65 protein-coding genes (2 of these 65 only partly in view) are annotated in these 54,110 nt (G+C 59.0%); 40 read left to right on the plus strand and 25 right to left on the minus strand.

The genetic code is table 11. The annotated features are described in order from the left end of the window. The 4 genes from flgK to ACR3E7_RS14750 form a co-directional block, all read right to left on the minus strand. A protein-coding gene (gene flgK, locus ACR3E7_RS14735) for a flagellar hook-associated protein FlgK (RefSeq protein ID WP_480504196.1) crosses the window boundary here: on the minus strand, positions 1-35 show its 5' end (the start). Its footprint begins 1,417 nt before the window's first position; the window shows 35 of its 1,452 coding nt (coding positions 1-35); the start codon lies at positions 33-35; the stop codon falls past the left edge of the window. Positions 36-53: 18 nt separating this feature from the next. Further along, complete coding sequence (locus ACR3E7_RS14740) at positions 54-1,343, minus strand: flagellar hook protein FlgE (protein ID WP_480504195.1); 1,290 nt, start codon at positions 1,341-1,343, stop codon at positions 54-56. A 97-nt stretch (positions 1,344-1,440) separates the two neighbouring features. Next, positions 1,441-2,277 carry a flagellar motor protein MotB gene (locus tag ACR3E7_RS14745; RefSeq protein ID WP_480504194.1) on the minus strand — a complete coding sequence of 279 codons (837 nt, stop codon included), beginning with the start codon at positions 2,275-2,277 and terminating at the stop codon, positions 1,441-1,443. Between the two features lie 86 nt (positions 2,278-2,363). Next, a complete protein-coding gene (locus tag ACR3E7_RS14750) occupies positions 2,364-3,701 on the minus strand; it encodes a FliI/YscN family ATPase (RefSeq protein WP_480504193.1) in 1,338 nt (445 codons plus the stop codon). 87 nt (positions 3,702-3,788) lie between these two features. Between ACR3E7_RS14750 and ACR3E7_RS14755 the strand changes: the two genes are divergently transcribed. Genes ACR3E7_RS14755 through ACR3E7_RS14795 form a run of 9 tightly spaced genes read left to right on the plus strand, consistent with a single transcriptional unit; the run spans position 3,789 to position 8,355 of the window. Then, positions 3,789-4,175 (plus strand): FlgB family protein, encoded by a 387-nt coding sequence (locus ACR3E7_RS14755; protein ID WP_170771566.1) that lies wholly within the window; start codon positions 3,789-3,791, stop codon positions 4,173-4,175. A gap of 12 nt (positions 4,176-4,187) precedes the next feature. Then, on the plus strand, positions 4,188-4,574 hold the full coding sequence (flgC, locus tag ACR3E7_RS14760) for a flagellar basal body rod protein FlgC (RefSeq protein WP_170790101.1): 387 nt from the start codon (positions 4,188-4,190) through the stop codon (positions 4,572-4,574). Positions 4,575-4,585: 11 nt separating this feature from the next. Then, a complete protein-coding gene (gene fliE / locus ACR3E7_RS14765) occupies positions 4,586-4,876 on the plus strand; it encodes a flagellar hook-basal body complex protein FliE (protein WP_480504192.1) in 291 nt (96 codons plus the stop codon). 4 nt (positions 4,877-4,880) lie between these two features. Then, positions 4,881-5,153, plus strand: a complete 273-nt coding sequence (locus ACR3E7_RS14770; protein ID WP_170353788.1) for a flagellar biosynthetic protein FliQ — start codon at positions 4,881-4,883, stop codon at positions 5,151-5,153. Further along, complete coding sequence (locus ACR3E7_RS14775) at positions 5,153-5,863, plus strand: flagellar hook-basal body complex protein (protein ID WP_480504191.1); 711 nt, start codon at positions 5,153-5,155, stop codon at positions 5,861-5,863. The genes ACR3E7_RS14770 and ACR3E7_RS14775 overlap by 1 nt, the downstream gene beginning before the upstream one ends. Before the next feature lie 21 nt (positions 5,864-5,884). Then, the gene (gene flgG, locus ACR3E7_RS14780; RefSeq protein ID WP_170790099.1) at positions 5,885-6,670 is read left to right on the plus strand and encodes a flagellar basal-body rod protein FlgG; all 786 of its coding nucleotides are present in this window, start codon (positions 5,885-5,887) and stop codon (positions 6,668-6,670) included. Next, on the plus strand, positions 6,670-7,086 hold the full coding sequence (gene flgA / locus ACR3E7_RS14785) for a flagellar basal body P-ring formation chaperone FlgA (RefSeq protein WP_480504190.1): 417 nt from the start codon (positions 6,670-6,672) through the stop codon (positions 7,084-7,086). Before flgG ends, flgA begins: the two co-directional genes overlap by 1 nt. Then, positions 7,086-7,817 (plus strand): flagellar basal body L-ring protein FlgH, encoded by a 732-nt coding sequence (gene flgH, locus ACR3E7_RS14790; protein ID WP_170771010.1) that lies wholly within the window; start codon positions 7,086-7,088, stop codon positions 7,815-7,817. Before flgA ends, flgH begins: the two co-directional genes overlap by 1 nt. A gap of 10 nt (positions 7,818-7,827) precedes the next feature. Further along, on the plus strand, positions 7,828-8,355 hold the full coding sequence (locus tag ACR3E7_RS14795) for a flagellar basal body-associated FliL family protein (protein ID WP_480504189.1): 528 nt from the start codon (positions 7,828-7,830) through the stop codon (positions 8,353-8,355). Between the two features lie 5 nt (positions 8,356-8,360). Here ACR3E7_RS14795 and ACR3E7_RS14800 read toward each other — a convergent pair whose 3' ends face one another. The 7 genes from ACR3E7_RS14800 to ACR3E7_RS14830 all read right to left on the minus strand — a co-directional run bounded on the left by ACR3E7_RS14800 (position 8,361) and on the right by ACR3E7_RS14830 (position 15,132). Then, positions 8,361-8,744 (minus strand): hypothetical protein, encoded by a 384-nt coding sequence (locus tag ACR3E7_RS14800; RefSeq protein WP_170790095.1) that lies wholly within the window; start codon positions 8,742-8,744, stop codon positions 8,361-8,363. After that, positions 8,744-9,826 (minus strand): flagellar type III secretion system protein FlhB, encoded by a 1,083-nt coding sequence (gene flhB / locus ACR3E7_RS14805; RefSeq protein WP_480504188.1) that lies wholly within the window; start codon positions 9,824-9,826, stop codon positions 8,744-8,746. The genes ACR3E7_RS14800 and flhB overlap by 1 nt, the downstream gene beginning before the upstream one ends. Next, positions 9,823-10,596, minus strand: coding sequence for a flagellar biosynthetic protein FliR (locus ACR3E7_RS14810; protein ID WP_480504187.1), 774 nt, complete (start codon positions 10,594-10,596; stop codon positions 9,823-9,825). The genes flhB and ACR3E7_RS14810 overlap by 4 nt, the downstream gene beginning before the upstream one ends. Further along, positions 10,593-12,680, minus strand: a complete 2,088-nt coding sequence (gene flhA, locus ACR3E7_RS14815; RefSeq protein ID WP_480504186.1) for a flagellar biosynthesis protein FlhA — start codon at positions 12,678-12,680, stop codon at positions 10,593-10,595. Before flhA ends, ACR3E7_RS14810 begins: the two co-directional genes overlap by 4 nt. Positions 12,681-12,689: 9 nt before the next feature. After that, positions 12,690-13,376, minus strand: a complete 687-nt coding sequence (locus tag ACR3E7_RS14820; protein WP_480504185.1) for a lytic transglycosylase domain-containing protein — start codon at positions 13,374-13,376, stop codon at positions 12,690-12,692. Between the two features lie 73 nt (positions 13,377-13,449). Further along, positions 13,450-13,878 carry an Lrp/AsnC family transcriptional regulator gene (locus tag ACR3E7_RS14825; RefSeq protein WP_170770997.1) on the minus strand — a complete coding sequence of 143 codons (429 nt, stop codon included), beginning with the start codon at positions 13,876-13,878 and terminating at the stop codon, positions 13,450-13,452. A gap of 33 nt (positions 13,879-13,911) precedes the next feature. Then, on the minus strand, positions 13,912-15,132 hold the full coding sequence (locus ACR3E7_RS14830) for an MFS transporter (protein WP_480504184.1): 1,221 nt from the start codon (positions 15,130-15,132) through the stop codon (positions 13,912-13,914). A gap of 163 nt (positions 15,133-15,295) precedes the next feature. Here ACR3E7_RS14830 and ACR3E7_RS14835 point away from each other — a divergent pair, with 163 nt between their 5' ends. The 7 genes from ACR3E7_RS14835 (at position 15,296) to ACR3E7_RS14865 (ending at position 20,081) form a co-directional block, all read left to right on the plus strand. Then, complete coding sequence (locus tag ACR3E7_RS14835) at positions 15,296-15,910, plus strand: ribonuclease D (RefSeq protein WP_170790089.1); 615 nt, start codon at positions 15,296-15,298, stop codon at positions 15,908-15,910. Next, entirely contained in the window at positions 15,907-16,875 is a 969-nt protein-coding gene (locus ACR3E7_RS14840; protein ID WP_170770991.1) for a KpsF/GutQ family sugar-phosphate isomerase, read from the plus strand. The genes ACR3E7_RS14835 and ACR3E7_RS14840 overlap by 4 nt, the downstream gene beginning before the upstream one ends. A 12-nt stretch (positions 16,876-16,887) precedes the next feature. Next, a complete protein-coding gene (gene lptC / locus ACR3E7_RS14845; RefSeq protein WP_170790088.1) occupies positions 16,888-17,487 on the plus strand; it encodes an LPS export ABC transporter periplasmic protein LptC in 600 nt (199 codons plus the stop codon). 3 nt (positions 17,488-17,490) lie between these two features. Continuing rightward, positions 17,491-17,982 (plus strand): LptA/OstA family protein, encoded by a 492-nt coding sequence (locus ACR3E7_RS14850; protein ID WP_170770987.1) that lies wholly within the window; start codon positions 17,491-17,493, stop codon positions 17,980-17,982. Then, complete coding sequence (lptB, locus tag ACR3E7_RS14855) at positions 17,982-18,740, plus strand: LPS export ABC transporter ATP-binding protein (RefSeq protein WP_170770985.1); 759 nt, start codon at positions 17,982-17,984, stop codon at positions 18,738-18,740. The genes ACR3E7_RS14850 and lptB overlap by 1 nt, the downstream gene beginning before the upstream one ends. A 252-nt stretch (positions 18,741-18,992) precedes the next feature. Beyond that, complete coding sequence (gene hpf, locus ACR3E7_RS14860; RefSeq protein ID WP_170770983.1) at positions 18,993-19,556, plus strand: ribosome hibernation-promoting factor, HPF/YfiA family; 564 nt, start codon at positions 18,993-18,995, stop codon at positions 19,554-19,556. A gap of 60 nt (positions 19,557-19,616) precedes the next feature. Continuing rightward, entirely contained in the window at positions 19,617-20,081 is a 465-nt protein-coding gene (locus ACR3E7_RS14865; RefSeq protein WP_170770981.1) for a PTS sugar transporter subunit IIA, read from the plus strand. 61 nt (positions 20,082-20,142) lie between these two features. Here ACR3E7_RS14865 and dalA read toward each other — a convergent pair whose 3' ends face one another. Next, the gene (gene dalA, locus ACR3E7_RS14870; protein WP_170770978.1) at positions 20,143-20,658 is read right to left on the minus strand and encodes a divisome-associated lipoprotein DalA; all 516 of its coding nucleotides are present in this window, start codon (positions 20,656-20,658) and stop codon (positions 20,143-20,145) included. A 169-nt stretch (positions 20,659-20,827) separates the two neighbouring features. Here dalA and ACR3E7_RS14875 point away from each other — a divergent pair, with 169 nt between their 5' ends. Beyond that, the gene (locus tag ACR3E7_RS14875) at positions 20,828-21,427 is read left to right on the plus strand and encodes a L,D-transpeptidase (protein ID WP_170770976.1); all 600 of its coding nucleotides are present in this window, start codon (positions 20,828-20,830) and stop codon (positions 21,425-21,427) included. Between the two features lie 139 nt (positions 21,428-21,566). Further along, complete coding sequence (locus tag ACR3E7_RS14880) at positions 21,567-21,749, plus strand: hypothetical protein (RefSeq protein ID WP_170770974.1); 183 nt, start codon at positions 21,567-21,569, stop codon at positions 21,747-21,749. A gap of 88 nt (positions 21,750-21,837) precedes the next feature. Here the strand turns inward: ACR3E7_RS14880 and hemH are convergent, their stop codons facing one another. After that, positions 21,838-22,887 carry a ferrochelatase gene (gene hemH, locus ACR3E7_RS14885; RefSeq protein WP_170770973.1) on the minus strand — a complete coding sequence of 350 codons (1,050 nt, stop codon included), beginning with the start codon at positions 22,885-22,887 and terminating at the stop codon, positions 21,838-21,840. Positions 22,888-22,945: 58 nt separating this feature from the next. Next, the gene (locus ACR3E7_RS14890) at positions 22,946-23,776 is read right to left on the minus strand and encodes a methyltransferase domain-containing protein (RefSeq protein ID WP_480504182.1); all 831 of its coding nucleotides are present in this window, start codon (positions 23,774-23,776) and stop codon (positions 22,946-22,948) included. Between the two features lie 46 nt (positions 23,777-23,822). On the opposite strand from ACR3E7_RS14890, the gene ACR3E7_RS14895 reads away from it, so the two are divergent. Genes ACR3E7_RS14895 through ACR3E7_RS14910 form a run of 4 tightly spaced genes read left to right on the plus strand, consistent with a single transcriptional unit; the run spans position 23,823 to position 26,098 of the window. Next, a complete protein-coding gene (locus ACR3E7_RS14895; RefSeq protein ID WP_170770971.1) occupies positions 23,823-24,521 on the plus strand; it encodes a ComF family protein in 699 nt (232 codons plus the stop codon). 37 nt (positions 24,522-24,558) lie between these two features. Next, positions 24,559-24,816, plus strand: a complete 258-nt coding sequence (gene grxC, locus ACR3E7_RS14900; RefSeq protein WP_170790085.1) for a glutaredoxin 3 — start codon at positions 24,559-24,561, stop codon at positions 24,814-24,816. After that, the gene (locus ACR3E7_RS14905) at positions 24,813-25,643 is read left to right on the plus strand and encodes a carbon-nitrogen hydrolase family protein (RefSeq protein ID WP_480504179.1); all 831 of its coding nucleotides are present in this window, start codon (positions 24,813-24,815) and stop codon (positions 25,641-25,643) included. Before grxC ends, ACR3E7_RS14905 begins: the two co-directional genes overlap by 4 nt. Positions 25,644-25,657: 14 nt before the next feature. Beyond that, positions 25,658-26,098 (plus strand): MarR family winged helix-turn-helix transcriptional regulator, encoded by a 441-nt coding sequence (locus ACR3E7_RS14910; protein WP_480504177.1) that lies wholly within the window; start codon positions 25,658-25,660, stop codon positions 26,096-26,098. A 2-nt stretch (positions 26,099-26,100) separates the two neighbouring features. Here the strand turns inward: ACR3E7_RS14910 and ubiG are convergent, their stop codons facing one another. Further along, positions 26,101-26,847 carry a bifunctional 2-polyprenyl-6-hydroxyphenol methylase/3-demethylubiquinol 3-O-methyltransferase UbiG gene (ubiG, locus tag ACR3E7_RS14915; protein ID WP_480504175.1) on the minus strand — a complete coding sequence of 249 codons (747 nt, stop codon included), beginning with the start codon at positions 26,845-26,847 and terminating at the stop codon, positions 26,101-26,103. Between the two features lie 48 nt (positions 26,848-26,895). On the opposite strand from ubiG, the gene pip reads away from it, so the two are divergent. The 6 genes from pip to infB all read left to right on the plus strand — a co-directional run bounded on the left by pip (position 26,896) and on the right by infB (position 34,178). After that, positions 26,896-27,873 carry a prolyl aminopeptidase gene (gene pip / locus ACR3E7_RS14920; RefSeq protein WP_480504173.1) on the plus strand — a complete coding sequence of 326 codons (978 nt, stop codon included), beginning with the start codon at positions 26,896-26,898 and terminating at the stop codon, positions 27,871-27,873. Then, on the plus strand, positions 27,870-28,688 hold the full coding sequence (locus ACR3E7_RS14925; RefSeq protein WP_170790080.1) for an ABC transporter substrate-binding protein: 819 nt from the start codon (positions 27,870-27,872) through the stop codon (positions 28,686-28,688). The genes pip and ACR3E7_RS14925 overlap by 4 nt, the downstream gene beginning before the upstream one ends. A 158-nt stretch (positions 28,689-28,846) precedes the next feature. After that, positions 28,847-29,437, plus strand: a complete 591-nt coding sequence (gene rimP, locus ACR3E7_RS14930; protein WP_170770957.1) for a ribosome maturation factor RimP — start codon at positions 28,847-28,849, stop codon at positions 29,435-29,437. Further along, a complete protein-coding gene (gene nusA, locus ACR3E7_RS14935; RefSeq protein WP_480504171.1) occupies positions 29,437-31,047 on the plus strand; it encodes a transcription termination factor NusA in 1,611 nt (536 codons plus the stop codon). The genes rimP and nusA overlap by 1 nt, the downstream gene beginning before the upstream one ends. Positions 31,048-31,071: 24 nt before the next feature. After that, a complete protein-coding gene (locus ACR3E7_RS14940; protein ID WP_170790079.1) occupies positions 31,072-31,695 on the plus strand; it encodes an RNA-binding protein in 624 nt (207 codons plus the stop codon). Between the two features lie 8 nt (positions 31,696-31,703). Further along, positions 31,704-34,178, plus strand: coding sequence for a translation initiation factor IF-2 (gene infB / locus ACR3E7_RS14945; protein ID WP_480504169.1), 2,475 nt, complete (start codon positions 31,704-31,706; stop codon positions 34,176-34,178). Between the two features lie 426 nt (positions 34,179-34,604). On the opposite strand, the gene ACR3E7_RS14950 is transcribed toward infB, so the two are convergent. Beyond that, entirely contained in the window at positions 34,605-34,889 is a 285-nt protein-coding gene (locus tag ACR3E7_RS14950) for a winged helix-turn-helix transcriptional regulator (RefSeq protein WP_237215888.1), read from the minus strand. Between the two features lie 213 nt (positions 34,890-35,102). Here ACR3E7_RS14950 and ACR3E7_RS14955 point away from each other — a divergent pair, with 213 nt between their 5' ends. The 5 genes from ACR3E7_RS14955 (at position 35,103) to ACR3E7_RS14975 (ending at position 39,169) form a co-directional block, all read left to right on the plus strand. Then, positions 35,103-35,711 carry an NAD(P)H-dependent oxidoreductase gene (locus ACR3E7_RS14955; protein WP_480504167.1) on the plus strand — a complete coding sequence of 203 codons (609 nt, stop codon included), beginning with the start codon at positions 35,103-35,105 and terminating at the stop codon, positions 35,709-35,711. Beyond that, the gene (locus tag ACR3E7_RS14960) at positions 35,698-36,417 is read left to right on the plus strand and encodes a glutathione S-transferase family protein (RefSeq protein ID WP_480504165.1); all 720 of its coding nucleotides are present in this window, start codon (positions 35,698-35,700) and stop codon (positions 36,415-36,417) included. Before ACR3E7_RS14955 ends, ACR3E7_RS14960 begins: the two co-directional genes overlap by 14 nt. 63 nt (positions 36,418-36,480) lie before the next feature. After that, complete coding sequence (locus ACR3E7_RS14965) at positions 36,481-37,074, plus strand: DsbA family oxidoreductase (RefSeq protein ID WP_480504163.1); 594 nt, start codon at positions 36,481-36,483, stop codon at positions 37,072-37,074. A 199-nt stretch (positions 37,075-37,273) separates the two neighbouring features. Beyond that, positions 37,274-38,464: a low temperature requirement protein A gene (locus ACR3E7_RS14970; RefSeq protein WP_480504161.1), complete on the plus strand. Its 1,191-nt coding sequence runs from the start codon at positions 37,274-37,276 to the stop codon at positions 38,462-38,464. A 198-nt stretch (positions 38,465-38,662) separates the two neighbouring features. Then, positions 38,663-39,169, plus strand: coding sequence for a potassium channel family protein (locus tag ACR3E7_RS14975; protein WP_480719458.1), 507 nt, complete (start codon positions 38,663-38,665; stop codon positions 39,167-39,169). Here ACR3E7_RS14975 and ACR3E7_RS14980 read toward each other — a convergent pair. Then, complete coding sequence (locus tag ACR3E7_RS14980; protein ID WP_170790073.1) at positions 39,161-39,751, minus strand: TetR/AcrR family transcriptional regulator; 591 nt, start codon at positions 39,749-39,751, stop codon at positions 39,161-39,163. The two genes, ACR3E7_RS14975 and ACR3E7_RS14980, sit on opposite strands and share 9 nt — an antisense overlap. Before the next feature lie 92 nt (positions 39,752-39,843). Here ACR3E7_RS14980 and ACR3E7_RS14985 point away from each other — a divergent pair, with 92 nt between their 5' ends. After that, positions 39,844-40,992, plus strand: a complete 1,149-nt coding sequence (locus ACR3E7_RS14985; RefSeq protein ID WP_480504159.1) for an aromatic ring-hydroxylating oxygenase subunit alpha — start codon at positions 39,844-39,846, stop codon at positions 40,990-40,992. A 150-nt stretch (positions 40,993-41,142) separates the two neighbouring features. Here the strand turns inward: ACR3E7_RS14985 and ACR3E7_RS14990 are convergent, their stop codons facing one another. From ACR3E7_RS14990 to ACR3E7_RS15010, 5 genes are all read right to left on the minus strand, one after another. After that, positions 41,143-41,970 carry an alpha/beta hydrolase gene (locus tag ACR3E7_RS14990; RefSeq protein WP_480504157.1) on the minus strand — a complete coding sequence of 276 codons (828 nt, stop codon included), beginning with the start codon at positions 41,968-41,970 and terminating at the stop codon, positions 41,143-41,145. A 3-nt stretch (positions 41,971-41,973) separates the two neighbouring features. Beyond that, complete coding sequence (locus ACR3E7_RS14995; RefSeq protein ID WP_480504155.1) at positions 41,974-42,855, minus strand: tryptophan 2,3-dioxygenase; 882 nt, start codon at positions 42,853-42,855, stop codon at positions 41,974-41,976. Between the two features lie 63 nt (positions 42,856-42,918). Next, entirely contained in the window at positions 42,919-43,947 is a 1,029-nt protein-coding gene (gene tdh, locus ACR3E7_RS15000) for an L-threonine 3-dehydrogenase (RefSeq protein WP_480504269.1), read from the minus strand. Between the two features lie 19 nt (positions 43,948-43,966). Then, a complete protein-coding gene (locus ACR3E7_RS15005) occupies positions 43,967-44,917 on the minus strand; it encodes a PLP-dependent cysteine synthase family protein (RefSeq protein ID WP_480504153.1) in 951 nt (316 codons plus the stop codon). Further along, entirely contained in the window at positions 44,914-46,101 is a 1,188-nt protein-coding gene (locus tag ACR3E7_RS15010) for a glycine C-acetyltransferase (protein ID WP_480504151.1), read from the minus strand. Before ACR3E7_RS15010 ends, ACR3E7_RS15005 begins: the two co-directional genes overlap by 4 nt. 194 nt (positions 46,102-46,295) lie before the next feature. On the opposite strand from ACR3E7_RS15010, the gene ACR3E7_RS15015 reads away from it, so the two are divergent. Then, a complete protein-coding gene (locus ACR3E7_RS15015; RefSeq protein ID WP_480504149.1) occupies positions 46,296-46,613 on the plus strand; it encodes a hypothetical protein in 318 nt (105 codons plus the stop codon). Positions 46,614-46,660: 47 nt separating this feature from the next. Here the strand turns inward: ACR3E7_RS15015 and ACR3E7_RS15020 are convergent, their stop codons facing one another. Beyond that, a complete protein-coding gene (locus tag ACR3E7_RS15020) occupies positions 46,661-47,230 on the minus strand; it encodes a helix-turn-helix domain-containing protein (RefSeq protein WP_480504147.1) in 570 nt (189 codons plus the stop codon). A gap of 118 nt (positions 47,231-47,348) precedes the next feature. Here ACR3E7_RS15020 and ACR3E7_RS15025 point away from each other — a divergent pair, with 118 nt between their 5' ends. Further along, on the plus strand, positions 47,349-48,524 hold the full coding sequence (locus ACR3E7_RS15025; RefSeq protein WP_480504145.1) for an acetyl-CoA C-acyltransferase family protein: 1,176 nt from the start codon (positions 47,349-47,351) through the stop codon (positions 48,522-48,524). Positions 48,525-48,622: 98 nt separating this feature from the next. Here ACR3E7_RS15025 and ubiB read toward each other — a convergent pair whose 3' ends face one another. Both ubiB and ubiE read right to left on the minus strand, forming a co-directional pair. Further along, a complete protein-coding gene (gene ubiB / locus ACR3E7_RS15030) occupies positions 48,623-50,152 on the minus strand; it encodes a 2-polyprenylphenol 6-hydroxylase (protein ID WP_480504144.1) in 1,530 nt (509 codons plus the stop codon). Next, positions 50,153-50,905, minus strand: a complete 753-nt coding sequence (gene ubiE / locus ACR3E7_RS15035; protein ID WP_480504142.1) for a bifunctional demethylmenaquinone methyltransferase/2-methoxy-6-polyprenyl-1,4-benzoquinol methylase UbiE — start codon at positions 50,903-50,905, stop codon at positions 50,153-50,155. It lies immediately after the preceding gene. 86 nt (positions 50,906-50,991) lie between these two features. On the opposite strand from ubiE, the gene mutM reads away from it, so the two are divergent. From mutM to dnaA, 4 genes are all read left to right on the plus strand, one after another. Next, positions 50,992-51,843, plus strand: coding sequence for a bifunctional DNA-formamidopyrimidine glycosylase/DNA-(apurinic or apyrimidinic site) lyase (gene mutM, locus ACR3E7_RS15040; protein ID WP_170786465.1), 852 nt, complete (start codon positions 50,992-50,994; stop codon positions 51,841-51,843). Between the two features lie 66 nt (positions 51,844-51,909). Further along, positions 51,910-52,686 carry an enoyl-CoA hydratase gene (locus tag ACR3E7_RS15045; RefSeq protein ID WP_170790064.1) on the plus strand — a complete coding sequence of 259 codons (777 nt, stop codon included), beginning with the start codon at positions 51,910-51,912 and terminating at the stop codon, positions 52,684-52,686. Between the two features lie 225 nt (positions 52,687-52,911). Beyond that, on the plus strand, positions 52,912-53,175 hold the full coding sequence (gene rpsT / locus ACR3E7_RS15050) for a 30S ribosomal protein S20 (RefSeq protein ID WP_170351928.1): 264 nt from the start codon (positions 52,912-52,914) through the stop codon (positions 53,173-53,175). 560 nt (positions 53,176-53,735) lie between these two features. Next, positions 53,736-54,110: the 5' portion of a chromosomal replication initiator protein DnaA gene (gene dnaA / locus ACR3E7_RS15055; protein ID WP_480504139.1), read on the plus strand. The gene runs 1,011 nt beyond the window's last position; 375 of the gene's 1,386 nt are visible here — the first part of the coding sequence; it begins with the start codon at positions 53,736-53,738; the stop codon falls past the right edge of the window.

Consider the following 54,110-nt stretch of genomic DNA (forward strand, 5'->3'; position numbering starts at 1 on the left):
CCGATGGCGTTGTTCAAGGCTGTCGACATGTTCATGAGACAGATCCCCCTGGGTTATCGTTTGATATTGGTGGTTTCCTGAAGCATCTCATCCACCGTCTGGATCACCTTGGCACTTGAGGAATAAGCCCTTTGCGTCTGGATCATCGAGGTTAGTTCGGTCGCCACATCGGTCGTGGATTCCTCGCGCGCGAATGAGACCAGATCGCCGGTGGGACCCTCGCCCGCGTTCCACAGGAAAAAGGTCCCGCTTTCGCGTGAGGGCGCGTAGGTCTGGCTGTCTAGTGCCGTCAGCCCGTTCGGGTTGGGCACATCCGCCAGCGGGATCTGGAACATGCGGCGACTGACGCCCGTGTCATAAAACGCGTAGACATATCCGTTCTCGTCAACCTGAACGCTGGTCATCGTTCCAACCGCCGAGCCATCGCGGGTGATCGAGACCGGAGCAAACGTATCCGACAACTGCGTGATGCCATCGGCGTCGCCAATCTGACCGATATTTACCTCCATAGGCCCCCCTGCCACGTTCACCATCAGGCTGCCTGTCGCCGGGTCATACGCCCCACCGGACACCGCCGTGACGCTGGCCAGAGTCCCGCCCGCCGTACGGCTGTCGGTGAAGGTCAGGGTGTATTCCCCGACAATTGCACCGCCCGATGCCGAATCGCGCAGGATCATGGTCCATTCATTACTGCTGCCCGCAGCGGGAACGGTTGGGACCAGCTCAATATCCACGCTTTCCGATTTTCCCAGATTGTCGAAATATTCGACCGACAGGGGCTGAGTGTCCCCCGGCGCCCCGGCATCCGTGGCGGGCAGGTTCATACGCAGGTTCATCTGTGTGGTCGGCGCACCGGACAGTTGGTTGACGCTCAGCTGGATCGGTTCCAGCGCGGCGGGCGTGTCGCGCGGTACAGCCGGGATAGTGCCATCTGGATTGGCGCGCCAGCCCAGCAGCACCAGTCCGGATTCCGTGACCAGATACCCTTCTTCGTTGGTGCGAAACGAGCCCGTAGTGGTCAGCAACATCTCATTCGAGCCACTCGCGATTTGCGAGCTGGGCCGCACCGGCAGCATCCCACGCCCGCGTACGGCCAGATCGGTCGAATTGTTGGTGGTCAAAAGCGAGCCGCGCTGGTCGATCAGACGCTGGCTGGTGGTGCGGACACCCCCCGCGGAATAGCTGCCGCCTTGACCGGACGTGACCATGGAATGAAAATCCGTCTCGACCCGTTTGTATCCGAAAGTCGATGAGTTCGCGATGTTGTCGGAAATGGTCGCCAGCCGGTTGGCATTGGCCTTCAATGCGGCCACACCGGCATTCAGCGAAGAAGAAATAGTCATTGGCACGCCCTTCTGTTGCGTCAATTCTTGATGCAACAGCTAACGCGCTGGGCCTTAACAGCGCGCTAACAGGTAAAATGCGTCCTACCTTTTGCGGTCAAGGATTGCGTAGAAAGATGACCTCAACCCTGTTATTGCGCACGGCCATCGGGTTTTTGGCCGTCAATTCTCGGTCAGCATGTCCCGTGACGCGATCCAGTCGAGACGGCGTAACCCCTTTATCCTGCAGCATTTGCCGCACTTTCTGAGCGCGCGCGGTTGATACGTCCCAGGCCGGGTTCTGTGCCAGAACCACGGGCGAGGCGCGCACATGCCCTTCGACGGCCACCGCATTTGTCACCAGGTCCGAGGACCGCGCCACCAAAAGTGCCAGCGCCCGCATCATCGCCGTTGGTGTGTCACTATCCGATTCGAACAGGAGCTGGTCTTCGGTATCGAACAGCTCGACCACAAGACCTTCGTCGGTGACGCGCGTGACGATGTGCTGCAAGACCTTGTTCGAGACCATGCTTTCGCCTGTCCGCCCCATCAGTTCGGCCTCAAGCGTGGTGAAATCCTGAACCTCGCGCTCGCCGCCATCTGCACTGACCCCGATGGATCCCTGCGCCTGCCTTGCTTCGGTCGGTCTGCGTTGACTGGCGCCAGAACCGCTCATGGCCAGGGTCTTCTCCGAGAACATATTGTCGCCACCAAAGGCCCCGCTACCCCCACCCGAAACCGGGTTCACCGGGATCGTCGGCGAAAAATAGTCCGCCAGCCCTTTGCGTTGTTTTTCCGTCGTTGCATTCAGCAGCCACATCAACATGAAGAACGCCATCATGGCCGTGACAAAGTCGGCATATGCGACTTTCCACGCGCCGCCGTGGTGGCCATCACCACCTGACACACGTTTCTTCTTGATGATGATTGGCGCCGCATTGGATTGCGCACCCATCTCCACCACCTTTTTTATCACCCGACTACAGGGGTAGCCGGGCAGGTCTTAAGGTGGACTTAACACTTAAAACTGTCTTGATTTCCCTATCGCGGAAGGTTGGATCCGGCTCGCCGCAAGATCAGGTTCAACCGGTTGAAGCTGCTTTCGATCCCATCCGGTTCAGCCTTGGCAAAGAATGCGTCCAGTTCCTCATGCACGCGCACGGCCTGATCCAGTAGAGGGTCCGCGCCCTCGGAATACAGCCCCGCCTTGATCATCACCTCGGATTGCTCATAGCTGCCGACCAGCTTGCGGGCCTCGGCGATCATTCGGTTTTCATCCTCGGACGCGGCGCCCGGTAAACTGCGCGAGACCGAGCGGCTGAGGTCAATGGCCGGGAATCGCCCACGCTCGGCAATCTCGCGGCTCAGGACAATATGGCCGTCCAGCACGCCGCGCAGGATGTCGGCCACGGGTTCATCCATATCCGATCCTGCTACGAGAACGCTGAACACGGTAGTGATATCGCCCTGATCCGCCGTCCCAGGCCCGGCCCGTTCACACAGACCGGCGATCAGCGGCGTGACTGACGGAGGGAAACCGCGCAGCGACGGGGCCTCGCCCATGACGACAGCGATTTCGCGGTGCGCCTCGGCAAAACGCGTCACCGAGTCGGCAAGGAACAGGACGTTCAGCCCCTGATCACGCAAATATTCGGCCACCGACATGGCCGACCAGGCACAACGCCTGCGCGCCAGAGCCGACTGATCTGAGGTCGCGGCCACCACAACCGACCGCTTCATCCCCTCGGCCCCCAGCGCATGTTCGACGAATTCGTTCACCTCGCGCCCGCGTTCACCAACCAGTGCAACCACCACCGCATCCGCCTGCATCGACTTGGCCAGCGTGGCCAATAGCGTCGACTTGCCCACGCCCGAACCCGCGAACAACCCCACGCGCTGACCCTGTACCACAGGCAGCATGGTGTTGAGCATGGCCAGCCCGGTCTCCATCCGTGTGCCCAAAGGTTTTCGGGCCACGGCGGGGGGCGGGGCCTGCATGATGTCGCGCTCCTGCGTACCAGAGAGCAGAGGTTTGCCATCCAGTGGTTTTCCGAACGGATCAACCACCCGTCCAAGCCAATGCATCCCCGGCGCAAACTCAGGCGTCTGCTCTAGAATCACCCGGTCGCCCAGACAAACACCATCGGGCGCGGACGCGGGCATCATATGAATCAAATCCGATTCGACATGCAGCACCTCCCCGCCCAGATCCGGACTGCTGCGTCGCCGAAGGGTCAGGTGGTCGCCGATCCGTGCCTGCCCTTCAAGTCCTTGAATTTCAACAACTCCACGCGCCACGCTGGACACACGCCCCATATGGCGCACAGCGGAAAGACGGTCGAATTCGCATTTTAGAAAGCTTGGGTCGAGATCGGACATCGTGGGTTCTCCAACGGGTTTCTGAAAACGGTTTCTAAAGGAATCGGGGTTAAGCCTTGATTGAAATTGATCGAGGGAGAAGCCCCGATGTTCTATGACCTGAACGTCTTTAAGACAGCGCACGCAATGGCAACCCATGCCGGGCAACGGCAGGCCGTAATTGCGCGTAACATGGCCAATGCGGATACGCCGGGCTACCAGCCCCGCGATCTTGAGGCCTTTCGAACAGCATTCGAAGAAACCGGGCTCGAGGGGGCGATGATCGCCACGCGGGCCGGGCATCTGAACGGCAACAACGCGTCGCAGCCTTGGGCCGAATATGACGTCGCGCCTTCGGGCGATCCCAATGGCAACGGTGTTTCTATCGAGGAAGAGATGTTCAAGGCGGTCGAGGTCAAGCGCCAGCATGACCGCGCACTGACCATTTACAAATCTTCGATGAACATCCTGCGCACCAGTCTTGGCCGGTCATAAAGGGGTAGTGAGATGAGTGATTTTTCCCATTCCCTTGCCGCCTCGACCAGCGCCCTGCGCGCGCAATCGGCGCGTCTGCGACACGTGTCCGAGAATATCTCGAACGCCGATACGCCGGGGTATCGCCGCAAGACTGTACCGTTCGAAACCGTGCGAAAAGACGGGCGTGAGGTGGTACAGGCCGGGCGGGTCAAGCTGGACCGCCGCGACGCGTCGCGCGTTTACGACCCCGGTCATCCGATGGCGGATGAGACCGGCCATTATCGCGGCTCGAATGTCGATCTGATGATCGAGATCGCCGACGCCCGCGAGGCACAGCGCAGTTACGAAGCCAATCTCAAGATGTTCGACCAGACACGTCAGATGTCGTCGAGCCTGATGGAACTCCTCAGAAAATAAAGGACACCAGAATGGATATCCGAGTCCTCAATGCTGCCCAGAACTATGCTGGCGCGCGCTCTGCAACGCAGGCCGATCCCGATCACGCCGGAATGGCGCAGGGATTGCGCAGCACGTTTCAGGATTTTGCCGCGACGCTGAAACAGTCCGAGGCCATCTCGCAGACCGCGATGACCGGCCAGGCTGATCCGCACGCGCTGGTGCAGGCGCTGGCGCAGACCGAACTGGCGGTCGAGACGGCCGTGGTCGTGCGCAACAAAGTGGTCGAGGCCTATCAGGAAATCCTGCGGATGCCGGTCTGACGCGATGCTCAGCGAAGGTCTGTTCTATGACATCGTGCGTCAGGCGCTGTGGGTCGCGGTGATCACCTCGGTCCCGATCCTGGCTGTGGCGCTGGTTTCGGGCCTGATCGTGGGCCTGTTCCAGGCGCTGACCTCGGTGCAGGAGATGACGCTGACCTTCGTGCCCAAGCTGATCGCCATCGTCATTGTGTTCTGGATTTCCATGGGGTTCATGACCCAGACGCTGGTGACGTTTTTCACCACAACCCTTGTCCCGCTGATCGCCGGAGGTCGCTGATGGATACCGCCTATACCACCTTGTCCCGCCAGTCGGGGCTGATGAACGAAATGCGGCTGGTGGCGAACAATATCGCCAATGCCAACACCACCGGATACCGCGCGCAAGGCTTGGTGTTTTCCGAATTCGTGCGCGACATGCCCGGCAATCCGTCCTTGTCAATGGCGCGGGCCGAGGTGCGCAACACGTCATTGCAGCAAGGGGTTCTGACTGAGACTGGAGGCGATTTTGATTTCGCCATCGAAGGCGATGGATTCTTCATGGTCGAAACTCCGGCCGGCAATCGATTGACACGGGCAGGGGCGTTCTCGCCAAGCGCCGAGGGAGATTTGGTCACGATGGATGGCCACCGTGTGCTGGATAGCAACGGCGCGCCGGTTTTTGTACCCCCCGACGCGGCCTCGATCGACGTCGGCAGCGACGGCACACTCAGTATTGAGGGGCAATTGCTGGGGCAGCTTGGTGTCTACCGGGTCGAAGATCCCAAGTCCCTGGTGCGCGAAGGCAGCACGCAGTTCCGTAGCGAAGGCGACGTAGTGCCGATCGAAGAGCCGGTTATCGTTCATCGCTTTCTCGAAGGGTCCAACGTCAACGCGATCGAACAGGTTACACGGCTGGTCGAAATCCAGCGCGTCTATGAGCTGGGCCAGAGCTTTCTTGAAACCGAAGACGAACGGGTGCGTGGCGCGCTCAAGGCGCTGATGCGCTGACTTTAGAACGGAGGATTTGACATGCGGGCATTGAAAATCGCAGCGACGGGTATGACCGCGCAGCAGATGCGGGTTGAGACGATCTCGAACAACCTCGCGAATATGAACACCACCGGCTACAACGCGCGGCGGGCTGAATTTGCCGATCTGCACTATCAGCAGATGGCGCGGGCCGGGTCGGTGAATGCCAATGACGGCACGCTTTTGCCGACGGGTATTCAGTTGGGGCTTGGCGTCCGACCCGCTGCCGTAACGGTGCAACTTGCGCAAGGTGCGTTGTCGGCGACGGGCAGCGATCTGGATGTGGCGATCGAAGGGCGTGGCTATCTGGAGGTGACGTTGCCCAACGGTCAGTCCGCCTTTACCCGCGACGGAAGCCTGAAGCGATCTGCCGAGGGTCTGATTGTCACCTCGGACGGGTTCGCCGTTGCGCCCGAGATTACAATCCCCGACGACGCGCGCTCAATCTCAATCAACGCAGCGGGCGAGGTCTATGCCTATTTCGACGATGCCGCCGAAGGGCAGTTGCTGGGTGAATTCGCCCTGGCAAGTTTTTCAAATGCCAAAGGCTTAGAGGCCATCGGCAGCAACCTGTTCAAAGAAACCGAAGCTTCGGGCGCACCAGTTGTCGGATCTCCGGGCGAGGATGGCCTGGGCACGCTGCGACAGGGCTATCTTGAGGACAGTTCCGTCGACGCCGTGCGCGAGGTCACCGAACTGATCGAAGCCCAGCGGGGATACGAGATGAACGCCAAGGTGATCTCGGCCGTCGATCAGATGATGGGCGCAACCACACAGGTGCGTTGATGCGGGTGCTGTTTTTAACACTTGTGATGGCAGGACCCTGCGCGGCGATGGCCGATATTGTGGTCCCGACCCGTACGATCCGCGCGAAAGAGATCATCGCGCCCACTGATCTGGCCACCAAGGAACAGGACATACCCGGCGCGATTTCCAACCCGGACGTGCTGGTTGGGCAGGAGGCACGCGTGGCGCTCTATCCCGGCCGCCCTATTCGCGTGGGCGACTTCGGACCGCCCGCAATCGTCGACCGCAATGATCTGGTGGTTCTGATTTTTGATCGCCAGCCGCTGTCGATCACTGCCGAAGGGCGCGCGTTGGGTCGCGGGGCAGTCGGCGATCGCATTCGGGTGATGAACCTGTCGTCGCGAACCACCGTGACCGGCTTTATCCGAACCGACGGACAAATCGAGGTAAAATGATGTCAGTATATACCAAATCACTCCTACTGGGCGCGTTGGTTCTGACCGCCTGTGGCCGCGTCGATCACCTGGGTAAACCCCCCAGCTTCACACCCAATGAGGATTCGCCCGAACATGTCGCCATGCTATGGCCCGGTCTGCCGCTGCATACGCAGCCCCAACGCGCGGTCGATCAATCGTCGCTGTGGACGGGTGGGCAGCAATCGCTGCTGGGCGATCAGCGGGCGATCAAGAAAGGCGATATCCTGACGGTCGTGATCGAGCTGGATGAAAAAGCCGAGATTTCCAACGACACCAACCGGTCCCGCGCGGGATCCGAAAGCCTTTCGGTGCCCGGTCTGTTCGGGCTGCCGCAAAGAGCGGCAGAGCAACTGCCCGAAGGCGCCTCTTTGGATGAGGCGGTGTCGATTGATTCAGCCTCCAACAGTCGCGGCAAAGGGTCGGTAAAGCGCAAAGAGAAACTGACGCTGCGCGTTGCAGCAACCGTGATTGATGTGCTGCCCAATGGCGTATTGGCGATCTCGGGTTCGCAGGAATTACGGGTGAATTTCGAACTGCGCGAGCTGCTAGTAACCGGCTATGTGCGCCCGCAGGATATCTCGCGCCAGAACGAAATCACGTATGACAAGATTGCCTCTGCGCGGGTGTCCTATGGGGGGCGCGGTCAGATTACCGATGTGCAGCAGCCGCGCTATGGGCAGCAGGTTCTAGACACTCTTCTACCGTTTTGAGGGTTGATTGATGAAAAAACTGATCTCCGTTTTGTTTCTGTTGGCAGGCCTTGGCGTAGGTGTCGGGGCCGGGCTTTTCCTGGCCCCATCCGACGCGCCCGCACAAGAGGGCAAGGAATATGCGTCCGCGGAAAAGGAGCCCAAGGACAAAAAGGCCAAAGATGAGAAACCCAAACCGAAGTTCAAAACGTCGGAGAAAGACGACAAGAGCAGCGATGTGGAATATCTGAAACTGACCAAACAGTTTGTGATACCAGTTGTTGAAGCCGAGCGCATTTCGGCCATGGTAACGATGTCCGTTAGCCTTGAGGCTAAACCGGGCATGACCGACACTTTCTATGCCATAGAGCCGAAATTGCGCGACCGCTTCCTGCAAGTTCTGTTCGATCACGCGAACACAGGTGGGTTTGACGGCAATTTCACCACTTCGGAAAATCTGGACACGCTGCGTAAGTCCCTGTTGGAAGTGGCGCAGAAAGACCTGGGCAAGGAAATCTCGAACGTGATGATCCTGAGCGTGAACCGGCAGGATGCCTAAGCGCATTAAGGTATCTGTTTCTTCTGCAAAGCGCGGCGTCGGTTTTCCGTTTCGATATCAGACAGCCGGGTAACCGCCTGCTGGCGCCCAAACGCGGATCGCAACGCGTCCAGAGCTGCAAGCTTTTGCGATCTCACCCGCGCCAGTTCCATGTTCAACTGACGACGGGTATTGGATTCCCACCCATGCCACAGGATATCTGTTCCGGTGACACGATATCCTTCGGTGTCGTTGGTATCCCGGCGCGTTTGCCGAACTTGACCGTCCAATCGTGCCAGCTGGTTTTGGATACGGATCTCGGCCTGCAAGATGGGTGCCAGGGCTTGATGCTCTTTCTGGAAAAGTGCGTCTGTGGCTATTTGCAAGTTTGAAAGCTTTTGGCGTTTCATCAAATCTGCCCTTTTGCTTTTTTGCGCATTGCCTCGGCAAACCGAATAGCCGCAGCGACGGGTTTATAATGTTCCTCTGCAATCTCCTGCCCGATCTCGACGGTCGCGTGCAGCGCGCGCGCGGTTGGCGGGTCCGAGTGTATTGGAACGCCCGCTGTTCCAGCCGCCGATCGAATGGCGGCTGCCACCTCGTCCACGCCCTTGGCAACACAGACCGGGGCTGAGCCGGCGGCCCGCGACCACTTTAGCGCGACTGCAAAATGGGTTGGGTTGACAACAACCACATCTGCCTTGGGCACGTCCGCCATCATCTGATTTGTCGCGATCTCTTGCGCGCGCTGGCGGCGCTGCTGTTTGACATGCGGATCGCCCTCGGCGTCCTTGGTTTCGTCCTGAATTTCTTTGCGCGACATCCGGTTTTTGCGGATATGCTCGGCATATTGCCAAAGGTAATCCACCGCTCCGATCGCGAGAGCCACGGCGACGACGATAAACAGGAACCGAAACAACAAATTCATCATCAAAAGCAAAGATGCCTTGGCCGGTGCCGCGCTGGCTGACAGGATCTGGTCCAGATTGGCGCGCAGAAACAGGGCCAGGCACGTTCCATAGATCACCAGTTTCACAAAGCTCTTGGCAAATTCGAACAGACCGCCACGCCCGAACTTGTTCTTGGCGTTGGATGGGATCGAAATACGCGAGAGTTTGGGCTTCAGCTTGCTGGGCGCAAAAATCAGGGCCCGCTGGGCAATCAGGCTGAGCAATACGGCCGCGGCGGGCAAGGCGAACAGGATGGACATCGCCACCAGAGCGGTTTGTAGTAGCCCAGCGACCGGATTGACGGCTGGACCCTCGATCAACAATTCTGACAAGTCGCTGGCTTGATCGACCAGAACGACAAACAGTGTCCCCATTTGCTGGACGCCATAACTGCCTGCGGCCAGCAGAGCCACCAGCAACCCCGAATAGGCCGCGACAACCGACAGGTCGTTAGACTTGGCAACTTCGCCCTTCTCGCGTGCTTTCTGAAGCTTCTGTGGCGTTGGCTCGAATGACTTGTCACTGTCGTCATCACCGCTCATCTGCTGGCTCCGACCGGGTTGACGATGAAGGAAAACAGCACGTCGGCCCAGACCGACAAGATCAAAGGCGTGCCGGCAAACAACAGGAACAGACCGGCAAAGGTAATCGCGGGGGCGCCGACAAAAGCCACCATAAGCTGTGGCATGGCTCGGTTGATCACGCCAAGCGCGAGGTTATAGATCAATGATGCGATGACGAAGGGCATGGCGAGGCTGAACGCAAGGCTGAAACTGCGCGCGATCCGCTGCACGCCCCATTCCGACAGGTCCGAGGCTGCCGGGGCCACGCCCATCGGAAACAGCGTGTAGCTTAGGATCAGGAATTGCGCGACGTGAACATGCAGCCCCAGCAATACAGCCAGGGTCAGGCCGGCCAGGGTGAGCATGTAGCCCATAGCCGGAACCGGGTCAGCGGCCGCGCCACCCAGGATCTGGGACAGAGAGGTCGCTTGCGCGGCGATAGAGCCGGCGGTTTGCAGGGCCAGCACGAAAAGTCGCAACCCCAGCCCCAGTGCCACGCCGACCAATATCTCGGTCACGATAAGCCGTACCATCGGCAGTAGGCCGGGGGACGGGATTGGTGCCGGGGTGGCAGGCAGGATGATCAGTGTGAACGCCACCGAGATGCCCAGTTTCACGCGGGTCGGAATGCTGCGCTCGCCAAATGCGGGCAGCAGAGAAACCAGTGCAGAGACACGCAGAAAGACGGCAAAGAGGTGCCACAGCCCATCCCCCAATTGGGGTAGAAGCTCGGGCGGCAGGGCGATCACGCGGGCACCGTTCCGACCAGGGCAGGGCGTGCTTCCAGTCCGATTTCCTCGAACGAGAGGACCGGGTTCGCGACGCCGCGCGCGTGCATGATCGTGCGCAACAATCGCCGTCGCCGGGTCGAAGTCACAACCGCCGGAAACAGCCCATGATCGGCCGATTGTGACACCGTGTTAACGACTCCATCGGCTAGTTTGTTGAACAGGTTCGGCGGCAGCGCGACGTCCAGCCCCGCATTTGGCGCGTCGATCTGGTAGGTCGAAAACGTATCCTCCCATTCCGGGGCCAGTTGGATAAGTGGGATCGAGCCATCCTCGCGCTTCATCTCGGCCACCAGTTGGAAGCCCAAGCGCTGACGGACCAGTTCGCAGATACCTTCAGGCTGTGTCGTGGTCAGGCGCGCCTCGGCCACGCTTTCCAAGATCAGGGCCATGTTGCGGATCGAAACACGCTCATCCAGCAGCAGCCGCAACACCGCATGTAGCGTGTCGATCGGCACTTTGTCGGGGATCAGTTCATCCAGCAGCTTGCGGTTGGCCTCGGCCCGGATGGGATCGCTGAGCTTGGTCATCTCGGCCAGCAGCCGGCGCAGAGATTTCAATGTCAGCAGGCGCGAGAAGTTCTGTTTGATGATCTCAAGCAGGTGCGTGGCGAGGATCTCGGGGGGCGAGACGATGGTGGCCCCGCTCATCGCCGCGGCCTCTTGATCTTTGGGCAGAATCCAGCGGGCAGGGGCGCCATAGACGGGTTCGGTCACGTCGGTGCCGTCGGGTAGCAAATCTCGGTCGTCCTGTACCAGCGCCAGCACCAGATCGGGGTTCAATTCGCCACGCGCCTGTTCAACCCCGTGGACCTTGACCACATAGGTGCCCATGGGCAGATCGGCGCGGTCGGTCAGGCGGATGTCAGGTAGGATCAGACCGAAGGTCGAGGCCACATATGTCCGCATATTGGCGATCCGGGCATCCAACCCGGTGCCGGGGTTCAGCACCATGCTGACCAGATCCGGCGCAAATTCCAGATGCACGTCGTCCAGATCCAGAATGTCTCCAATCGCCTGAGAAACCGGCGTGTCGTCGGTGGTCGCTGGGCTGATGGCGGCGTCGGCCTCGGCCTTTTGTTTGCGGTGCACGCTGTAGGCCGCATAGCCTAGTACACCTGCCCCAAGGATGAAGGGCAGGAAGGGCAGACCCGGCACCAAAGCAAACAGCACCATCAGCATTGCCACCGTCCCCAACGCCGCCGGGTGCTTGCCCAGTTGTGAGAAAATAGCGTTGTCCGTGGCCCCCTGCGTACCGCCACGCGCCAGCAGCAGCGCCGAGGCGATCGAGATGATCACGGCTGGGATTTGCGACACCAACCCGTCGCCCACGGTCAGGATGGCATAGGTTTCAAACGCCGAGGATATCGGCATCCCATGCACGATCACCCCCATGATCAGGCCCATCACAAGGTTCAGCAGGGTGATCAGCAGACCAGCAACCGCATCGCCTTTGACGAATTTCGAAGCACCGTCGAGCGAGCCGAAGAATGTCGTCTCTTGCTGTTCGCGCTCGCGCCGTTCCTTGGCTTGCTGGTGGTCGATGGCTCCGGCGGACATGTCGCTGTCAATGGCCAGCTGTTTGCCCGGCATTCCGTCCAGGGCAAAGCGCGCACCGACCTCGGCCATGCGGGCAGCGCCCTTGGTGATGACCATGAAGTTCACGATCAGCAGTACGCCGAACACCACCAGCCCCAGAAAGATGCTGCCGCCCATGACGAAATTGGCGAATCCCTCGATCACGTCCCCGGCGGCGCTGGGGCCGGTGTGCCCCTGACCGATGATCAGCTTGGTTGACGACACGTTCAGCGACAGCCGCAACATCAATGAGGCCAGCAGGATCGTGGGGAAGGATGAGAAATCCAAGGGCCGTTTGATGAACAGGGTCAGAGTGAAGATCAGGATCGCCAGCGCGAAAGACGCCGCCAGACCTACATCCAGCACCCAGGCGGGCATCGGCAGGATCATCATCACGATGACCGTCATCAGCGCCAGCGCCAGCAGGACGGTGGGCGAGAACAGGGAACGAAGGTCGATCTTGGGCACGCGACCCTCCTAGTTGAATGGGATGAAGGCGGTGGCGGTTCCGGTCGCAGGAACCAGCGAGCCAAGTGCAGTGCCGCGCGTTTGGTCGGTGTCCTGCGGGATCAACGGCGCAGCCGCCCCGGTGAACGGGTCTCGCGCCGCCAGAGGCGTGTCGATAACCTGCTCTAACCCGGCCAGAACGCGCCGGAATCGGCCAGAATAGGCCTGTGCCAGATCCGGCGTGCGCGAGTGATAGGCCCCGGCGGCAGCGGTCCATGACCCAAGCTCGGCATGCAGTTTTTTCAGGAACCGGGCGGCGTATTGTGCGTTTTCGAGTGGGTCGAACATCGCGTCGATCGACCGAAAAGCCTTACCGTGCCACCGGTAGTTGATCTGAAAGCAGCCGACATCAAAGCTGCGTTTGCCTGCTTTGAAGATGTTGAAAAGATAGGTTTTCGCCTCGTATTCCGAAGTAAACCAGAACCCCTTGCCCTCAACATTGATGGTCCAAGGCCATGGGGCAAGCTGGCCGTCCACCGCACGGCCTGTTTCGACCCGCGATATGGCGCGCAGCACGTCCAGCGGCACGTCATGCGCCTGTGCCGCGCGTCGGGCGGCATGGTCGCAGATCCCGGCAGTGCGGGCATCTGGCGCGGCGGCTAGCGATTGCGCGACGAAAAGCGCGACAACCAGTCCTGAGATGAAACGATGGGGCATTCTGCCGGTCCGGGATTCTGATCAGTCCCGGCCAAGCTAGTCCCGCTTAGGTTTACAGAGGGTTATCGGCCAATCAGATTCGATCAATCCGCCGCCCGAACACGACGCTGGTATTGGTGCGCAGAACGCCGGGGATTTTGGCCAGCTCATCCACCAGAATGTCCAAATCTTCCAATCTTGGGGCTTCGGCGGATAGCAACAGGTCGAACTCTCCGTTAATGGACAGGCACAGTTTGACCTCGGGGTAGGCCTCGAGCCGCTTGATGATGCGCGTGGTTTCCTTTTGCTGCACCTCCAGCAGGACAACGACCTGTACGCGGGGGCTGTCTTCGGGTGTAGTCAGTACGACGGAGTAACCCGCGATCACGCCGCGCTCTTCCATGCGGTTGATCCGCTCGTGCACGGTGGTGCGGGCTACGCCCAGCTTGGCCGCGATCTTGGTGGTCGACTCGCGGGCATTGTGTTGCAGGGCGGCGATGATGCGGCGGTCCAGTTGATCCATGACGCCAGATGTAGTGCAAGGGCGGGCAGAGGCTCAAGGCTTGTTATGGGGCGCACGGGTCAGGGACCGGGGCCACAGAAAGCCCATAAACCCGATCCCCCAGGCCGCCGCAAAGGTCATCCAGGCAAAGGTTTGGGTTGTGCCCTTGTCTGTCATCAGCCAGCCCGCAAGGGGATAGAGCACCAACCAGCATAGATGCGACAGTGTGAATTGCGCGGCGAAAAGCGCAGGGCGATCCTCAGGCGGGGCCGAGCGGGTCAGTAAGCGGCCTGCCGGGGTCAGCGTTGCCGAATAGCCAAACCCGACGCAGGCCCAGATCAGCGCGAGGCCGGGCAGCGAGATCAGTGACAGCGCCGACATCGCGGCGGCCACGGCCATCGACAACGTGCCAAAGCTCGCGCCGGTCAGCATGACGTCGCGGTCCCGCAGTTTCTCTAACAGGGCGGGCAGGGCAAAAGCGGCCAGCATCGAACCGCCTCCGAACCCGGCCAGAGCCGTTGCCACTGCGCTTTCCGACAGTCCTAGATCGCCGCGCACGATAACCACCGTGTTGACAATAACCGTCGCGCTGAGGGCTGCAGCCGTCCAGTTCAGCGCCAGCAACCCCCTGAGGCGTGGTGTGGCCAAATAGATGCGCAGGCCGCGGGTGGTGCGGTCAAAGATACCGCGGGGTTGTTTGGGTTTGGGCGAGGGCAGGACGACCGAAACCACCAGCAGGGCCGAGGCGACAAAACCAACCCCAGTGCCCCAGAACAGGCTGTCAAAACTGACAATCGTCAGCAAAGCAGCGGCAAGCAGTGGGCTTACGACGCTCTCCAGATCATAGGCCAGCCGGGACAGCGATAGAGCCTTTGTATAGTCGTGCTCATCCGTAAGCACATCCGGGATCGTGGCCTGAAACGCGGGCGTGAATCCGGCCGAGGCCGATTGTAGGATAAAAATCAGCACAAAAACCTGCCAGATCTCGGTTACGAAGGGCAAGCAGACAGCCACAGCCGCACGGACCAGATCCAACACCACCAGCATTTTGCGGCGATCGAGCCGCTCGGCCACGGCGGCAGCAATGGGCGCGACCAGCACATAGGCGACCATCTTGATCGTCAGCGCCGTGCCCAGCACCATGCCTGCAGCACTACCTGCAAGATCAAATGCCAGAAGCCCTAGCGCAACCGTCGCCAAACCGGTGCCGGTCAGCGCCACTATCTGGGCGGCCAACAGGTGGCGGTAAACGCGGTTTCGCAAGATGCTCAGCATGGGCCGGGCGGTCCTTTCCAGTGGAAACGGATACTTGGTTGGTTTTCCCAGCCCAGTTTCGGATGGTCAAGAATCGCGTATCTTGATTGCATTCTATGGATGGCGTTGAGTTCACGGGCCAAACCGCCTATCTCGGGGGCGATACCGCACAAAGGAAGACCCCGTGGCGAACCATCTTTATCAAAACGACCTGCCGGACGGGTTGGACCTTGGCCCTGTCGTGGCCATCGACTGCGAAACCATGGGGCTTAACCCGCATCGCGACCGTCTGTGTGTGATCCAGATGTCGGGCGGCGATGGCAACAGCCATATTGTGCAGGTCGCCAAAGGTCAGACCGAGGCCCCAAACCTGTGCGCGATGCTGGAAAACCCCGACGTACTGAAGCTGTTCCATTTCGGACGCTTCGATATCGCCGCGATGTATCACGCCTTTGGTGCGCTGGCCGCACCTGTCTATTGCACCAAGATCGCCAGCCGTTTGGTGCGCACCTATACCGACCGCCACGGGCTGAAAAACCTGTGCCAGGAACTGATCGGGGTCGATATCTCGAAACAGCAACAGATGAGCGACTGGGGTGCCGAAACCCTGACAGAGGCGCAGCTGGACTATGCGGCCTCGGACGTTTTGTATCTGCACCGTCTGCGCGAGGCGCTGGACGGTCGGCTGGCCCGCGAAGGCCGGACGGAAATGGCCCAGGCCTGTTTTGAATTCTTGCCGATGCGTGCGAAGCTTGACCTCGCCGGTTGGCCCGAAACGGATATTTTTGCGCACTCATGACCGATACAGACGCCTTCCTGAAAACCGCCCGACAGGTGATCACCGACGAAGCCCGCGCGCTGGACGTGCTGGCCGACAGCCTGAACGAAGACTTTGCCGAGGCCGTGCAGCTGATCCTGCAAGCCACAGGCCGCATTATCATCAGCGGCATCGGCAAATCAGGTCATATCGGCCACAAAATCGCGGCAACTTTGGCCAGCACCGGCACGCCCGCCTATTTCGTTCACCCTGCCGAGGCCAGCCATGGCGATCTGGGCATGGTGTCCAAGGGCGACGTTGTTCTGGCTATTTCGAATTCTGGCGAAGCGCCGGAACTGGCAAACTTGCTAGCCTTTACCCGCCGGTTTGGCATTCCGCTGATCGGCCTGTCCAGCAAGCCTGAAAGCACGCTGATGAAACAGGCGGATGTGCACTTGCTGATCCCCTCGATGGGCGAGGCGTGTGGATTTGGCATGGTGCCCTCGATCTCGACCACGCTGACATTGGCGATGGGCGACGCGCTGGCGATCGCGCTGATGAAACATCGCGATTTCAAGCCCGAGGATTTCCGTGCTTTCCACCCCGGAGGCAAGCTGGGCGCGCGGCTCAGCACGGTGCGTGACCTGATGCATACGGGCGAGGCCCTGCCCTTGCTGGCATCCGATGTCGCCATGAGCGATGCGCTGATAGAGATCAGCCAGAAAGGGTTCGGCGTCGCGGGCGTGACAGAAAGCGGTGGCCAGCTTTCGGGGATTATCACCGATGGGGACCTGCGCCGTCACATGGATGGTTTGCTGTCCAAAACAGCCGCGCAGGTGATGACCGAGAACCCGACGACAATCGGACCCGATGCATTGGCTGAAGAAGCCGTGGCGATCATGAATGACCGCAAGATCACCTCGTTGTTTGTGGTCGAACCGGATACGGACGGCCCCGCGCTGGGTCTGCTGCACATTCACGATTGCCTGCGCGTCGGGCTGGGATAAGAGGGCGGGGCCGTGGACAGCCACTCTCGGATGGTGCAGTTCTTGAAGGTGGTCCTGCCGCTGGCGGCCATTGTGCTGTTGTCCACCGTGTTCCTGCTGTCGCGCAGCATCGAAACCGACGTGACGGTCCCCTTCACCCAACGCGATATCGAGGAACGTCTGGCCGATCAGGTGGTCACCAATCCCAGCTACCGTGGCACCACGCGCAAGGGCGAAGAGGTACTGATCGAAGCCACGCAAGCCACGCAAGGAACCGAGAGCTCTGTGCCCACGGCATCCGAGTTTCAGGGCAGGCTGGGGCTTTTGAATGGCGGTATCATCACGCTGGATTCCAATTCGGGCACGATCCGCCCTGACAAGAACACGGCAACCTTCGTGGGAGATGTCGTGATTACCACGACCGACGGTATTCGGGTGACAACCGATCACCTGAACACGGCCTTGGACGAAATTCGGGGTGATACGCCGGGTCAGATTGACGGAACTGGCGCGATCGGCGATTTCTCGGCCGGTCGCATGACATTCGGGGCGGAAAAAAAGGACGGTCCGGTCCATATTCTTTTTACAGATGGCGTGAAGCTGATATACCAGCCGCAACAAGCAGAAAGATAAGCTGTGTTCGATTTTCGTACTGTCCTTCTTACCGTCTCTTTGCTGGCCGGTGCCAATCTGGCTGCGGCGCAGGGAACCCAGGTCGCGTTTGGTGCCGTCAAGGCAGACCCCAGCCTGCCGGTCGAGGTGACATCGGAATCGCTGAACGTGAACCAGGAGGACGGCTCGGCCGAGTTCGTGGGCAACGTGATCGTCATCCAGGGAGAAATGCGGCTGACTGCGGGTCGGGTACTAGTGATCTACAATGAGGACCGCTCGGGTATCGAGCGGATGGAGGCCACGGAAGACGTTGTTCTGGTCAGCCCGCCCGATGCGGCGGAAGGGGATTGGGCGGAATATACCATCGACTCGGGCCAGATCGTCATGCGCGGTAACGTTCTGCTGACCCAGGGCCCCAGCACGATCAGCGGCGATCAGATGAATGCAAACCTGACCTCTGGGTCGGCAACGGTGACGGGCAACGTCAAGACGATCCTTCAGCAGGGGGCCAACTGATGGCGCGACCCAGTCTGAGCGTGACCGAGGGCACATCGGGGCTCAGGATCGAAAAGCTGCGCAAATCCTACCGGAAGAAAACGGTTATCCGCGATGTCTCGATGACATTGGGCCGGTCCGAGGTTGTGGCGCTGTTGGGCCCCAACGGGTCGGGCAAGACCACGACCTTTTATTCAGTGGCTGGGCTGGTTTTTCCCGAGGCCGGAACCGTGACCATCGACGGTCAGGTGGTGACGACCCTGCCCATGTACCGCCGCGCACGGCTTGGTATTGGGTATCTGCCGCAGGAAATGTCGATTTTCCGGGGTATGAGCGTTGAAGAAAACATATCTGCCGTGCTGGATATCACCGTAAGACACGCGCATCGCCGCAAGGAACGGCTGGAAGAGCTGTTGTCCGATTTCTCGATCGAACATCTGCGTCGCGCGCCTGCGCTGGCCCTGTCTGGTGGCGAACGGCGCCGGGTCGAGATCGCGCGTTGTCTGGCGGCTGACCCCAAGTATTTGCTGCTGGACGAACCTTTTGCCGGTGTGGACCCGATCAGCGTGGGCGATATCCGTCACCTTGTGGCCGATCTGAAAAAGCGCGGGATTGGTGTTCTGATCACTGATCACAACGTGCGCGAGACGCTCGAGATCGTAGATCGCGCCTATATTCTGCATGATGGTCAGGTACTTATGTCCGGAACGCCGGACGAAGTAGTCGAAAACGAAAACGTGCGCCGCGTCTATCTGGGTGAAAACTTCCGTATTTCATAGGTTTGCGCGGTATTGCGCCGGATGCATGGCGGAAATCTCGTATATACACGCCTGTTTTGATTGACTCTTCCTCCGTCTCTTGCCTCAATTGGGGCATGGCATTTTCTCGGTTCCAGTCTGGATCACGATGCCCCTTCTTCGAAGGGATCAAGTTCCGGCTACCGCGGAACATGTCGATACCCCCCACCCGATAAAAAAAAGCGCGTTGTATTTCACAGCGTCTAAATGGGTGTGAATTGTGAAGGAGATCACATGCGTTACCAAATCAGCGGAAAACAGATCGACATCGGCGAAGCACTTCAGACCCATGTGCAGACCGAACTTGGCGAGGTGGTGGGCAAATACGCCCAGCGACCGACCGACGCCAATGTCGTCTTTTCCCGTTCTGCGCATGAATATGTGTGCGAGACCACCGTACATCTTTCCACCGGCCTGACGGCGCAGGCCAAAGCCCACGCAACCGAGATTTACGCAGCATTCGAGGGGTGCTGTGACAAGATGGAAACACAATTGCGCCGATACAAACGCCGTCTCAAGGACCATCACAAGGATCGGTCCGAGCCGGTTGAACTCTTTGGAGCTTCCTCTTATATCCTCGCCTCTGACGAATCTGAGTCGGCGGATGAGCCTGAAACTCTGCAGCCGATGATCGTGGCTGAGATGGAAACCAAGATCCCATCGCTGAGTGTTGGTGAAGCCGTTATGCAGATGGAACTGGCTGGTGCCCCGGTGCTGGTGTTCCGGAATGAGAACAAGGATGGATTGAATGTCGTGTATCGTCGGGAAGACGGAAACATCGGCTGGATTGATCCGTAACAGGCAAGATTAGAAAGACGTGCCCCTGCGCCAGTGGGGGCATCGTCATGGAGCGTTATCATGGAGCTTTCGAGCATTCTGAAGCCCGAAGCAGTGCGTGTGTTATCCGCCGCATCCAGCAAGAAGCGGTTGTTTCAGGAAATCGGCGATGTTGCGGCTGCGACACTGGGTCTGGACGCGCAGGTCGTTGTGGATGCGCTTCTGGAGCGTGAAAGCCTTGGGCCCACAGGCGTGGGCCATGGCGTTGCTCTGCCTCATGCGCGGCTGACCGAGCTACAGGATGTCTCGGGCGTGTTTGTCATGCTGGAAAAGCCGATTGATTTTGGGTCGGTAGACCGGCAGCCTGTTGATATCGCTTTTGCATTGTTCGCCCCCGAAGAGGCGGGAGTGGATCACCTGAAGGCACTGGCGCTGGTATCTCGGACGCTGCGCGATACCTCGGTTTGCGCCAAGCTGCGGGCCAATCCCGATCCAGTCAAGCTCTATGCGATTTTGACCGAAGCGCAATCCATGCAGGCGGCTTAATCGTCTGATTGAAAAAGAAAAGCCCCCGAATATTGGGGGCTTCTTATTTAAGTGGCTGTGGTCAGCCGCCGGTCCCCATTTCCAGAGTCCACCAGATTTTCCCGCCATTCTCCTGATGCCAGGCAAAGCCCATTTGTGTGGCCTTTGGGTCCAGAATAACCGAGCGTGGCCCCGGTTCCTGCATCCAGGCGGCCAGCGTTTCGGTTTCGGTTTCGAATGTCTCGGAAATCGCCTCGCCCAGAAATGTGCCGAAATATCCCACACGCGCCGCCCGGTCGATTGGCGAAGAGCCGTCGGACCCGAAATGCCATGGCCGGTTCTGACGCGCCATGTCCTTGGAGTGGGTCGCGGCAGCGGCGTTCAGCTGGGCATTCAGTTGAACCGGTTGTAGTCCCGACGCCTGACGCAGCGCGTTGACCGAATCAAGCATGCGGAATTGCAGTTTTTCGGGATTGCCTCGAATCTTGTAGACAGTCGGCAAAGGACGCCCGTCGGCACCGTAAGTCGGCGTGCTGCTGGGGGTACATGCTGCCAGAGCAACGAGGCAAGCAAACAATAAAGAAATAATACGCGTCATGGTGGGCCTGATGTTTCTGTTGTCCTAGGGCATAGCGCGCTCGACGGGGTTGGGCAAACCTGCAATAGCCGATTCTCGCGTGATTTTGCCGGTTTGGTTTGCGAAAGACGCATTCTGGCAATAAAATACGTCAGTTTTTCAGATTTGGTATAGAGAGGGACCGCTCGATATGGTCAAGAAACCTATTCCGGCGACAAGTCGCCGCGTATTTCTGACGACCGCCACGGCGGCGCTGGCGTCACCTGCGATTGCGCAATACATCCCCGGTGATCCGCTCAGGCCGGCCCCAGAGCCCGAACCTCAGGTGCGCCGCAATATTTCTGGCTTCCGCGCTTTGGATTGGAAACCCTATTTCGACAACACTCGAAACGGCGCAATTTTGGTCGATACCATCTCACGGGCGCTACATTATTGGTCAGAAGATCAAAGTGTGTACAAACTGTATCCGTCTTCAGTGCCCTTGACCGAGGAATTGACCCGCCGGGGACGCACCAGCGTGATCCGAAAAGTCGAAGGTCCAAGCTGGGCGCCGACGCCGTCGATGAAGAAACGCAACCCGGAATGGCCGGACTATATTCCACCGGGTCCGGATAACCCGTTGGGAACGCACGCTTTATATCTAAGCTGGAAATACTATCGCATTCATGGAACCCACGATACGCGCAAAATCGGGCGTAGATCATCCAATGGTTGCATCGGTCTTTTCAACGAAGATATTGCCGAGTTGTTTTCGATGGCCAATGTTGGCACGCAAGTGTTGCTAATTTGACGACAAAATCGCGCGTGAACCCGCTTGCGACGCAAGTTCCATTTGCATTCCAGTCGGATAGCTGGTTAGAAAAATATACGAGGTAAGTCTTGGGTGTGCGGTTTCGCTAGTTGGAGCCGTACTTATTCTGGAGGTTAATATGAAGAAACTCGTTCTCGCCGCTGCACTGACCGCTGCTGCATCGACCGCTTTTGCTGGCAACCTGGAAGAGCCGGTTGTTGAAGCACCTGTTGTTGTCGAAGAAACTCAGGGTTCGTCGCAGGGCATCATCCTGCCGCTGGTCCTGCTGGTTGTGGTTGCCGCAGCTGTTGCAGCAAGCTAATTCGACGAGCGAAATACATAGAAAAGGCGGTGGAGCATTCCACCGCCTTTTTTTTATGCGCTCATGCAGGCGCCGGATCAGGTCGGGTTTAGTCCAGCCAGCCCTTCAGATTGTCTTCGATGACCTTGCCAAGAGCTGCGATATGCGCGTCGTCGTCATTGAGGCAGGGGATGTAGGTAAAGCTCTCACCGCCGGCTTCTTCAAAGCTTTCCTTGATCTCTTCGTTGATCTCTTCCAGCGTCTCGATGCAATCGGCGGAAAAGGCCGGAGCGATCACGGCGATGTTTTTCTTCCCCTGACGTGCCAGGTCCGCCACGTGATCGACCGTATAGGGTTTCAACCATTCCTCGGGCCCGAATCGCGACTGGAAGGTTGATACAAGCTGATCATCCGCCCAGCCCAACCGTTCTTTCAGCAGGCGAGAGGTTTTTGCACATTGGCAGTGATAGGGATCGCCCTGCTGCAAATAGCGGTCCGGCATCCCGTGATATGAGCAGACCAGAATATCAGGCTTGGTTTCCATCGCGGCGTAAGCCTGTTCCACAGATCCGGCCAGCGCGTCGATATAAGCGGGTTCGTCGAAATAGGCAGGCACGGTGCGTGACGCAGGTTGCCAGGCTTCTTCCATCAGGGCGCGGAAGAACTGGTCATTGGCGGTGGCGGTCGTGGCGCCCGCATACTGCGGATAGAGTGGGAAGAACAGGATGCGCTCACAGCCCGCTGCCACCAATTCGCGCACCTTGGATTTGGTCGAGGGATTGCCGTAGCGCATACAGAAATCGACCATCACCCGATCGCCATAGCGCGCTTGCATCGCATCGCGCATCTTGGCGGTTTGATCCTTGGTGATCGTCATCAGCGGGCTTTCGCCTTTTTCGTGATTCCAGATCGATTTGTAGGCCTCGCCCGAACTGAAGGGCCTCTTGCTCAGGATGATCCCCTGCAGGATCGGTTGCCATTTCCATTTCGGATAGTCGATGACGCGCTGATCCGAAAGAAACTCGTTAAGATATCGGCGCATTGGCCAATAGGTGTAATCGTCCGGAGTGCCCAGATTGGCCAGCAGGATGCCGACGCGGCCCATTTTGACCTTGGGGTGGTCTTCGGGGGCATGAGCGGGTCGAGTGGCGTCAAACATGGGATTGTTTCCTGAATTCGTCGTGTTCCGAGCTGAGATAAACGGAAATGGTCCGCCGTCAATCGGACAGTTTGCCTTCTTTTGTCCCCAATGCTTCGGCAAGGCGGGTTTGGGCCGATCCCGGGCGAAGGGGCTTTTGCTGACTGTCATCTGGGGACCAGCCGGTCAGGCAAATCAGTTCATAGGTGGTTTTCAACCGCCCTTGGGGGGTTGCGAAGTGTTCGGCGTATATCTGCTGGGCGCGGTCAAAGACCTGTCGCCGAGTGGGGCGTCTGATGCGGTCGGTTAGGCTGTTGGTCTCGCCCATTACGCGCAGATCCTGCATCAGATGTCGCAGGTCGCGGTATTCGGCCGTCAGTCGCGCCGTGTCGGCCACCGGCAGGGCCAGCCCGGCCCGTTGCAGCAAGCCGCCCATATCACGCAGCTCTCCCATCGGCGCGATGCGTGGGCTGAGCCCGCCCGAGACCTCGATCTCGGCCTGACCCAATGCTGCGCGCAGCTCGTGCAGGGTTTCTCCGCCCAGACAGACCACCAGCAGCAGCCCGTCAGGCTTTAGCGCCCGATGGCATTGGATCAACTGGCCTACGGGGTCGTTGGCCCAGTGCAGCGCCATTGCGTGAATCACCAGATCATGCGCACCGGGGGTCAGGGCCAGCACCTCATCATCGGCCACGATCTGTGCCTCTGGGAACACATCCCGCCAGATATGGGCAAACGGCGTCACCACAGCCGGGGCCGTAAAGGTTTTGTTAACCATGCTGAGTCGATCCTGAACCTCGTCCACTGCGGCGCGGTGCAGGAACAGGGCCTCGTCCCGGGTGCGGGCGCGATGCAGGGTCAGGGCCTTGCGGTCGAACAGAGAGGGTGCGTTGGAAGCAGGCAGTTTCATAAGGCGCAAGTATCGCATCTGGCCGCGGATTCAAACCGCCCTTCAGATGATCTATCCACCGCGTTGCATGGGCTGCGGCGAGTTGACCGAGTCTGACTTTGGCCTTTGCGGCGCGTGCTGGCGTGACACGCCGTTCATCGGCGGGGTCGTCTGCGAAAGCTGCGGGTTGCCTCTGCCGGGCGAGGCGGATGGGTACCGGATCGAATGCGATGACTGCATGAAGACGCCCCGGCCATGGCGGGATGGACGGTCGGCATTGTTGTATGACGGCAAGGCGCGAGGACTGATTTTGGCGTTCAAACACGGGGACCGGCCCGAACTGGCGCGCCCCGCTGCGCGCTGGATGACCGAGGCAGGTCGGGATTTGTTCCGCGAAGACATGCTTGTGGTGCCGGTGCCCTTGCATTGGTCCCGATTGCTGAAGCGACGCTACAATCAATCCGCACTGTTGGCGCAGCACTTGGGCCAGCAAACCGGGCTGGAGGTCTGCCCCGATCTTCTGACCCGCCGGGTCAAAACGCCGGTTCTGGACGGGAAAACCGCCGCGCAAAGGGCCGAGACGCTGGAAAACGCCATCGCGCCCCATCCCAGGCGCATCAGCCGGATACAGGGTCGGGATGTCCTGCTTGTCGATGACGTGATGACCTCGGGTGCGACGCTGGCGGCCTGTGCCCGTGTCTGCATGGATGCAGGGGCAAATCATATTTTCGTGTTGACCCTAGCGCGCGTTGCCAAGGATGCCTAATTCGCGCAGGATTATGCGAAACCCGAAGGGATGATTTATGAAACCGGTTGAGATCTACACATCGCCTCTGTGCGGCTTCTGCCATGCGGCCAAGCGTCTGCTGAAGCAGAAAGGCGTCGAGTTCAAAGAGGTTGACGTCTTCATGCACCCCAAACGCAAGCCCGAGATGATCAAGCGCGCCGGCGGCAAACGCACCGTGCCGCAAATCTTCATCGGCACCCAGCACGTTGGCGGCTGTGATGATCTGTACGAGCTGGACCGTCAGGGCAAGTTGGATCGCCTGCTGGCGGCATGAAGACTGCGCTGCTGCAGATCACCTCGTCGGATGATCCGTCTGACAATCTGAACATGGTGCGCGCCCTGATGGCCGAGGCGGCCGCGCAGGGCGCGCTGTTCATTCTGACGCCAGAGGTGACGAACTGCGTCTCGACCTCGACCACGCGGCAACGCGAGGTGTTGCAGCACGAAGAAGATGACCAGACGCTGGCGGGCTTGCGCGAACAGGCTGCTGCGCTGGGCGTGTGGTTGTTGATCGGCTCGCTTGGGATCAAGACGCACGACGCCGATGGGCGCTTTGCCAACCGGTCGTTCATGATCGATCCGCGAGGGCAGATCGTGGCGCGCTATGACAAGATCCATATGTTCGACGTGCAGGTCTCGGAAACTGAAACCTTCCGCGAGTCGAAGAACTATCGCCCCGGCGACCGGGCCGTGATTGCGCAGACCGATTTCGGTAAGGTCGGTATGGCCATTTGCTATGACATCCGTTTTCCGCATCTCTTTGCTGCCTTGGCGCAGGCAGGTGCGCGAATTCTGACCGTTCCGGCGGCGTTTTCTCCGGTCACGGGCAAGGCGCATTGGGAATCGCTGCTGCGCGCGCGGGCGATTGAGACCGGCTGTTGGGTGCTGGCCCCGGCGCAAACGGGTGCGCACCCGAAAACGCGCGGAAAAACACGACATACGCATGGCCACACCATGGCCATTGCCCCGTGGGGAGAGGTCGTCATCGACGCAGGCACCGATCCGGGCATTCACATTTTCGATTTGGATGATAGTTCTGTGTCAGAGGCGCGTCGCCGCGTGCCCTCATTGACGCACCTGCGGCCCTTCGAAGGGCCCTGACCCAAGATCGGACCATGGCAGACGACACCAATGCCCTTGCGGTCACGCTGTTCAGCGAGATCCTGACCGCAGACCAACTATTGCGCAACCGGCTCAGCCGGGTGCTGCCCAAGGGCATGGAGATCTCGCATTTCTCGGTGCTGAACCATCTGGTGTTCGTGGGCGATGAGCGCAGCCCGGCGCAACTGGCCAGCACGTTCCACGTCACTCGCGGGGCGATGACCAACACATTGGCCAAGCTGGAATGGGCCGGATACATCCACATCCGCCCCGACTGGGACGACGCCCGCCGCAAGATGGTTGCCATCAGTCCCGCCGGTCGTCGCGCGCGCGATCAGGCGATTTCGTCGATTGCCCCGCTGATCAACCGCGTGGTCGGAGAGCTGGGGTTGGAGCGCGTCCGCAGCACGCTGCCCGTACTGCGGGATTTGCGGTTGCAGTTGGAGGGGGAGTAGCCTCAGGTAGGCTTCACACTCGCCGTCACATAATTCACGCTCAGATCGCGGTCCGAGATCGACCAGTTCCACAGGATTGGGTTGAAGACGAAGCCCTTGCGGTCAACCGGCTCCAGCCCGGCTTGGCGCAGCAGGTCGAACAGCTCATCGGGGGTGATGAACTTGTTCCATTCATGCGTGCCGCGGGGCAGCCAGCGCATGACGACCTCGGCCCCGAAAATGGCCATGGCATAGGATTTCGGGTTGCGGTTGATGGTCGAACACACCTGTAGCCCGCCGGGTTTCAGCAATTGCTGCGTGGCGGTGAGATAACCCAGAGGGTCGGCCACGTGTTCGACCACCTCCATATTCAGCACCACGTCGAATTGCTCGCCCGCGGCGGCCATGTCCTCGGCGGTGGTGTGGCGATAGTCGATCTCAAGCCCCGATTGTTCGGCATGGATGCGGGCGACGGGCAGGTTGCGTTCAGCAGCGTCGGCGCCCACGACCGTCGCGCCCAGACGCGCCATCGGTTCGCTCAGCAGCCCGCCACCGCAGCCGATATCCAGCAGGCGCAGGCCCTCAAACGGTTTTTCGGCCTTCAGATCACGGTCAAATTCACCCGCAATCTGCTGTGTGATATAGTCCAGACGGCACGGATTGAGCATGTGCAGAGGTTTGAATTTCCCATGCGGGTCCCACCATTCTGCAGCCATTGCCTCGAATTTTGCGATCTCGGACGGGTCAACCGTGTTCGGATGCGCTTGCATTCCTGTCTCCGTGTGCTCTTTTACGTTTAAAGACTATATAGGGCCCTAATGGATAAGTACCCGGACCAAAAGCGCGCAGTTCAATATCTGTACCCGCCGATCGACCCGTTCGATCAGCGCATGGTCGATGTGGGCGATGGGCACCGTATTTATTTGGAGCAATGCGGCAATCCCGAGGGGCTGCCGGTCGTGATCTTGCATGGCGGCCCCGGTGGCGGGTGTAGCCCGGCGATGCGGCGCTATTTCGATCCGCGTGTGTTCCGGGTGATTCTGTTTGATCAACGCGGGTGTGGTCGGTCGCGGCCCCATGCGTCAGTTGTGGATAATACGACGTGGGATCTGGTGGATGACATCGAACGCCTGCGGACTCTGCTGGATATCGACGACTGGACGGTGTTTGGCGGCAGCTGGGGGGCGACCTTGGCGTTGATCTATGCACAGGCGCATCCAGACCGCGTCAATCGGCTGGTGCTGCGCGGCGTATTTCTGGCCACTCAGGCCGAGCTGGATTGGTTCTATGGCGGCGGCGCGGGCAAGTTCTGGCCCGAGCAATGGGCGAAATTCACCGCTTTGCTGACCGAGGATGAGCTGTCGGATACCATAGGCGCCTATCACAAACGACTGTTCTCGGGCGATCGGGCGACGGAAATACTGTATGCGCGGGCCTGGTCGGCGTGGGAGAACGCGCTAGCTTCGATCCACTCGCACGGGTCCACGGGGGAAAGCCCCGGAGAATACGCGCGTGCCTTTGCGCGGCTTGAGAATCATTACTTCACCCATGGCGCGTTTCTTGAGAAGGACGGTCAGATTTTGGATCAGGTGGATCGGATCGCCCATATCCCCTGCCATATCGTGCAGGGGCGCTATGACATGATCTGCCCGCCGCAGGCCGCGTGGTCTTTGGCCGAACGTTGGCCCAATGCTGAGCTGAAGATGGTGCGACAAGCAGGCCATGCCCTGTCCGAACCCGGCATCAGCGCCGAGTTGGTGCGCATCATGGACCGCGTGGCGGAGGGCATCGCATGACCCGGATGGACCGTCGTGCCTTATTTGCCTCGGGTGCCGCGGCGGCTTTGCTGGCGGCCACGGGGGCCTCGCTGGCGGATACGCCCAAAAAGGGCGGAACGCTGCGGCTGGCCGTGCCACGTGATGACAGTTTGGAGCAGATTGCGCGTGGGGCTGTCTTTGACACTCTGACCGAGATCGCGCCCGATGGCACCTTGCGCGGCGAATTGGCGACCGGGTGGCACACGAATGCGGATGCGCGGGTCTGGAGCTTTGATCTGCGGGCTAATGTGACCTTCCATGACGGCGCGGCGCTGGATGTTGCAGATGTGGTGTCGGTGCTGCAACTGGTCGGGCGGGCTGAGGCGCTGTCGGCAGATTCACTGCGACTGGAACTGACCGAGGCCAATCCCGGCCTGCCGTTCCTGCTGGCCGATACCCGGTTCGTCATCACACGCGATGGGCAGGGCGTGACGCCTTTGTGCACCGCCAATGGCACCGGGTGCTACCGGGTGGAACGGGCCGAGGACGGGCGGAATTTTCTGGGCCGCCGGGTGGCGGAACACTACAAGGACGGACAGGCCGGTTGGGCCGACGCGCTTGAGGTTATCGTGATCCCTGACGCCCGCGTCCGGGCTGAGGCGTTGCGCGACGGGTACGTGGATGTCGCGGCGCTGCCAGATCGTGATGGGCTGATGGATCAGCGCGGCCTGCGCTATCACCCCAGCCAAGATGACATGGCGCTGGCCGTGGCCGGACAGGTGGGTATGCCACGCCAGATCGGGGGCCGCGCGCTGGACGACGGGCGCATCGCCGAACGGTGGTGGCTGGCCTGACCTGATCACGTTTCACGCCGGGGGTTGCAGACTCGGGAAAGCCTGCGTATATGCAGTTGCAACAGCGGCGCGTTGGACTTCTGGTTCAAGGCTCCACCGGAAAATACGACGGGCCGCGCGCCCGTTTTTTTGTGCCCGATTGAAGGGTAGAGATCTGAATGACAAACGACCTAATTGCCAAAGCTGCCATCGACCGGCGACTGGCCGAGATCATCACCCCCGTGATCGAGGATCTGGGGTATGAGCTTGTGCGCATCCGCCTGATGAGCGGCAAGACCACCACGTTGCAGATCATGGCTGACAAGCCCGATGGTGGCATCGAAGTGGATGACTGCGCTGAGATTTCCAACGCCGTCAGCGCCACGTTGGATGTCGAGGATCCGATTTTGGACGCCTATACGCTAGAGGTGTCCAGCCCCGGTATCGACCGCCCTCTGACCCGTCTCAAGGATTTTGAGAATTTCGAAGGGTATGAAGCGAAGATTGAAACCGCGGAACTGATCGACGGCCGCCGTCGCTTTAAGGGTGAGCTGGCCGGGATCGAAGGGGATGAAGTTCTGATCAACATCCCCGAGGGAGATGAGACGATCACCATCGGTCTGCAATTCGACTGGCTGAGCGATGCCAAGCTGGTTTTGACCGATGACCTGATCAAGGAAATGCTGCGCCAGCGCAAAGACGCTGGATCCTTAAACGAAAACGCTTTCGACGAGATTGAGACCGAAGGGTCCGAAGAGGAGACGAACTGATGGCAATCACCTCAGCCAACCAGCTGGAGCTGCTGCAGACCGCCGAGGCCGTGGCCCGCGAAAAGATGATCGACCCCGGTCTGGTTGTCGAAGCGATGGAAGAATCGCTCGCCCGTGCCGCCAAGAGCCGCTACGGCGCCGAGATGGACATCCGTGTCAGCATCGACCGCAAGACAGGTAAGGCGACCTTTACCCGCGTCCGCACCGTGGTTGAGGATGAAGAGCTGGAAAATTATCAGGCCGAGTTCACCGTCGAACAAGCCAAGCAGTACATGGAAAACCCCGAGGTCGGTGACGTCTTCGTCGAAGAAGTGCCGCCGGTTGAAATGGGCCGGATCGCGGCGCAATCGGCCAAGCAGGTGATCCTGCAGAAGGTCCGCGAAGCGGAACGTGATCGCCAGTACGAAGAGTTCAAGGATCGCGCAGGCACCATCATCAACGGTGCGGTCAAGCGCGAAGAATTTGGCAATGTCATCGTCGATCTGGGCGGTGCCGAGGCCGTTCTGCGCCGCAATGACAAGATCGGCCGCGAAAGCTATCGCCCGAATGATCGCGTGCGCGCCTACATCAAGGAAGTGCGCCGCGAGGTTCGTGGCCACCAGATCTTCCTGTCGCGCACCGCACCGGAATTCATGGCCGAGCTGTTCAAGATGGAGGTGCCGGAGATTTATGACGGCATCATCGAGGTTAAGGCCGTGGCCCGCGACCCCGGTTCGCGCGCCAAGATCGCCGTGATCTCTTATGACGGCTCGATCGACCCTGTCGGTGCCTGCGTTGGTATGCGCGGCAGCCGTGTGCAGGCGGTTGTGAACGAGCTGCAGGGTGAAAAGATCGACATCATCCCGTGGAACGAAGATCAGCCGACCTTCCTTGTGAACGCCCTGCAGCCCGCGGAAGTCTCCAAGGTGGTTCTGGATGAAGAAGCTGGCAAGATCGAAGTTGTCGTACCCGAAGAACAGCTGTCGCTGGCAATCGGCCGTCGCGGTCAGAACGTGCGTCTGGCCAGCCAACTGACCAACCTGGACATCGACATCATGACCGAGGCCGAAGAATCGGCACGTCGTCAGAAGGAATTCGAAGCCCGAACCCAGCTGTTCATGGAGACGCTGGATCTGGACGAGTTCTTTGCCCAACTGCTGGTGTCCGAAGGCTTCACCAACCTCGAAGAGGTGGCCTATGTCGAGCTGGACGAGCTTCTGGTCATCGACGGCGTTGACGAAGGCACCGCTCAGGAATTGCAGACCCGGGCCCGTGAATTCCTGGAAGCACAGGCCAAGGCGGCTCTGGACGCAGCCCGTGCGTTGGGCGTCGAGGACAGCCTTATTGAATTCGAAGGCCTCACACCCCAGATGGTAGAGGCGCTGGCCAAGGATGACGTGAAGACTCTGGAAGACTTCGCCACCTGCGCCGACTGGGAACTGGCCGGTGGCTGGACCACGGTCGACGGCGAGCGCATCAAGGATGATGGTGTTCTGGAACCTTTCGGCGTGACGCTGGAAGAGGCACAGGACTTGGTCATGACGGCACGCATCATGCTGGGCTGGGTTGACCCGGCCGAGCTGGAGCAGGCGGACGAAGACGGCGAAGCAAAAGAGGAGGCCGAGGCCTGATCTCAGGGCCTCGGGGTGGCGTTAATGGGTCGCGGTGGCGTCCACAAGGATCGGTCGGACGGACCCGAACGCAAGTGCATCGCCACGGGCGAGGTTCAGCCCAAATACGGGCTGATCCGCTTTGTAATGGGTCCGGAGGGTCAGGTCTTTCCCGATGTTGCGGCAAAACTGCCGGGGCGCGGGGTCTATGTGGCGGCGGATCGCGCCGCGCTGGATAAGGCCGTTGGCAAAAAGCTGTTCTCGCGCGGGTTCAAGACGCAGGCGACTGCGCAAACGGACCTGGCGGATGAGGTTGAAAAGCAAGTCGCGCGACGGGTGATCGAGCTGATCAGCTTGGCGCGCAAGTCCGGTGACGCGGTCGCCGGGTATGAAAAGGTCAAGACGTGGCTGGACCGGGAAGAGGCTCAGGTACTGATTCAGGCCAGCGATGGATCGGGGCGCGGCAAGTCGAAACTCAGCACGCCGCACTTCGGAAAATACATCGGATGGCTGACTGCGGATGAATTAGGGGCGGCATTTGGGCGCCAAACCGTGATTCATGCGGCGCTGGCCTCTGGCGGACTCGCCAAACGTGTTGTAGAGGAAGCGCAGCGCCTGCGTGGCTTGCGCGAAACGGATGACGGCGGCAAGGGCCGCACGGAAGGGTAAGAAGCTTTATGAGCGATAGTGACGGCAAAAAGACATTGGGTCTTCGTGGCGGGGCACGCCCCGGAAATGTGAAACAGAGTTTCAGCCACGGACGCACCAAGAATGTCGTGGTGGAAACCAAACGCAAACGCGTGGTGGTCCCCAAGCCGGGTGCCGGAAAGCCGAGCGGCGGTGCAACGCCTTCGGGTGATCCGTCGCGCCGTCCTGCCGGGATTTCCGACGCCGAAATGGCCCGCCGGATGAAGGCGCTGCAGGCCGCCAAAGCGCGCGAGGTCGAAGAGGCCGCCGCCCGTGAGGCTGCTGAAAAGGCGCGTGAAGAAGAACGCGCCCGTCGCCGCGCGGAACAGGAAGCCAAGGAACGCGAACAGCGTGAGGCTGAAGAAAAGGCACGTGCCAAGGCCGAGGAAGAAGAGCGCAAGCGTCAGGAGGCAGAAGAAGCCGCCAAACGCGCCGCCGCTGCCCCCGCGCCCGAAGAGCCCAAAGCTGCGCGCAGCCCAGCCAGCAAGCCCGCACCTGCGGCTGCTCCGCGCAAGCAGGATCGCGAGCGTGAACAGCGCGGTCGTGGCAAGGGCCGTGATGACAACCGCCGCTCGGGTAAACTGACTCTGGGTCAGGCCACCGGTGGCGAAGGCAACCGCCAACGCTCGATGGCTGCGATGAAGCGCAAGCAGGAACGTGCGCGCCAGAAAGCCATGGGTGGTTCGGTTGAACGCGAAAAGGTGATCCGCGACGTTCAGCTGCCCGAGGCGATCATGGTTTCGGAACTGGCCAACCGTATGGCCGAGCGTGTCGCTGATGTTGTCAAATCGCTGATGCAGATGGGCATGATGGTCACGCAAAACCAGACCATCGACGCCGATACCGCGGAACTGATCATCGAAGAGTTTGGCCACAAGGTCACTCGTGTCTCCGATTCGGATGTGGAAGACGTCATCAAAGAGGTCGAGGACAAGGACGAGGACCTGCAGCCGCGTCCGCCGGTCATCACCATCATGGGTCACGTTGACCACGGTAAAACCTCGCTGCTGGATGCGATCCGCGACGCGCGCGTTGTGGCCGGTGAAGCCGGGGGCATCACCCAGCATATCGGCGCCTATCAGGTGAAAACCGATAGCGGCACCACGCTGACCTTCCTGGATACTCCGGGCCACGCGGCCTTTACCTCGATGCGCTCGCGCGGGGCTCAGGTCACGGATATCGTGGTTCTGGTGGTTGCCGCCGACGACGCGGTGATGCCGCAGACCATCGAGGCGATCAACCACGCTAAAGCGGCCGAAGTGCCGATGATCGTGGCGATCAACAAGGTCGACAAGCCGGATGCAAATCCGGACAAGGTGCGCACCGATCTGCTTCAGCATGAAGTGATCGTCGAGAAAATGTCAGGTGAGGTTCAGGACGTCGAAGTCTCCGCCATCACCGGTCAGGGTCTGGACGAATTGCTGGAAGCCATCGCGCTGCAGGCTGAGATTCTGGAGCTGAAAGCCAACCCCGACCGCGCCGCCCAAGGTGCTGTGATCGAGGCGCAGCTAGATGTGGGTCGTGGCCCCGTGGCCACCGTTCTGGTTCAGAACGGTACGCTGCGTCAGGGCGATATCTTTGTTGTGGGTGAGCAATACGGTAAGGTCCGTGCGCTGATCAACGACAAGGGCGACCGCGTCAAAGAGGCAGGCCCCTCGGTTCCGGTTGAGGTTCTGGGTCTCAACGGCACGCCCGAAGCCGGTGACGTTCTGAACGTGACCGAGACCGAAGCGCAAGCCCGCGAGATTGCTGCTTATCGTGAGCAAGCCGCCAAGGACAAACGCGCCGCCGCCGGTGCCGCGACCACCCTTGAGCAACTGATGCAGAAGGCCAAGGAAGACGAAAATGTCACCGAGCTGCCGATTCTGATGAAGGCGGACGTACAAGGTTCGGCCGAAGCCATCGTTCAGGCGATGGAGAAGATCGGCAACGAAGAAGTGCGCGTGCGCGTTCTGCATTCGGGTGTCGGTGCAATCACCGAGACGGATGTCGGTCTGGCCGAAGCCTCCGGCGCACCGATCTTTGGCTTCAACGTCCGTGCGAACGCCTCGGCGCGGAACACTGCGAACCAGAAGGGTGTGGAAATCCGCTATTACTCGGTGATCTATGACCTCGTGGATGACGTGAAAGCAGCTGCTTCGGGCCTGCTGAGTGCCGAGATCCGCGAGAAGTTCATCGGTTACGCCGAGATCCGCGAAGTCTTCAAGGTCACCGGCGTCGGCAAGGTTGCTGGTTGTCTGGTTACAGAAGGTGTCGCACGTCGTTCCGCAGGTGTCCGCTTGCTGCGCGACAACGTGGTGATCCACGAAGGCACGCTGAAAACGCTGAAGCGATTCAAGGACGAAGTGACCGAGGTTCAGTCGGGTCAGGAATGCGGTATGGCGTTCGAAAATTACGACGACATCCGCGCAGGCGACGTGATCGAGATCTTCGAGCGCGAAGAGGTCACGCGGACGCTGGACTGATCCGATTGCTACAGAAGAAATTGGCAAAAGCGGTCCCATTGGGCCGCTTTTTTTGCTTTTGTTAAGCTCCAACGACTGAACTGCGGGACAAAGCGGAAATCGCAATGCGTATCGACTGGCCTTTGCGGCCACTTACTTGGCAAAGCCGCTGCCGCGGCGCGGCCGTAAAAGCAGCCGTTTGCTGTAGATGCCAGAACCTAATTCAACAAAACTCTCGGCCTGCGGGACAGGTGTTACGTCACCGTTCTGTTCAAATGGCGCTGAGCGGTCGGCAGAAATTTGTTCGCACTACATTCTTCGGGAAAACAAACCCTTGGGAGACTGTTTCAAGTAATCTTGTCACTTCATCCGCAGATTGGTGAAAACCTCGTTTGGTATATGGTCGGAAAAAGCTCTAGCTTTCTGATCATTAAACACAGACCAAAGTCATCGCTTTAAGCCGTTAGGCAGCTTCTCGCTCCACTTTCGCAATTCGTCGAGAAACCCAAGTGCCGTGCGGCCAAGGTCAGTGATAGAATACTGCACGGAAACCGGCGCGGTATCCATCACGTGTCGGCTCACCAGCCCCTGATCCTCTAGCTGGCGCAGCCGCTCGGCAATCATCTTTTTGCTGGCCCCGCCCAGCAACCGAGCAAGATCGTTGAAACGCACCGGACGATCCTTCAGGTGCCATAGGATGGACCCGGTCCATTTGCCCCCGATGATCCGCATGCCCTGCTCAATTGCGCATGGCTCCTGGCAGGCCTCTGTCACAATTTTGCGCCCTTTTACATCTTCGTCTACCCGCGCCCGCATCGCTATCCATTTCCTTATGCACAAGGTTACAAAAAGTATACTAGTTGATTTTCTTCACCTCAATACTCAAATGCTCTCAACCCCCTCATTCGTCAAGGGGTTCATACAGTGCACATATAGGATATGGACATGAGCAAAATCCTGATCGTGAACGGCACTCAGCCGTATGAGTTCGCCCCCGGACAATTGAACGCTAGCCTGGTCGAACGCGCAGGCAACACGTTGGCCGCAATGGGCCACGAAGTACGTATGACCACCGTTGCGGATGGCTATGACGCAAATTCAGAGGTTGAGGCGCATGTTTGGGCCGATACGGTCATCATGCAGTTCCCGGTAAACTGGATGGGCGTCCCATGGATCTTCAAGAAATATATGGATGAGGTCTACACAGCCGGGATGGATGGCCGCCTATGCGATGGTGACGGTCGCACCACCAACGCACCAAAGGCCAATTACGGCATGGGTGGGTCACTGCACGGCAAGACATACATGCTTTCGGTGACATTTAATGCGCCGAAGGAAGCATTCGACAACCCCACCGAGCCGTTCTTTGCCGGGGCAAGCGTTGACGATCTGCTGCGCCCCATGCATCTGAACGCCAAGTTCTTTGGTATGCAGGCCCTGCCGACATTCGCTGCCTTCGATGTTATGAAGAACCCCGAAATCGAGGCTGATTTCGCTCGATTTGACGCGCATCTGAAAACCACTTTTTCCGAGGTCGAACATGTCCCAGCCTGATATTCACCTTTATACTGCAGGCACGATGAACGGCTACAAACCGGTCATTTTTTTGGAGGAGGCAGGTGTTCCCTACGACCTGACTCATATCAATTTTTCCAAACAGGAACAAAAGGCGCCGGACTATCTGGCGCTGAACCCAAATGGAAAGATCCCGACAATCGAGGATCGTTCGGAAGGCCGCGCGATCTTCGAATCCGGTGCGATCCTGTGGCATCTGGCTGAGAAATACGGAAAATTCCTGCCGTCGGACCCGGTCAAGCGGTCCGAGGTTATGCAGTGGATGCTGTTTCAGGTCGGCCACGTGGGACCAATGATGGGACAGGCAATGTATTTCCAGCATATCGCCGCCCCCAATGGCCATGAAGAGCCATTCTCGATCCGTCGCTACGTGGACGAAAGCCGCCGGTTGATGGAGGTGGTGAATACACGTCTGGAAGGGCGTGAATGGATCGCAGCGGACGAATACACAATTGCCGACATGATGCTGTACCCGTGGGCGCGTGCCTATGTCTGGGCCCGAGTGGATGTGTCGGACCTTCCGCATTTGAACGCCTGGTTCGACCGGATTGATGCCCGGCCCGCTGTGCAGCGAGCGCTGACCATCCCCAAGGCCAACCCACAGTTCTGGGATGCTGACGCAGATGCCAGCGCCTTTGCCAAGGAAAACGCAGCGCGTTTTTCCGGCGACGTGAAAGGAACCTAAGCCATGCCAGTTGCGCCCTCTATCCGTGTCGATGTCGTGTCAGACGTTGTTTGTCCATAGTGTGTGATTGGCTACCACCAGCTCGCCAAGGCCGCCCGCGACACAGGCGTCGAACTTGATATCCACTGGCACCCATTCGAGCTGAACCCTCAGATGACAGAAGGCGCAGAGAACCTGCGCGACCATCTGGTATCGAAATACGGGACCACGTTGGAAGGCTCGAACCAGGCGAGAGCCCGCCTGACCGAGATGGGCGCGGCACTGGGACTCACGTTCAATTACGCCGATGACATGCGGATGTATAATACCTTCCGCGCGCATCAATTGATTGACTGGGCAGCCGAGCAAGGCAAAGGCCGCGACATGAAGCAGGCCCTCTTTTCGGTGTTCTTTACACGTCGCGAAAACGTCTCTGATGTAAAGGTTCTGGCCGAAGTGGCTGCAGGCATCGGGCTGAACCGAGCGGATGCGTTGGACATGTTGCAAAGCCAAGATCGAGCCAATCTCGTGCGCCAGAAAGAGCAATTCTGGATCAGCCAAGGTGTTCGGGGCGTGCCCGCAATGGTGTTCGACCAACGTCACCTTGTGACCGGCGCACAGGGCGCGCAAAACTACGCCCGCATCTTGCTGGATCTACAAGACGACAGGGCCGCGTAAAACCCGTGAATACCGGGCGCTTCCAGCGCAAAAACCCACGATCGGACGGGTGTTGCCCGGCATGCCACCGCCGAGAAACCATAGCGGGGGTTGCATGACGTAAGTCTCCGCGACAACCTTCCTCTTGTAGAAAAAAACCTAGTCGGAGTGGCCGCATGTCGGCCACAATAGCCTTTCAATCTTGAAGAGTTCCCAATTTATGGCACTGCATGACCACCCCATGTGGCGAAAGCCCCAACATCACCAGGACCTCGACCACGCACATGATCATGTCCACTGGGCCGAGCTGTTCTACGACCTGATCCATGTCGTGACGATCTTTCTGCTGGGCAACTACTTGTCACATCATCTCGATCTGCATGGGTTTCTTGTCTTTGCTGGGGTCTTCATCACGCTCTGGTACGCGTGGGGCGAACTCAGCATATTCAACTCGATCTACGTCAGCACCGACTTCTGGCACCGGCTGATTATGGCCGTGATGATCTGCACGGTGATGTTTATGGCAGCGGCGATCCCGGCTATTGAAGGAAAGGGTTGGGTTTTCTTCGCGTTAGGATTTGCAGCGAACCGGGCCATGATCGCGGCGCTGTACTATCGCGCTCGGCGGGCCAATTCATCAGGCGAGTCAATGTCCTCGGCGCAAATCCGCAATTTCTCGGTCTTTGCGGTGATCTTTGCGATTACAGCCTTTTTGCCCACATCTCTTGCTTACTGGGTGTTTGCCGCCGCAATGGTGGCTACACAGGCAATGTACATGATCCCCGGTGTAACAGTCCTGCGTTTCGAGAGGTTTGTCCCGCGCCTTGGTCATATGGCTGAGCGGTTTGCTCTGTTGACGTTGATCATATTGGGGGAAGGGTTCTTCAAACTGGTCGTTACCCTGTCCGAAAAAGGAATTTACAAGGTATCGCCGGACGTATTGGTCAACTTCGTCATCGGCGGCGTCTCGATGTTCGTGATGTGTTGGGTCTATTTCGACTTTGTCGGCAATGCCAAACCAAAGGACAAAAAGGTATCGACGTTGGTCATCTGGTGGCTTGCGCACCTGATCTTGATGCTTTGCGGCGTCATGGTCGGCGTGGCTCTTGCTGCCGAGGTGAAAGTCGGATTTTGGGAACCATACCCAACAGAATATGCTGCCATTGGCTGTTTCGGACTTGCCGGTTACATCGCCATGCTGTGGGTGCTGCAAAACGTCATAGAACATCGTTTGGCAACGGATTTCGGGCGATGGGATGTGCGTGTATTCGGGATAGTGCTGGCAATCATCTGTTTCTTTATCGTCCCACATGTCCCCTCCTTGGTTGGCAATCTGATCTGGGGGACAGCTTTGCTATCGCAAATCGCGATCCCCCTCACGCGCGCCTGGGCGCAGTTTCGACATGAGTGAGGCAGTCACAAGTTCGGGCTATCTAAGAAGGAAAGTATATTGGTGACTCGAGCGCCCGGACCGGGCGGCCATCGGTCCCCGGTTGCTTGAGATAGCACTGATTGCCCTAATCACGCTGAATGTGGCCGCCGTTATCCTAGAGACGGTCGATTCCATATACACCAGCTGGGGCCTGGCGCATTCTTTGCAGGTTTCTTCATCCTGATGGTGATGCTGATCTTTGCGGCCAGCGGTGCTTGGCTGGCAGAGCACGAGGCGCAACCGGAGGCATTCGGCTCTATCCCAGCGGCGATGCGGTGGGCGATGGCAGCGCTGACGACCGTTGGTTATGGCGACGTGACGCCCGTGACAGTTGCCGGTAAGGTCTTCGGCGCTGAGATCACCGTGATTGGCATCGGCATGGCTGCGTTGCCTGCAGGGATCATTGCCAGCGGCCTGAACGACCAGTTGCACCGCCGACGGGCCAGCCTGGAACGTGAATTTCGAAAGGCCTTGGAAGACGGCGACATCTGCGAGGCCGATGAGAAAGAAATTGATGCAGTTCGCAAGCAATTGGGTCTCTCGCGCCGCGCTGCAGATCATATCCGAAACCGAGTACATGCCGGAACCATGTCACAGGTTGATCACTGTCCCACCTGCGGTCAGCCAACGAAGCAAAGTGACAAGCCCCGAACGTTCACTTCCGTTCGGCACGCGTCAGTTTGACCGCCCGAACAAGCTGTCTACCGTGTCTGAGATTTGTTTTGAAAACCGAGCCGTCAATTCACCGGCCTGCGTTTTGCCGTACATCCCACCAATCGCATTCATTGAAATGGCAAAATACTGCACTGCTCCGATCAATTGAAATACCCGGGCGCGCAGTTCGGTTTCACTTGCTTCTTGCCCGACCGGGGTATGGCTGGCGATCTCAATCAAACTGTCCAGATAGACCTTCATCGGCCAAACTTTGGCATTCGCCTGAACGTCTAGTAACGCTCGAACAGTCAGCCGCGCGTCGTCGGGCAGCGACAAGTTGGACGCCAGAAATCGATCAAAATAGGTCTTTAGGTGCATCACTGGATCGGGCTGTTTCGCCGCTTCGATTTCAGCAAATTGCCTGTTGGCGAGACCGGATAGAACCTCGGAATACAGCTTTTGCTTCGTTCCGAAGAAATGCAACAAGGCCTGTTTTGACACACCTGCTTCGCCGGCCAAAGCGGCAAGGCTTGCGCCATGATAGCCGTGGGTTGCAAACTGTTTTGTGGCGACCGTCAAATAGCCTGCCCTAGGATCGTTTTGCCTGTTCATGGAACGCTCTCCTTCTGTGACGCTACGTATCAGAGGAATTCTTGCCTACCAAGTGGTAAGTAGATTACCGAACGGTAAGTGGAGGCATAGTGATGGACAGACAAACAGAAATCGAGCTGATAAAAGAGATCATCGGACTGGCCGATCAGAAATCGGCTTTCCTGGATGATGCGATCGCGCATTCCCCGATTTCACGCTACTCCAGCCCGGAACGATTCGAGCGTGAGCGGGCTATGATCTTCACGCGGCGCCCTGTTATCGTCGCGCAAAGCTCGGAGCTTGAAGTGCCTCGTGCTTTTCTGACCAAACGGTTTTTAGACTTGCCTGTTTTGCTGACACGCGACGAAAATGGGAATGTTCGTGCTTTCCTTAACGTTTGCCGTCACCGCGGCGCGAAATTGGAACGCGAGGCAAAGGGCTGCAAGCGAGTCTTTACTTGCCCCTACCACGCCTGGAGCTGGACCAACGAAGGGGAATTGCGTGCGGTGCCGCAAGAAGCGCAGGGTTTTCCCGACCTTCCACGCGCTGAGCGCGGCCTGCGTCGATTGCCCTGCGCCGAGAAAAATGGGTTCATTTGGATCGTTGCAGACCCAGATATCGCTGAGATGCCGGATATTGATGGCTGGCTTGCGGGGATCGGTGCGGAGCTGGATTGGATCGGGCTGGATCAGCACCGTATCGCCGCGATCGAAGAGATTGACATTAAGGCAAACTGGAAGTTGTTGATGGAAGGTGGAATGGAAGCTTATCACTTCCGGGTCGCCCACAAGAACACGATAGGTCCCTATTTCCCCGACAATCTGCTGACCTACCAGATGTTCGGTCCGCATATGCGCGCAATTCTGCCTCGGATTTCAATGCCAGATATGCGCGATACGCCCGAAGACAAGTGGGAAATACGACGGGATGCCAATATGGTGTATACCTTGATGTCAAACTCTCAGCTTTTAGTGCAACAGGACCACGTTATGTGGTTCCATTTCGAACCCATTGCCCATGACTTGACCCATGTCCGAATGGCAACGCTGGTTCCACGTGCCTTGCCAGATACGGAGGAGATGCAAGCACATTGGGACAAGAACCAAAAAATCACAGTGACAGCATTGATGGAGGATTTCGAATTGGGCGAAGAAATCCAATCCGGCTTTGCCTCGCGCGGCAACCCAAGCCATCTATTCGGACGTTTCGAAGGCGCGCTACACCGATTTAACGCAAGCGTCGAAGAAATGCTTGCAGGCTAAAAACCTTTGACCTTCTTGTTAGCGGCCTGGAAACTTACAGCTACACGGGCTTTGTGCAGTCGTTCGCTGCGGAATGGCGCAGTTTTGTCAATTGAAGGTACGCTAAGGGCTCGAACCGGACGCTACTGGCGTCGCAGAAAATGCCCTTGCCTATTTCGTCGCCGCCCAAAACGTCCCCGGATGCATGATGATATCGAAATGCTGCAAGCCCTTTTGCAGATCGAAATTGACCGAATGCCCACCCTTGCGCAGCAGTTCAGCATAGTCCCGGCTTTGGCGAATGAATTCGGGTGTGTCTCGTTCGCCGACGGTTACTCGATAGCGCGGGCCGGGTGCTGGGAGGTGCAGGATGGGGGACAGGTCGTGCACTTCGACAGGGGTTAGTTGCAGAGGATCGTTGACGGGCGTCAGGCTGATCGGCTCCAGATCGTACACCCCGCTGATCAGGATCACATCGCGCACGCGCAGCCCCGCGCGGGCCAGTGCGTCGGCTGAGGTGGCCATGACCATCGCTGCCAGATGCGCCCCGGCGCTGTGACCAGACAGAGTGATGCGCGCAGGGTCAAACCCCAGATTACCGGCGTTTGCGGCCAGCCATAGCAGGGCGGTGCGGCATTCTTCGATCATGTCGCCGATCCGCGCATCGGGGGCCAGAGTGTAGTTGAGGGTGGCAAAGGATTGCTCGGCCTCGATCATCGCCGGGGCTACCATAGCGGACTCGCGCTGGCTTAGCGCCTGCCAATAGCCGCCGTGGATGAACACATGCAACGGTGCGCCTGTGCCTTTTGCTGGGAAGAAATCCAGCACCTCCGTGGGGCTATCACCGTACGCGAGGTTCTCATGACAGTCCAATTGCGCCCGGTGCTGCGCGCTGAGCGCGGCCCAGCTTTCAACATAAGGCGTTAGGTCGCCGCCAATCATCGAGCGGGGGGAATATTCCTGATCCAGTTCGGCCTGTGTGAAACCTCGGTACAGCATGGGCTACTCCTGATCCGCATACATCAATTCGGTGCGTACATCGTAGAGATCACGAAAGAACCGCAAATCCAAGGCTTTGCGCAGGAATGAAACGCCGCTGGAACCTCCGGTACCCGGTTGGTTGCCGATTACGCGCTCGACCGCGGTGACGTGGTCAAAGCGCCAGCGCTGGAACAGGGATTCAACGTCCATCAGTTTTTCGGCCAGCGCATAGAGGTCCCAATACTGCGCGGTGTTGCGGAAGACCTGTACCCACAGTTTCACAACGCGCGGATCGCCTGAATAGGGCTGCGCATAGTCTCGGTCCAGCAGGTCCTGGGGCACATCAAATCCCTGCCGGGCCAGCATAAACAGAACCTCATCATAGAGGGATGGTTTGGTCAGCGCGGCGGTCAGCATCTCCATCACTTCGGGGTCATGGGCGTGCACTTTCAGGGTCGCGGCGTCCTTGTTGCCCAGAATGAACTCGATCTGACGGTAGCCATGGCTTTGGAATCCCGATGAGCTGCCAAGGGCCTGCCGGAAGGTCATGTAATCGACTGGGGTCATGGTCAGTAGGGTTTCCCACGCGGCGATCAACTGCCGCTGGATTGCCTTCACCCGGTCCAGATTCTTCATTGCCGGGCCGAATTCGTCCTGTTGCAGAAAGTGGCGCACCTCGACCAGTTGGTGGTGCATCAATTTCAGCCACAGTTCGCTGACCTGATGGATGATGATGAACAGCATCTCATCGGGTTGGGCCGGGTCCTGAAAGGTCTTTTGCAAGTTCAGAAGCGTCTTGAGCTGAAGGAAGTCGCCATAGCTCTTGCGGTGGGTCTGGGTGAAATCGGTTACAAGGGATGGTTCGATCCCACGTTCCAGATATCTGTCGGTCTTGTCGCTCATGACGCCCCCTTGATGCGGTATTTCGCACCTGTCTAAGGCGCCATTTTGCAACTATCCAGTGTGTCAGGTCCAGTCTAGCACCACCTTGCCCGATTGGCCGGACTTCATCGCGGCGAAGCCGTCGGCAAAGTCGTCGACTTTCATCTGGTGCGTGATCACTCGGCTGACATCCAGACCGTTCTGCAGCATGGCGATCATCTTGTACCAGGTTTCAAACATCTCACGGCCATAGACGCCTTTGATGGTGATCGCTTTGAACACGATGCGCGACCAATCGACGGGCGATTTGCCGGGCGGAATCCCCAGCAGGGCGATCTTGCCGCCCATCACCAGTGCCTCGACCATCTGGTCCAGCGCGGCTTGCGAGCCCGACATTTCCAGCCCCACATCGAACCCCTGCGTCATACCAAGATCCGCGATAACATCTTGCAGGTCTTCATTCGAGACATCGACGCTGCGCACGGTTGGCACCACATGTTCGGCCAGTTTCAGGCGGTCGGGGTTGATATCGGTGATGACCACATGGCGCGCACCGGCATGGCGGGCCACGGCTGCCGCCATTATGCCGATGGGGCCAGCGCCGGTGATCAGAACATCCTCGCCCAGCAGATCAAAGCTGAGCGCGGTGTGAACGGCATTGCCCAGCGGATCGAGGATTGCCCCGATCTCATCCGGGATATCGTCGGGCAGCGGCACCACGTTAAAGGCGGGCAGTTTCAGGTATTGGGCAAAGGCACCCTGTTCGTTCACGCCAATTCCGCGCGTGCCAGGGTCCAGATGGAACTTGCCCGCGCGACTTTGGCGACTGTCATTGGTGATAAGATGCCCCTCGCCCGAGCATCTTTGACCGACTGCCAGACCGGTCACGTTGCGCCCCAATTCCACGATCTCACCGGCGAATTCATGGCCAGTGATCATCGGAACCGGCACCGTGGCCGAGGCCCATTCATCCCAGTTCCAGATATGAATGTCGGTGCCGCAGATGCCAGTCTTGTTGATGCGGATCAGAACTTCATCCGGGCCGATCTCAGGCACCGGGGCCTGTACCATCCACAGACCTTCCTTAGGTTTGGATTTCTCAAGCGCTTTCATGGTGTTGGGCCGCATTGGATTACTCCCACAAATCGGTCGACAGGTATTTCAACCCGCTGTCACACATCACAATCGCAACGCAGCCGCCCTTTTCTGGGCCACGCAGCAGCTGGATCGCGCCGGCAAGGTTGGCACCCGCCGAATAGCCAGCGAAAATGCCTTCGGTTCGGGCCAGCAACCGCGCCCCATCCCGCGCTGCGTCGCCTGACACGGACAGATGCCCGGCCAATGAGATGCCGTTCAGGTGAACCAGATCATCCATTGCGTATCCGCCGCCTTGGATTGGGTGATCGGGGTTTGTGATGGCTTCGCCAGCGATGGCCCGCGCGCCTTCGGGTTCCACGGCATAGCAGCGCACGCCATGCGGCGTCAGATAGGCGGCGGCCCCGGCCAGAGTACCGCCAGAGCCCGCAAAATCGCAACAGGCTGTGACGGTGCCGCCGGATTGCTCCCAGATTTCGGGTCCAGTGCCGGTTGCGTGGGATTTGGGATTGCCGGAATGTCCGAATTGATCGGCCCGGAAGGCGTTACGCTCGGCCGTGATGCGTTGCGCGGCCTCGTCCACCAGCGCCAAATCCGCGCCCGATACCTCGCCGGTTTTGCTGCCCTCGGCTTGCGGCACGATCACAACTTCTGCCCCAAGGGCGCGCATCATCCGCGCCCGTTCGACCGAGTTTCCGGCGCTCATCACCGCTACAAAAGGATGCCCCAGAATTCCGCAGACAATCGCCAGCCCGGTGCCCATATTGCCCGAGGTCAGCTCGACCACCGTCTGCCCCGGTGACAGGGTGCCATCCGCGCGGGCCAGTTCGATGATCGACCTTGCGGCGCGATCCTTTTTCGAGAACCCCGGCAACAGGTAATCCAGCTTGGCCAGAATGCGGCCCTCCAGACCTAGGTGCTGACAGACGCGCGACAGGTCAACAAGCGGTGTATTCCCAATCGCGTCGATGACAGAGGGCAGGATCACGAAATCACTCCTAGTTCTTTGCCGACCTTGCCAAACGCGGCCAAGGCGCGGTCCAACTCTTCGCGGGTCAGCGCCGCGTTCATTTGTGTTCTGATCCGAGCCTGTCCGCGCGGGACGACCGGGAAGAAAAAGCCCGAGACATATACGCCCTCGTCAAACAGCCTGTTGGCCATGTTCTGCGCCAGCGTCGCCTCGCCCAGCATCACCGGGATGATCGGGTGTTCGCCGGGCAGCAGGTCAAAGCCCAGTTTTTCCAGACCTTCCCGCCAGTATTTGGCGTTGCCGAACAGTTGGGCGCGCAGCATGTCGCCTTGTTCGACCAGACGGATCGCTTCAAGCCCGGCGGCGACGATCGAAGGCGGCAGCGAGTTCGAGAACAGATAGGGCCGCGCCCGCTGCCGCAGCAGGTCGATCACTGGCTGCGGCCCGGCGATATAACCGCCGATTGCCCCCCCAAGTGCCTTGCCCAAAGTTCCCGTCAGGATGTCCACATCGACGCCGAAATGATCCGGCGTGCCGGCACCGTTCGGCCCCATGAAGCCGGTGGCGTGGCAGTCATCGACCATGACGATTGCGTCATACATATCGGCCAGTTCACGGATTTTTGGCAAGTTGGCCAGATAGCCATCCATGGAAAACACGCCGTCGGTGGCGATCATGATATGCCGCGCCCCATCCGCGCGCGCCTGTTTCAGCCACGCCTCCAGATCGTTCATATCGTTGTTCATGTAGCGATAGCGCTTGGCCTTGCACAGCCGTACCCCGTCGATGATCGAAGCGTGGTTCAGACTATCCGAGATGATGGCGTCCTCAGGACCCAGTAGCGGCTCGAACAGCCCGCCATTCGCATCGAAACAAGCTGCAAACAAGATCGCATCATCCTTGTTCAGGAACTGCGCCAGCTTCTGTTCCAGCTCGCGGTGGATGTCTTGTGTACCGCAGATGAACCGGACCGAGGCCATGCCGAACCCTTTGGGGCCCATCGCACCAACGGCGGCGTCGATCAGCGCAGGGTGATCGGCAAGACCCAGATAGTTATTGGCGCACAAGTTTATGACCTGTTTGTCGCCCACCGTAATCTCACCGCCCTGAGGCGAGGTGATCATGCGTTCGCGTTTATACAAACCCTCGGATTCGATCTGCGAAAGCGTGTCCGTGATGTGTGATAGGAATGCATTTGCCATCTGGGCCTCCATAGCTCCCCGGTGTCTAGCATAGCGGATGTATTTCCGAAATAGAAGAATTGCAGTATTACGGAAAATTTTCTTACATTACGGATTAAGGGAAACTTTAAGTGATAACTTTTTGCTGAACTCAATGTGATCCACTTTTCTCCACGCCGCGTATTCTTTTGCATATCAACTGGGAGGGAAACGATATGATTAAGATTTCAACAGCCGCGGCGCTGGCTCTGATGTTTGGTGCAACAGCGGCTTTCGCGGGGCCTGGCAAAGGCAATACCGGTGGTGGTAACAGTGGGCTTGCTCAGTCCATGGCCGGGGCTGTTTCAGGTGGCGCGGCCACGCTCGGTCGGGACTTTGGAAGCAAAGGCAAAGGCACTGCTTCGGCGGTGAGCGGCGGCGGAAATGGAGGCTGGGGCAATATTGGAAGCAGCCTCAGCAGCATTACCGGTACAGACGGTCAGGTGTCCAACCGTGGAGGAACCCGCGGCGCAAACGACCTACCCGACGAGTAATAATTTATCAATCCGGACTGGCCGCCTGTTCAGGCGGCCGGTCGATCCTATAGACCAGTTTTCACAATTAGAAAAACGCGTGCCGATCCATTATGTGCAATGATCGAGTGCGCAACATCCGCTGCATACCGCCCTGTGTCGCCTTGATGCAGAACCTCAGTTGCGGTGCCTGATTCAATCTCGACCGATCCCATCAAAACAGTCAAATGTTCACGAGAGCCTTTTGCATGCGGTTGGCTGATCAGTTTTCCGTCCGGCTCGAACCAGATATCGTACACTTCGTGCCCACCGGCATCTTCTGGCGGGGAGAGGATGCCGATCCGACAGCCATACCCCATATTGTCGATACTGGGCACATCCGACTGTTTCAGTACTTCAATTGTGTCGCCCTGAACCTCTTCATCCAAAAGCCCGGCAAAGTCTACATTCAGCGCACGTGTCAGGTTCCACAATGTCGCAATGGTGGGGCTGCTTTCCCCGCGTTCGATCTGGCTGACCATGGAGCGGGACACGCCACTGAGGTTGGCGACGGCCTCAAGCGACAGGCCTTTGGCGCGGCGCGCTTCTTTCAGGCGGGCGGGCAGGCGTGTCAGGATATCGTCTGTATTTTCCGTCATTGCGGAATTTCATGCGTGTTTCGCAATAAGATGTCAATTCTGCTTGTGACGGTACGTCGTATAGGACAGCGCGGCTGCCGGACGTAATAGTGCTGCCAAACCCAAGAGGAGAAGAGACATGAAAGATATCGTCATTCTGGACGGTGCCCGGACCGCGATCGGCACGTTTGGCGGCGCACTGGCCTCGACCGCGCCTATTGATCTGGCGACCGTTGTGACTGAGGCCGCGATGGAGAAGTCGGGCGTCGAAGGTGGTCAGGTCGGCAATGTTGTGTTCGGCCATGTGATCAACACAGAACCCCGTGATATGTATCTGTCTCGGGCCGCTGCCAAACAGGCGGGAATTCCGGTCGAAACGCCTGCGATGAACGTGAACCGACTATGCGGTTCGGGTGCGCAGGCGATTGTGTCGGCAGTGCAGTCGCTGATGTTGGGTGATGCAGATTTTGCTGTGGCCGGTGGTGCCGAAAGCATGTCGCGCAGCCCCTATATCCTACAGCAGGCGCGCTGGGGTGCAAAAATGGGCGATATCAAGTCGCTGGACATGATGCTGGGTGCGCTGAATTGTCCGTTTGGCACTGGTCATATGGGTGTCACGGCTGAGAACGTCGCGGATGAGCACCAGGTCACGCGCGAGCAGATGGATGAGTTCGCCTTGACCAGCCAGACCCGTGCTGCTGCGGCGATTGAGGCTGGGTACTTCCAGAGCCAGATCACGCCGGTTCAGGTCAAAGTCAAGCGCGACATGGTCGATTTCGTGGTCGACGAGCATCCCAAGACGACCTCAATCGAGGCGCTGGCAGGTCTGCGCCCGGCGTTCAAGAAGGATGGTCGGGTGACGGCGGGCAATGCGTCGGGCATCAACGACGGTGCGGCGGCGATGGTTCTGGCCACGGCTGATGCGGCTGAAAAGGCGGGTCTGAAGCCCAAGGCGCGTATTCTAGGCTATGGCCACGCCGGTGTGCGCCCTGAGGTGATGGGTATTGGTCCGGTGCCTGCGGTACAGAACCTGTTGGCCCGAACGGGTCTGTCGATCGAAGATTTCGATGTGATCGAAAGCAACGAAGCCTTCGCCTCGCAGGCGCTGGCGGTGAACAAGGAACTGGGTCTGGACGCGACCAAGGTGAACCCGAACGGCGGCGCGATTGCGCTGGGCCACCCGGTGGGAGCAACCGGGGCGATCATCACGTTGAAAGCGCTGTATGAGTTGGAACGGATTGGCGGGTCCAAAGGTCTGGTAACCATGTGTATTGGCGGCGGTCAGGGTATCGCCATTGCCTTCGAACTGCTCTGATCTGAGACCGTGTCGGGGGGCTCTGTCTGCCCCCCTTCGCGCCTTTGGGCGCGAATCCCCCCGAGGATATTTTCAGCCAGATGAAGGGCGGATCGGTTTTAGCTGAGCGCTGAAAGGATCAGCACGATGGCTGCGCCTGCGGCGGCTCCGATCGTTGCAGGAAGCGCCGCGGACCAGAAGCGAGCAGACTTGGGGTCGTCTTTTTGGGTTTGGGCGATTAGCGCGTTTTCGACCAGCGCAGGCAGACGAGGGCCGAAACGGGCAAGGACCAGTGCAGTTTTGCTGAAATCGCGCAGGGCGGCACGGGGGCCGATGGATTTCTTGATGTAGTCCTCGACCACGGGGCGGGCGACTTCCCAGATGTTGACCTGCGGGTCGAGCGAACGGGCCACGCCTTCGACGACGACCATTGTACGTTGCAGCAGGATAAGTTCGGTGCGGGTTTCCATGCCGAAGCGTTCGGTGACTTCGAACAGGTAATTCAGCAGGCGGCCCATCGAGATATGGGTGGCGTCCATGCCGAAGATGGGCTCTCCGACTGCGCGCAGGGAGCGGGCGAATTCGTCGACATCTTGATTGGCGGGGACATAGCCCGCTTCGAAATGCACCTCGGCAACCCGTTTGTAGTCGCGGCGAATAAAGCCAAAGAGGATTTCCGCGTAAACCCGGCGGGTATATTCGTCGATATGCCCCATGATGCCGTAGTCATAGGCGATGATATCGCCATTGGCCGCGACCTTGAGGTTGCCTTGATGCATGTCGGCATGGAAATAGCCGTCACGAAGCGCGTGCAACAGGAAAAGCCGCAGGACGCGTTCGCCCAGATCGCGACGGTTATGATTGGCGGCGTCCAAGGCGTCATTGTCGCCCAACGGGATACCGTCCGCCCAGCTAAGGGTCATGACCCTGCGGGCAGAGAGCGACCAAACCACCGGAGGCAGCCAAAACCCGGAATCATCCTTGGTGTTGGCGGCGTATTCCGAGGCTGCGGCGCTTTCCAGACGCAGGTCCAGTTCGCCCCGCACGACACCGTCGAAATGTTCGATCACCTCCATCGGGCGCAAGCGGCGTGCACCGGGGGCGAACAGCTGCACGATGCGGGCGGCGAAATAGAAGGCGTCCACATCCTTGCGGAAGGCGCGTTCGATGCCGGGGCGCAGGACTTTGACGGCGACATTCTCACCGTTACTAGTCAGCTTGGCCTTGTGAACCTGCGCGATGGAAGCCGCGGCGATGGGTTCGCTGAATTCCGAAAACACCTCATCCACGGGTTGGCCAAGTTCTTTGGCGACTTCGGCCATAGCTTCATCGCGGGAAAATGGGGGCAGTTTGTCTTGCAGCACGCGCAATTGGGCGGCCAGTTCATTGCCGACCACGTCGGGGCGGGTCGAAAGCACCTGACCGAATTTGATATAAGCCGGACCCAGCGCCGTCAGGGCGCGGGTGGCGGGGGGCATGTCGGGGTCGCCCTTGTAGCCCAGCCATTGAAAAGGCTTGCCCAGAGCGTGGGCCACAAAGCGAAGCGCAGGCGGAGCCTCGAACGCGTCCAGCACCACGCTCATGGCGCCCGTGCGCTCCAGCGTGGCGCCTGTGCGGATCAGACGGATGATGTTGTGAGGGCCGCGCATTTAGATCTTCCAACCGGAATGCAGCGCGGCGATACCCATGCTGAGATTGCGGTATTTGGCGTTTTCGAACCCGGCCGCGCGGACCATGCCCAGAAACGTTTCCTGATCGGGGAATTTGCGGATCGACTCGACCAGATATTGATAGCTGTCGTAGTCATTGGCGATCAGCTTGCCCATGCGCGGGATGACGTTGAAGCTGTAGAGGTCATAGAGCTTTTGCAGCCCGTCATTTGGCAACTGGCTGAACTCCAGTACCATCAGGCGGCCGCCGGGTTTCAGCACACGGTAGGCTTCGTTCAGTGCCTCTTGCGGGCGGGTCACATTTCTGATGCCGAAGGAAATCGTGTAGACGTCGAAGGTGTTGTCCTCGAAGGGCAGGGACATGGCGTCGCCCACCACCCAGTTCAGGCTGTCGGCCATCTGATCTGCTTCGGCGCGTTGGCGGCCTTCGACCAGCATCGGCTCGGTCAGGTCCAGAACGGTGGCGTGGCCGTGCCCCGCGCGCTTGAGGAAACGAAAGGAAATGTCTCCGGTACCGCCCGCGACATCCAGAAGGCGCTGACCGGGGCGCGGAGCCAGCCAGTCCATCGTCGCGTCTTTCCAGACCCGATGGATCCCCATCGACATGACATCGTTCATCACGTCATATTTCGAGGCAACCGAGTTGAACACGCCTTGCACACGCCCGGCCTTTTCAGCCTCGCGTACGGTTTCGAACCCGAAATGAGTGGTCTTGTCGCTGTTGTCGGACATAAGCCTTGCCGTTCTTCGAATTTCGCCTCTGTTATAGGGCCATAAGAGGCGGGCACAATGCGGCCCTTTGGAATAGGAGCCATCTAATGCCCGAATTGCCCGAGGTCGAGACAGTAAGACGCGGTTTGACCCCGGCGATGGAGGGGGTGGTGATCGAACGCGCCGATGTGAACCGTCCCGATCTGCGCTGGCCCTTTCCCGACCGTATGGCCGAGCGGCTGACGGGGCAGCGGATAGATCGGTTGCGGCGGCGGTCAAAATACATTCTGGCCGATCTTTCCAGCGGCGAGACCTTGCTGATTCATCTGGGCATGTCGGGGCGGATGACGGTCTCGGGCGATCCGTTGGGTCAGTTCGTGCATGATCATCCTGCGGCGCAAAAACATGACCATGTGGTCTTTCACATGGCTAATGGTGCGCGCGTCACCTTTAACGACCCGCGCCGGTTCGGGGCGATGGACCTGTTGCCCACCGCGAATGCCGAGGCGCATAAGCTGCTCTCGGTTCTGGGGCCGGAACCCTTGGGCAATGACTTTCACGAGCAGCACCTGATTGATGCGTTCATGGGCAAGAACACCCCTGTCAAATCCGCACTGCTGGATCAGGGAATCGTTGCCGGATTAGGGAATATCTATGTCTGCGAGGCGCTTTATCGCGGCAGAGTGTCGCCACGTCGCAAGGCTGGGAAAATTTCGACGCCGCGTGTTGCAGCACTGGTCCCGATTATCCGGCAGGTCCTGCAAGATGCCATTCAGGCCGGCGGGTCGTCCCTGCGTGATTTCCGTCAAGCCGATGGAGAACTTGGATATTTTCAGCACAGCTTTGATGTCTACGGGCGCGAAGGCGAACCCTGCCGCACCGAAGGCTGCGGCGCGCCGATCAAGAGAATCACCCAGTCCGGTCGCTCATCCTTCTATTGCGCGCAATGCCAAAGATAACTTGATCCAGCTTTTGCGCGTGATAATGAATCGTATCTGAACGGAACAACCGGAAGCTTACACCTCATGGCTTTTGAGACGATCATCGTCGAAATCGAAGACCACGTCGCTCTTATCAAGCTGGACAGACCCGATGCCCTGAACGCGCTGAATTCGCAGCTTATCGGCGAATTGTGCGCGGCATTGGAAGATGCCGATAGCAATGACAAGGTGCGCTGCATCGTCATCACCGGCTCGGACAAGGCATTTGCTGCAGGCGCGGACATCAAGGAAATGTCCACGATGAGCTTTGTCGACGTCTACACTACGAATCTGTTTGCGGATCTGAACGACCGCATGACGGCCATCCGCAAGCCGATCATTGCAGCCGTGGCAGGCTATGCGTTGGGCGGTGGGTGTGAACTGGCGATGCTATGCGATTTCATCATCGCCGCGGACAGCGCCAAGTTCGGCCAGCCCGAGATCAATCTGGGCGTGATCGCAGGTTTGGGCGGCAGCCAGCGACTGACCCGCTTCGTGGGCAAGTCCAAGTCGATGGACATGAACCTGACCGGTAGGTTCATGGACGCGGACGAGGCAGAACGAGCCGGTCTTGTCAGCCGCGTGGTGCCGGCCAAGAAACTTCTAGAAGAGGCGATGGCCGCGGCACAGAAGATCGCAGAGAAGTCTCAGCTGAGTGCAATGGCCGCGAAAGAGGCGGTCAACCGCAGCTACGAACTGACGCTGAGCGAGGGGATGCTGTTCGAACGCCGCGTCTTCCATTCGATGTTTGCGACTGAAGATCAAAAAGAGGGTATGGCTGCGTTTCTTGAAAAACGCGCCGCGCAATTCCGCGACAAGTAAGCGGGCGGCATATCGGATCAGGCGGGCAGGGCCCGCCTTTTTTCATGTCTGATATGCGGCTACAAGAATCTACTTGGCAAACCCCGGCAGTTTGGATAGTAAGCGCCGCTATACATGCGCGTGCGGCCCGCTTGGCCCGACTCACACTCGTGATTTCTGATCCGGTGCGGATAATTCCGTGGCGCGCAACCCTAGATAACCGTACCGAACAAAGGTCAGAGACACATGGCTAACTCGCCCCAGGCAAAGAAACGCGCACGTCAGAACGAAAAGCGTTTTGCAATCAACAAAGCACGCCGTTCGCGCATCCGCACTTACCTGCGCAAAGTCGAAGAAGCGATCGCTTCCGGAGACAAGGACGCAGCAACTGCTGCCCTGCGCGCAGCACAACCCGAACTGATGCGCGGCGTCACCAAAGGCGTTTTCCACAAAAACACCGCATCGCGTAAAATGTCGCGGCTGTCGGCCCGCGTCAAAGCGCTGGGCTGAGTCGCACAGTGACCGCTGGTGACCTTAGGTCACGTAAGCAAGACTGATCTATTTAAAGGGCGTCGCGCAGTGCGGCGCCCTTTCTGCTGTTGCCAGAATACCGCGTCCTCACGAAACCGAGAGATTCTTTCGCCCCTAGACCCGAGTCAATATCAGAGTTTCGTTGCCCCGAGCGTCACCCTCTTGCTACCACTGTTTTAGCGATTCACTCGCTTGGGGGGACAGGCTGTTTCACCGACCGGACTGACGGGCATCAGGATGGTCAGGGAACAATTGTCGGCAACCGGTTGCACCGGATTGCCGGTCTGCTGTGGGACTTGGCGCACCAAGAACCTAGGCCCTGTCGAAAATTGAGATTGCGAGCCACGACCCGGTTTTCGGGGCGATCCGGTTATGGAACGTCTGCGAAATTGGTCTGTGCAGGCTTTCTGGGACGAAGGCGCCGAACTTTGCGGGTTCGGCGGGTGGGTATCCTTTTGCGAGTGAGCGTCAGAACCGGGCAACCGGACACATTAATAAGGCCGACAGGCCAATAAAGAATGGGATGCGTGAGGCGCTGAATGACACAAGAGAAATGGGGACTACTGCAAAACAATTTGCTCAAGGCAATCGGCAAGAACAATTACACGACCTGGATTGAACCTCTGCAATTCCAAGAAGTTCAGGATGGCGTTGCGGTGTTCTCGGTGCCGACGAACTTTATGGGCAATTACGTCAGCCAGAATTTTGCCGACCTGATTCTGTATGAGATGAATACATCCGGGGAATCCGTTCAGCGTCTGGCCTTTCGGGTCGCGGCCAACTCGCCTGCGCGCCCTTCGGTCGAAGCTACACCTGCGGTCGAAGTCCCGCAGGATGAGCCTCTGTCGCAGCAGGCCGCCGTCGGAAATGAGGCGCTTGAGTCCCTGCAAGCTGCTCCACTGGATACCCGTTTT

Source organism: Ruegeria sp. BK1 (assembly GCF_056535645.1).

Bases quoted from the DNA above. Each gene is read 5' to 3' on its own strand.
- dalA (WP_170770978.1), bottom strand. From the start codon at position 20,658: ATGACGCGTATTATTTCTTTATTGTTTGCTTGCCTCGTTGCTCTGGCA.
- ACR3E7_RS14995 (WP_480504155.1), bottom strand. From the start codon at position 42,855: ATGAGCGACAAGACCGACAGATATCTGGAACGTGGGATCGAACCATCC.
- flgA (WP_480504190.1), top strand. From the start codon at position 6,670: ATGCGGGTGCTGTTTTTAACACTTGTGATGGCAGGACCCTGCGCGGCG.
- pip (WP_480504173.1), top strand. From the start codon at position 26,896: ATGGATAAGTACCCGGACCAAAAGCGCGCAGTTCAATATCTGTACCCG.
- ACR3E7_RS14840 (WP_170770991.1), top strand. From the start codon at position 15,907: ATGACCGATACAGACGCCTTCCTGAAAACCGCCCGACAGGTGATCACC.
- ACR3E7_RS14820 (WP_480504185.1), bottom strand. From the start codon at position 13,376: ATGCCCCATCGTTTCATCTCAGGACTGGTTGTCGCGCTTTTCGTCGCG.
- ACR3E7_RS14950 (WP_237215888.1), bottom strand. From the start codon at position 34,889: ATGCGGATCATCGGGGGCAAATGGACCGGGTCCATCCTATGGCACCTG.
- ACR3E7_RS14905 (WP_480504179.1), top strand. From the start codon at position 24,813: ATGAAGACTGCGCTGCTGCAGATCACCTCGTCGGATGATCCGTCTGAC.
- ACR3E7_RS14980 (WP_170790073.1), bottom strand. From the start codon at position 39,751: ATGAACAGGCAAAACGATCCTAGGGCAGGCTATTTGACGGTCGCCACA.
- ACR3E7_RS14745 (WP_480504194.1), bottom strand. From the start codon at position 2,277: ATGGGTGCGCAATCCAATGCGGCGCCAATCATCATCAAGAAGAAACGT.
- tdh (WP_480504269.1), bottom strand. From the start codon at position 43,947: ATGAAAGCGCTTGAGAAATCCAAACCTAAGGAAGGTCTGTGGATGGTA.
- lptB (WP_170770985.1), top strand. From the start codon at position 17,982: ATGGCGCGACCCAGTCTGAGCGTGACCGAGGGCACATCGGGGCTCAGG.
- ACR3E7_RS14940 (WP_170790079.1), top strand. From the start codon at position 31,072: ATGGGTCGCGGTGGCGTCCACAAGGATCGGTCGGACGGACCCGAACGC.
- ubiG (WP_480504175.1), bottom strand. From the start codon at position 26,847: ATGCAAGCGCATCCGAACACGGTTGACCCGTCCGAGATCGCAAAATTC.
- rpsT (WP_170351928.1), top strand. From the start codon at position 52,912: ATGGCTAACTCGCCCCAGGCAAAGAAACGCGCACGTCAGAACGAAAAG.
- ACR3E7_RS14770 (WP_170353788.1), top strand. From the start codon at position 4,881: ATGCTCAGCGAAGGTCTGTTCTATGACATCGTGCGTCAGGCGCTGTGG.
- ACR3E7_RS15025 (WP_480504145.1), top strand. From the start codon at position 47,349: ATGAAAGATATCGTCATTCTGGACGGTGCCCGGACCGCGATCGGCACG.
- ACR3E7_RS14960 (WP_480504165.1), top strand. From the start codon at position 35,698: ATGTCCCAGCCTGATATTCACCTTTATACTGCAGGCACGATGAACGGC.
- ACR3E7_RS14895 (WP_170770971.1), top strand. From the start codon at position 23,823: ATGATCTATCCACCGCGTTGCATGGGCTGCGGCGAGTTGACCGAGTCT.
- flgC (WP_170790101.1), top strand. From the start codon at position 4,188: ATGAGTGATTTTTCCCATTCCCTTGCCGCCTCGACCAGCGCCCTGCGC.
- grxC (WP_170790085.1), top strand. From the start codon at position 24,559: ATGAAACCGGTTGAGATCTACACATCGCCTCTGTGCGGCTTCTGCCAT.
- hpf (WP_170770983.1), top strand. From the start codon at position 18,993: ATGCGTTACCAAATCAGCGGAAAACAGATCGACATCGGCGAAGCACTT.
- flgH (WP_170771010.1), top strand. From the start codon at position 7,086: ATGTCAGTATATACCAAATCACTCCTACTGGGCGCGTTGGTTCTGACC.
- ACR3E7_RS14880 (WP_170770974.1), top strand. From the start codon at position 21,567: ATGAAGAAACTCGTTCTCGCCGCTGCACTGACCGCTGCTGCATCGACC.
- ubiE (WP_480504142.1), bottom strand. From the start codon at position 50,905: ATGTCCGACAACAGCGACAAGACCACTCATTTCGGGTTCGAAACCGTA.
- ACR3E7_RS14750 (WP_480504193.1), bottom strand. From the start codon at position 3,701: ATGTCCGATCTCGACCCAAGCTTTCTAAAATGCGAATTCGACCGTCTT.
- ACR3E7_RS14740 (WP_480504195.1), bottom strand. From the start codon at position 1,343: ATGACTATTTCTTCTTCGCTGAATGCCGGTGTGGCCGCATTGAAGGCC.
- ACR3E7_RS14970 (WP_480504161.1), top strand. From the start codon at position 37,274: ATGGCACTGCATGACCACCCCATGTGGCGAAAGCCCCAACATCACCAG.
- ACR3E7_RS15015 (WP_480504149.1), top strand. From the start codon at position 46,296: ATGATTAAGATTTCAACAGCCGCGGCGCTGGCTCTGATGTTTGGTGCA.
- ACR3E7_RS14990 (WP_480504157.1), bottom strand. From the start codon at position 41,970: ATGCTGTACCGAGGTTTCACACAGGCCGAACTGGATCAGGAATATTCC.
- flhB (WP_480504188.1), bottom strand. From the start codon at position 9,826: ATGAGCGGTGATGACGACAGTGACAAGTCATTCGAGCCAACGCCACAG.
- ACR3E7_RS14985 (WP_480504159.1), top strand. From the start codon at position 39,844: ATGGACAGACAAACAGAAATCGAGCTGATAAAAGAGATCATCGGACTG.
- nusA (WP_480504171.1), top strand. From the start codon at position 29,437: ATGGCAATCACCTCAGCCAACCAGCTGGAGCTGCTGCAGACCGCCGAG.
- ubiB (WP_480504144.1), bottom strand. From the start codon at position 50,152: ATGCGCGGCCCTCACAACATCATCCGTCTGATCCGCACAGGCGCCACG.
- ACR3E7_RS15010 (WP_480504151.1), bottom strand. From the start codon at position 46,101: ATGGCAAATGCATTCCTATCACACATCACGGACACGCTTTCGCAGATC.
- ACR3E7_RS14825 (WP_170770997.1), bottom strand. From the start codon at position 13,878: ATGGATCAACTGGACCGCCGCATCATCGCCGCCCTGCAACACAATGCC.
- ACR3E7_RS14890 (WP_480504182.1), bottom strand. From the start codon at position 23,776: ATGAAACTGCCTGCTTCCAACGCACCCTCTCTGTTCGACCGCAAGGCC.
- ACR3E7_RS14795 (WP_480504189.1), top strand. From the start codon at position 7,828: ATGAAAAAACTGATCTCCGTTTTGTTTCTGTTGGCAGGCCTTGGCGTA.
- ACR3E7_RS14910 (WP_480504177.1), top strand. From the start codon at position 25,658: ATGGCAGACGACACCAATGCCCTTGCGGTCACGCTGTTCAGCGAGATC.
- ACR3E7_RS14800 (WP_170790095.1), bottom strand. From the start codon at position 8,744: ATGAAACGCCAAAAGCTTTCAAACTTGCAAATAGCCACAGACGCACTT.
- ACR3E7_RS14925 (WP_170790080.1), top strand. From the start codon at position 27,870: ATGACCCGGATGGACCGTCGTGCCTTATTTGCCTCGGGTGCCGCGGCG.
- ACR3E7_RS15020 (WP_480504147.1), bottom strand. From the start codon at position 47,230: ATGACGGAAAATACAGACGATATCCTGACACGCCTGCCCGCCCGCCTG.
- ACR3E7_RS15045 (WP_170790064.1), top strand. From the start codon at position 51,910: ATGGCTTTTGAGACGATCATCGTCGAAATCGAAGACCACGTCGCTCTT.
- ACR3E7_RS14865 (WP_170770981.1), top strand. From the start codon at position 19,617: ATGGAGCTTTCGAGCATTCTGAAGCCCGAAGCAGTGCGTGTGTTATCC.
- rimP (WP_170770957.1), top strand. From the start codon at position 28,847: ATGACAAACGACCTAATTGCCAAAGCTGCCATCGACCGGCGACTGGCC.
- ACR3E7_RS14830 (WP_480504184.1), bottom strand. From the start codon at position 15,132: ATGCTGAGCATCTTGCGAAACCGCGTTTACCGCCACCTGTTGGCCGCC.
- flgG (WP_170790099.1), top strand. From the start codon at position 5,885: ATGCGGGCATTGAAAATCGCAGCGACGGGTATGACCGCGCAGCAGATG.
- ACR3E7_RS14755 (WP_170771566.1), top strand. From the start codon at position 3,789: ATGTTCTATGACCTGAACGTCTTTAAGACAGCGCACGCAATGGCAACC.
- infB (WP_480504169.1), top strand. From the start codon at position 31,704: ATGAGCGATAGTGACGGCAAAAAGACATTGGGTCTTCGTGGCGGGGCA.
- mutM (WP_170786465.1), top strand. From the start codon at position 50,992: ATGCCCGAATTGCCCGAGGTCGAGACAGTAAGACGCGGTTTGACCCCG.
- ACR3E7_RS14955 (WP_480504167.1), top strand. From the start codon at position 35,103: ATGAGCAAAATCCTGATCGTGAACGGCACTCAGCCGTATGAGTTCGCC.
- fliE (WP_480504192.1), top strand. From the start codon at position 4,586: ATGGATATCCGAGTCCTCAATGCTGCCCAGAACTATGCTGGCGCGCGC.
- hemH (WP_170770973.1), bottom strand. From the start codon at position 22,887: ATGTTTGACGCCACTCGACCCGCTCATGCCCCCGAAGACCACCCCAAG.
- ACR3E7_RS14775 (WP_480504191.1), top strand. From the start codon at position 5,153: ATGGATACCGCCTATACCACCTTGTCCCGCCAGTCGGGGCTGATGAAC.
- ACR3E7_RS14875 (WP_170770976.1), top strand. From the start codon at position 20,828: ATGGTCAAGAAACCTATTCCGGCGACAAGTCGCCGCGTATTTCTGACG.